The following is a 43,967-nucleotide window of genomic DNA, read 5'->3' as shown; positions in this document are numbered from 1 at the left end:
CACCTTCGATGTAGGGCGCCAGCCAGTTGAACAGGGTTTCGCGCACGCGGTCTGGCGTTGGTCGCAGGCCTTCGCCTTCCGGCACTGGCAGGCGGCGGCTGCGCCACTCGCCGGCGATGATGCGCAGGTGGCCCTGGCCCTTGCTTTGGCCCGGTTGCGGGCGGGCGGGAGGGGAGGTTCTCGGCATTAGTGCTCCGGTACCCCGAGCGGTTGCTCGGAGGGCTTGTCAGTGGGGGCTGGCAGCGGTTTTTGCGGCACTTTCGGGCCAACGGTGACGATCACCAGTTTATTGGCTGACAGGTGTTTGTTCATGGCGGCCTTGACCTGCTCGACAGTGAGGGCCTGGGACTGCTGCATGAAGTCCTCCAGCCAGGTCAGCGGCAGGTTGTAGAAGCCAATGGCGCCCAGTTGGCCGACGATGCTGGCGTTGCTGGCATTGGACAGCGGGAAGCTGCCGGCCAGCTCGCGCTTGGCATCGTCCAGCTCTTGCTGGGTGGGGCCGGTCTTGAGGTAATCGGCGAGAATGTCCTGGACCAGTTTGAGGGTGCCTTCGCTGAGTTCGGCACGGGTCTGCAGGTTGATCATGAATGGGCCGTTCACCTGCATCGGGCTGAACACCGAGTACACGCCGTAGGTAAGGCCGCGCTTTTCACGCACCTCGCTCATCAGCCGGGTGCCGAAAGCACCGCCACCGAGGATCTGATTGCCCAGCGACAGTGCCGGCCAGTCCGGATCCTGGCGGTCGATGCCAAGCTCGGCCAGCATCAGGTGGGTCTGCTTGGACGGGAAATCGATGTGGGTCAGGCCCGCCTTGGGTTCGGTGGGCTGGGCTGGTGTCGCCAGCGCCGGGCCTTTGGGCAGGCCGGCGGACACCTGGGCGGCAATGGCTTCGGCTTCGGCACGGCTGAGGTCGCCGACCAGGGCGATGACCGCATTGCCAGCGGTGTAGGCCTTGGCGTGGAAGGCACGCAGTTGTGCCAGGGTGATGCCGTCGATGCTTTCGGCGCTGCCGTCGCTCGGGTGGGCATAAGGGTGGTCGCCGTAGAGCTTGCCGAACAGGGCCTTGCCAGCGATCTTGCCGGGGTTCTGCTTCTCGTATTCGAAGCCGGCCAGCATCTGGTTCTTGATGCGTTTGAGGGCGTCTTCGGGGAAGCTTGGCTTGCCCGCCACCTCGGTGAACAGCTTGAGCGCCGGCTCGCGCTTGTCCTTGGCGCTGAGGCTGCGCAGCGAGGCCACGGCCATGTCGCGGTAGGAGCCGTTGCCGAAGTCTGCGCCCAGGCCTTCGAAGCCTTCGGCGATGGCGGTCACGTCCTTGCCGGCCACGCCCTCGTTGAGCATGGCATTGGTCAGGGCGGCCAGCCCTGGCGTGCCACCATCCTGGCTACTGCCGGCGGCGAACGTGACGCGCAGGTCGAACATCGGCAGTTCGCGGGCTTCGACGAACAGCACCCGCGCGCCCTCGGCGGTGGTCCAGTTCTGGATGTTCAACTGGCGCCGGCTGGGTGCCTTGCCATCCAGCTCGGCCAATGACTGCAGGGTGTTGGCCGGGCGGGCTGCACTGCTGTCGGTCTTGACGGCATTGTCGGCCATGGCCGGGGCGGCCAGCACAGCTGCCAGCGCCAGGGCACGAATGCCCGTGGCCAGCAGGGTTGGGCGTGGTGCGCGGCGATCACTCATGGGCGGACTCCTCGGGCAGTACATGGGCAACGCTCAGGCGTTCGCGGGTGAAGTAGGTGCGCGCGGCGTTCTGGATGTCCTGCGGGGTGACACGCTTGAGCTCGTCCAGCTCGCTGTCGATCAGCTTCCAGGACAGGCCTACGGTTTCCAGTTGGCCAATGGTGGTGGCCTGGCTGCTGATGGAGTCGCGGTCATAGACCAGGCCGGCAATGACCTGGGCGCGCACGCGCTCGAGCTCCTCGGCGCTGGGCGGGGTGGTCTTGAGTTCGTCAAGCAACTGCCAGATGCCTTTCTCGACGTCGGCGAGGCTTTTTTGCTTCTGCACGTTCGGTGTGGCCGAAATCAGGAACAGGCTGTCGCCACGGGTGAAGGCGTTGTAGCTGGACGAAGCACCGGCCACCAGTTCCTGGCCACGCTCCAGGCGCGCAGGCATGCGCGCGCTGTAGCCACCATCGAGCAGCGCCGAGATCAGGCGCAGGGCGTGCACCGTTCGCGGCTCCTTGGCGGTAGGCAGGCCGGGCACGTTGAAGCCATAGATCAGGCTGGGCAGTTGGGTGCGTACGTGCAGGGTCAGCTGGCGCAGGCCAGGCTCGGCCAGCTCCAGCGGCAGCTTGGCTGGCGGCACGGCGCGCTTGGGGATGGCGCCGAAGTACTTCTGCGCTAGGCCCTTGACCTCGTCGGCGGTGACATCGCCGACCACCACCAGGGTGGCGTTGTTGGGGGCGTACCAGGATTCGTACCAGTGGCGCAGCTCCTCGACCTTCATGCGCTCCAGGTCGGCCATCCAGCCGATGGTCGGGGTGTGGTAGCCGCTGGCCGGGTAGGCCATGGCGCGGAATAGCTCGAATGCCTTTGAGTTGGGCTTATCGTCGGTACGCAGGCGGCGTTCTTCCTTGATTACCTCGATTTCACGGCTGAACTCGTCGGCGGGAAGGCGCAGGCTGGCCAGGCGGTCGGCCTCCAGCTCCAGGGCCACCGGCAGGCGGTCGCGGGCCAGCACCTGGTAGTAGGCGGTGTAGTCATCGCTGGTGAAGGCATTCTCTTCGGCACCGAGGTCACGCAGGATGCGCGAGGCCTCGCCGGGGCCGACCTTGGCGCTGCCCTTGAACATCATGTGCTCCAGCGCGTGGGACAGGCCGGTCTGGCCCGGGGTTTCGTAGCTGGAGCCGACCTTGTACCAGATCTGCGAGACCACCACCGGGGCGCGATGGTCCTCGCGCACGACCACTTTCAGGCCGTTGTCGAGGATGAATTCGTGGGTGGGTTGCACATCGGCGGCGAAGGCCGCGAGCGGCAGGCAGAGCGTGCCGAGCAACAGGCCAGCGGCGCGGCGGGCTAGAGCATTCATACGGTGTTTAACCTGTTCGGCGGCCCGCTGGGTTTAGCGTCGGCGGGCCAGGAGGTGCTAGGATACTGATCCGGTTGCCTGGCGACCATGCCTGTCGCCGTTCTGGCCCACAGGACACTAAGACAAAACGTTGCGCATGAACCAGCCGGCTTCAAGATAGTCTGTTCTGCGTAGAGAGAATTCCCGATGCGCCACTGCTGGCCCATCGCTACCCTGAGATAGCCGTCTTCCATGTTTGGTTCCAACGACGACAAAAAAGCGCCGGCCGAGGCTGGTGAAAAGAAAGGCCTGTTCAGCTGGTTTCGCAAGAAACCGCAGCAACCTGTGGCGGGCTCGCCCGCGAATGAAGCCGCTGCCGTCGAGCAACCTGTAGCCGCTCCGGTAGAGGGCTCTGCTGCCGAAGCGCCGCAGGCCCCCGCGATTCCGCCGCTGGCTGAGCCGCAGCCGGTCGCCGAACCCGCCCAGCCCCCGGTCGTCCAGGCGCCAGTACCCGAACCGGTTGCTTCCCAGCCGTTGCAGGCCCCTGAGCCCGAACCGGTCGCTTCCCAGCCGCTGGTGGCACCAGCGCCGCAGCCGGTCGCGTCCATGCCCTTGCAGGCTGCGCCGGTAGAGGTTGCCCCATTCGTCGAGCCGGCCGCCCCGGTCAGCAACCTGGTGCTGCCGGTTGCCGAAGAGCCCGTGGCCCTGGTGCCGGACCTGGAGCCGAAAGCGCCGCCCGCCATCCCGGAGCGCCCCGCGCCAGAACCTGCTGCCCCTGTGGCTGCAGCCCCGGCACCGGCCGAAGCTGCGCCTGCGCAGGCCGAACAAGCCAAACCCGGCTTCTTCGCCCGCCTCAAGCAGGGCCTGTCGAAGACCAGCGCCAGCATTGGCGAGGGCATGGCCAGCCTGTTCCTGGGCAAGAAGGTCATCGATGACGACCTGCTCGACGAAATCGAAACCCGCCTGCTAACCGCCGACGTCGGTGTGGAAGCCACCTCCACCATCGTCCAGAACCTGACCCAGAAGGTCGCCCGCAAGCAGCTGGCCGACGCCGATGCCTTGTACAAGTCGCTGCAGGAAGAACTGGCCGCACTGCTGCGCCCGGTCGAGCAGCCGCTGGTGGTGCAGGCGCAGAACAAGCCCTACGTGATCCTCGTGGTCGGCGTGAACGGCGCCGGCAAAACCACCACCATCGGCAAGCTGGCCAAGAAGCTGCAGCTCGAGGGCAAGAAGGTGATGCTGGCCGCCGGCGATACCTTCCGAGCCGCGGCGGTCGAGCAGTTGCAGGTGTGGGGCGAGCGCAACCAGATCCCGGTGATCGCCCAGCACACCGGGGCCGATTCCGCCTCGGTGATTTTCGACGCCGTGCAGGCCGCCAAGGCCCGTGGTGTCGATGTGCTGATCGCCGACACCGCCGGCCGCCTGCACACCAAGGACAACCTGATGGAAGAGCTGAAGAAGGTGCGCCGGGTCATCGGCAAGCTCGACGCCGAGGCGCCGCACGAGGTGCTGCTGGTACTCGATGCCGGCACCGGCCAGAACGCCATCAGCCAGGCCAAGTACTTCAACCAGAGCGTCGAGCTGACCGGCCTGGCCCTGACCAAGCTGGATGGCACCGCCAAGGGCGGGGTGATCTTCGCCCTGGCCAAGCAGTTCAAGCTGCCGATCCGCTTCATCGGTGTCGGTGAAGGCATCGACGACCTGCGCACCTTCGAAGCCGAGCCGTTCGTCAAGGCTCTGTTCGCCGAGCGAGACTGACCATGATCCGATTCGAACAGGTTGCCAAGCGCTACCCCAATGGTCATGTGGGTTTGCATGAGCTGAGTTTCCGGGCGCGCCGGGGCGAATTCCTGTTCGTCACCGGCCATTCGGGGGCTGGCAAGAGCACCTTGCTGCGCCTGCTGCTGGCCATGGAACGCCCGACCAGCGGCAAGCTGATGCTGGCTGGGCAGGACCTGGGCCAGATCAGCAATGCGCAGATCCCGTTCCTGCGCCGGCAGATCGGCGTGGTGTTCCAGAACCACCAGCTGCTTTTCGACCGCACGGTGTTCAACAACATCGCCTTGCCACTGCAGATTCTCGGCCTGTCCAAGGCCGAGATCGCCAAGCGTGTGGACTCGGCCCTGGAGCGTGTGTCGCTGGCCGACAAGGGCGAGCTGTTCCCGGCCGATCTGTCCACCGGCCAGCAGCAGCGGGTAGGTATCGCTCGCGCCATCGTTCACCAGCCGGCCCTGCTGCTGGCCGACGAACCCACCGGCAACCTCGACCCGCGCCTGGCCGCGGAGATCATGGGCGTGTTCGAGGACATCAACCGCCTGGGTACCACGGTATTGATCGCCAGCCACGACTTGGCACTGATTGCGCGCATGCGCCACCGCATGCTGACCTTGCAGCGCGGCCGCTTGATCGGCGATGGGGAGGCCGGGCAATGAGCACTACACGTACACCGAAGGTTTCCGAGCGGGTTGCGCCAAAGCCGGCCGACCCGCAACCGGCGAAGAAAAAGCGCGGTGAAGATGATGACGGCCCGGATTTCCGCACGTTGCTGCATGCCTGGCTGGAAAGCCACCGTGCCAGCATGGCCGACAGCCTGCGGCGGCTGGGCAAGCAGCCTATCGGCAGCTTCTTCACCTGCCTGGTGATGGCGGTGGCGCTGAGCATGCCCATGGGCCTGTCGTTGCTGCTGAAGAACGTCGAGAAGCTTGGCGGTTCCTGGCAGCGTGCCGCGCAGATCTCGCTCTATCTCAAGCTCGATGCGGGCAGCCGCGAAGGCGAGGCACTGCGCGACGAGATCAAGGGCATGCCCGGCGTGGCCGACGCGCAGTATGTCAGCCGCGAACAGGCGCTGGAGGAATTCCAGCAACAGTCCGGCCTGGGCGAGGCCTTGCGTGAATTGCCCGACAACCCGCTGCCTGGCGTGGTGGTGGTAACCCCGAACGAAGTTGACAAACCGGCCCTGGAGGCCTTGCGCCAGCGCCTGTCGGAGCTGCCGCGGGTTGAAGTGGCGCAGCTTGACCTGGTGTGGGTGGAGCGCCTGGCAGCGATCCTCAAGCTGGGTGACCGTTTCGTCTTCGGCCTGGCGGTCATGCTTATTTCCGCCCTGCTGTTAGTAATCGGTAACACAATTCGTCTACACATTGAAAACCGCCGTACAGAGATCGAAGTGATCAAGCTGGTCGGTGGCACCGATGCCTACGTACGCCGGCCCTTCCTGTACATGGGCGCCCTGTACGGCCTGGGTGCAGGCCTGTTGGCGTGGGGTATCCTGGCGTTTGGCCTGAACTGGCTGAACGAGGCGGTGGTAGGGCTTTCCGGGCTGTACGGCAGTGATTTCGCCCTGGGTGGGGTGCCGGCGTCCGATGGTCTGTCGCTCTTGATCGGAGCGGTGTTGTTGGGGTATATCGGTGCATGGATCGCAGTCGCCCGCCACCTGAACGAGCTGGCACCGCGATAGTTTTTATGTGCCAGCATTGACATTTTCTTCATCATGGAACTTGTACCGTTGTTCCAGGTCAATGTTGGCAGTGCCCACAAGGCGCGAGTTTTGTAAGTCGGAGGTTCTTGAATGACCACATCGTTGCAACCTGCCTATGCCCTGGTACCCGGTGCAAACCTGGAAGCCTACGTGCACACGGTCAACAGCATCCCGCTGCTGACTGTCGAGCAGGAGCGTGATCTGGCCGAGCGTCTCTATTATGAGCAGGATCTCGAGGCCGCTCGGCAAATGGTGATGGCCCACCTGCGTTTCGTCGTACATATCGCCCGTAGCTATGCCGGCTACGGGTTGGCCCAGGCCGACCTGATTCAGGAAGGCAACGTTGGCCTGATGAAAGCCGTCAAGCGCTTCAACCCGGAAATGGGCGTGCGCCTGGTGTCTTTCGCTGTGCACTGGATCAAGGCAGAGATCCACGAGTTCATCCTGCGCAACTGGCGCATCGTCAAGGTGGCCACCACCAAGGCCCAGCGCAAGCTGTTCTTCAACCTGCGCAGCCAGAAGAAGCGCCTGGCCTGGCTGAACAACGACGAAGTGCATCGTGTGGCAGAAAGCCTTGGCGTCGAGCCGCGTGAAGTGCGCGAGATGGAAAGCCGCCTCAGTGGCCAGGACATGGCCTTCGACCCGGCAGCGGAAGCTGACGACGACAGCGCCTTCCAGTCGCCTGCGCATTACCTGGAAGACCACCGTTACGACCCGGCGGTGCAGCTGGAGGATGCCGACTGGAGCGACAACTCCACCAGCAACCTGCACGAAGCGCTGCAAGGGTTGGACGAGCGTAGCCGTGACATTCTCTACCAGCGCTGGTTGGCGGAAGAGAAAGCCACGTTGCATGAGCTGGCGGACAAGTACAGCGTTTCGGCCGAGCGGATTCGCCAGCTGGAGAAGAATGCGATGAACAAGGTCAAGGCGTTGATCGCAGTCTGATCACGCCTTGGTTGCAAAGAAAAGCCGCTGGCCCTAACTGGGTAAGCGGCTTTTTTATTTGTGTTGGCTTTGCCGGCCTCTTCGCGGGTAAACCCGCTCCTACAGGTACTGCACAAGCCTCAGGGACAGTGCTGAACCTGTGGGAGCGGGTTTACCCGCGAAGAGGCCGGCACAGTATTCAAAGCTTTCGAGATGAGTCGAGCTGCATCAGGTAGCTGGGCCCGCCCAGCTGGCTCATCTGCCGGCGAATCCACCCCGCCCGGTTGGCCACATAGGCACTCGGCCTGCTGGCGCTCCACTTGATCGGGCTCGGCAGCACCGCCGCCAGTTGCGCCGCCTGCTGGCGGCTGAGCCGGCTGGCGTCGACGCCAAAGTGATAACGCGCCGCCGCTTGGGCGCCGAATACGCCTTTACCCCATTCGGCACTGTTCAGGTACACCTCGAGAATCCGCTCCTTCGACCAGAACAGCTCGATCAGCGCGGTGAACCAGGCCTCCAGCCCTTTACGGAACCAACTGCGCCCGGACCACAGGAACAGGTTCTTGGCCACCTGCTGGGTCAGGGTGCTGGCACCGCGAATGCTGCCGCCGCGCTCGTTGTAGGCCAGCGCCGCCTGGATGGCCGGGATGTCGAAGCCCCAATGGCTGGCGAACTTCTGGTCCTCGCCAGCGATGACCGCGACCTTGAGTTCGTCGGAAATATTCTCCCACGGCGTCCAGTCACGCTGCAGGTCGATCGGCTCGCCGCTGACCCAGGACTGTACCTTGCGCTCGACCATCAGCGCCGTACCGGGCGGTGGTACCCAGCGGAACACCAGCACTAGCACGATGCTGCCGGCAGCGAACCAGAGCAGGGCGCGGGAAAGGCGGCGGAGAAGGGTTGGCAGCATGGCGATGGCTTGGCCGTACGGGTGGAAGGGGCCATTATACAGACCCGATACAAGGAGTCGTCCCATGCTTCGCAGCTTCCTGATGCTTGCCGCCTTTTTCGGCTTTACCGGTGTCGCCTTGGGCGCCTTCGCCGCCCACGGTCTGAAAAACCGACTGACCGCCGACTACCTGGCGATCTTCCACACCGGCGTGACCTACCAACTGGTGCATGCCCTGGCGATCTTCGGCGTCGCCGTGCTCTCGGCGCACCTGCCCGGGCGCCTGGTCGGCTGGGCCGGGGGTCTCTTTGCCCTGGGGATCGTGCTGTTCTCCGGTAGCCTGTACGTGCTGACCCTCAGTGGCCTGGGCAAGCTCGGTATCATCACCCCCATTGGCGGCCTGTGCTTCCTCGCCGGCTGGCTGTGCCTGGGCCTGGCAGCCTGGCGCTTGGGCTGACCGAGTGGTCCACAATCGCGACTAATGGCGTGCACCGCCCTTGGGTTGCAGGGCGGTTCGGCGCTAGAATGCGGGCCCCAAAGAACGATGGTGGCCGTGCGCATGCGCATTCAACTGAACGGTGAACCTTACGAATTGCCTGCTGGCGAAAGCGTCGCGGCCCTGCTGGCCCGCCTGGAGCTGACCGGGCGCCGCGTCGCGGTGGAACTGAACCTGGATATCGTGCCGCGTAGCCAGCACGACAGCACGCTGCTCAATGACGGCGACCAGGTCGAAGTGGTCCACGCCATTGGTGGCGGCTGACAGCTGCCCGGCGGTTCACATGCAAGCCCAGCAACCTTTTCCCGAGGAACAACGATGAGCAACGTTCGTAGCGACAAGCCCTTCACCCTGGCCGGGCGTACTTTCCAGTCGCGCCTGCTGGTCGGTACTGGCAAGTACCGTGACATGGAAGAAACCCGCCTGGCCATCGAAGCCTCGGGTGCCGAGATCGTCACCGTTGCCGTGCGCCGCACCAACCTTGGCCAGAACCCGGGTGAGCCGAACCTGCTCGACGTGCTGCCACCGGACCGCTACACCATCCTGCCGAACACCGCCGGCTGCTACGACGCGGTCGAAGCCGTGCGCACCTGTCGCCTGGCTCGCGAACTGCTGGATGGCCACAACCTGGTCAAGCTGGAGGTGCTGGCTGACCAGAAGACCCTGTTCCCTAACGTGATCGAAACCCTCAAGGCCGCCGAAGTGCTGGTCAAGGACGGTTTCGACGTGATGGTGTACACCAGCGACGACCCGATCATCGCCCGCCAGCTGGCCGAAGCCGGCTGCATCGCGGTCATGCCGCTGGCTGGCCTGATCGGTACTGGCCTGGGTATCTGCAACCCCTACAACCTGCAGATCATCCTCGAAGAGTCGAAGGTGCCGGTGCTGGTCGATGCCGGGGTGGGTACCGCATCCGACGCCACCATCGCCATGGAAATGGGCTGCGAGGCGGTGCTGATGAACTCGGCCATCGCCCACGCCCAACAGCCAGTGCTGATGGCCGAGGCCATGAAGCACGCCATCGTCGCTGGTCGCATGGCCTACCTGGCCGGCCGTATGCCGAAGAAACTCTATGCCAGCGCCTCTTCGCCGCTGGATGGTCTGATCAAGTAAGAGCCCCTGATGACTGAATCGCACGATACGCCGATCACCGCCGACGGCGAAGCCCGCCCGCACCGCCGCATCAAGAGTTTCGTGATGCGTGCCGGGCGCATGACCGAAGGCCAGCAACGTGGCCTGGAGCAGGGCGGCCCGCTGTACATCCTGCCGCTGGCCGACAGCCCGGTGGACTACGACCAGGTGTTCGGTCGCTCGGCGCCGCGCACCCTGGAGATCGGCTTCGGCATGGGCCATTCCCTGCTGGAAATGGCCGCTGCCGCGCCTGAGCAGGACTTCATCGGTGTGGAAGTGCACCGCCCGGGCGTGGGCGCGTTGCTCAACGGTGTGCTGACCCAGGGGCTGAAGAACCTGCGGGTGTATGACTGCGATGCCATCGAAGTGCTGAACCGCTGCGTGGCGGACAACAGCCTCGACCGCCTGATGCTGTTCTTCCCCGACCCCTGGCACAAGGCGCGCCACCACAAGCGCCGCATCGTCCAGCTGGAGTTCGCCGAGCTGGTACGGCGCAAGCTCAAGCCCGGTGGCGTGTTCCATATGGCCACCGACTGGGAACCGTATGCCGAGTACATGCTGGAAGTGATGAGCGCTGCCCCGGGCTATCGCAACCGTGCGGCCGATGGCACCTACGTGCCGCGCCCGGAAGAGCGCCCGATCACCAAGTTCGAGCGCCGCGGCGAGCGGCTGGGGCATGGGGTTTGGGACTTGAAGTTCGAGAAGGTGGATTGATTGGCTGATACGGCCTTTTGATATGCCGATGCTTGCAGGAATGCAGGCGAAAAAAAACCGCCTTGAGAAAGGCGGTTTTTTTTGAGCGACAGGACTGAGTATCCTTCGCTCTTGGGTTTCCACACCGGTTCCCAAGACCGTTCGGGACTTCTGTGGGAGCGGGCGTGCCCGCGAAACAGGCGACCCGGTGTATGGCACCGGCTTTGCCGGTGTTCGCGGGCATGCCCGCTCCCACAAAGGTTGCGTAAGCCTTTAGGTTTTGAGCAAGACAGTTGCTCCTAAAAGGGCCCGGCGCCAGCGCTTCAGCCGCGGCGATCCGCCACCACGCCAATGATCACCAGCACAACCAGCAATACTGGAGCCAGCGCATAGTTGTTGAACTGGCTCAGCCCCTTCACCACCCACGGTGTGACATAGATAAGCGCCGCGCCGCTGCCGATCATCACCATCAGCGCCATGAACGGCACGCGCAGCGCGCCGGCCAGCCCGCCCAGGCGTTGCTCTACCCAGCCCTTGATATCAGTGCCGAACAGCACCAGCAGGCAGCCTACCAAGGCCAGCGAAATCTCCGACAGGTTGCTGCGGCTCCAGCGGGAAACCGTCGCGAGCAGGTCAAGTACCAGATCCATGGGTCATCCTTAGGTCAAGAAATACTGCAGCAGGTCATTGAGGAACAACTGGCCCCTTGGCGTGGCCACCAGTCGATCCGGTTCGACCTGCAAAAGGCCCTTTTGTTCGGCGCCTCGGCGCGCTTCGCGCAGTTGTTCCAGCGGCAAACCGGTGCGTTGGGTGAACAGCTCGGCTTCCACGCCATCGGTCAGGCGCAAGGCGTTCATCAGGAACTCGAATGGCAGTTCGTCGACCGGCAACAGCTTCTCGCCGGCCTTGAACGGCTTGGCCAGGTTCAGGTAGTCCTTGGGCAGGCGGGTTTTCCAGGTACGCAGGATGCGCCCGTCGGCGAAGGTCAGCTTGCCGTGGGCGCCGGCGCCGATGCCGATGAAGTCGCCAAAGCGCCAGTAGTTGAGGTTGTGACGCGCGGCGCGGCCTGCCTGGGCATAGGCCGAGACCTCGTACTGACGAAAACCGTGCTCGGCCATCAGCGCCTGGCCGGCTTCCTGGATGTCCCAGAGGATGTCGTCCTCGGGCAGCTCTGGCGGCTGGTTCCAGAACACCGTGTTCGGTTCCACGGTCAGTTGGTACCACGACAGGTGCGTCGGTCCCAGGTCGATGGCCTGGCGCAGGTCGCCCAGCGCATCGTCCAGCGACTGGTCGGGCAGGCCGTGCATCAGGTCCATGTTGAAGTTGTCGAAGCCGGCGGCGCGCGCCATAGCGGCAGCACGGACCGCTTCATCGCCATTGTGAATGCGCCCGAGCGCTTGCAGCTTGGCCGGCTGGAAGCTTTGCACACCGATGGACAGGCGGTTGATGCCGGTCTGCCGGTAGGCCTTGAACTTGTCCTGCTCGAAGGTGCCCGGGTTGGCTTCCAGGGTGATCTCGATGTCTGGCGCGAACGGGATGCGTTGCTCCACGCCGCGCAGCAACTGGCCAAGGGCATTGGCGCTGAACAGGCTGGGCGTACCGCCACCGAAGAAGATCGAGCTGATCGGCCGGCCCTGTACCGCAGCCAGCTCCTGGTCGAGGTCGTCCAGCAGGGCGGCGACGTAGGCGTCTTCCGGCAGCTCAGGCCCGGCAGCGTGGGAGTTGAAGTCGCAGTAAGGGCATTTGCGTACGCACCACGGGATGTGGATGTACAGCGCCAGCGGCGGCAGGCTGGTAAAGCCCGCCGCGCCGGGGGTGGACAGCGTTTCGATCATGCCAGGCCCAGACGTTGGCGCAGCAGGGCCATGGCGCGGGCGCGGTGGCTGAGCTGGTTCTTGTCCACCGGGGCCAGGTCGGCGCTGGAGCAGTTGCGCTCCGGCACCCAGAACAACGGGTCGTAGCCGAAGCCATGCTCGCCGCTGGCCTCGAACATGATGCGCCCGTGCCACAGGCCTTCGCACAGGATTGGCAGCGGGTCATCGGCATGGCGTACCAGCGCCAGCACGCAGACGAACTGCGCGCCACGCTCGGCTTCAGGCACGTCTTTCAGGGCTTCGAGCAGCTTGGCGTTGTTTGCCGCGTCACCCTTGCCATCGGCATAGCGCGCCGAGTAGATACCCGGCGCGCCGCCGAGGAAGTCCACCGCCAGGCCGGAATCGTCGGCCAGGGCCGGCAGGCCGGAAATGCGTGCGGCATTGCGTGCCTTGAGGATGGCATTCTCGACGAACGACAGGCCGGTTTCTTCCGGCTCGACCTGGCTGAACTCGCCGATCGAACGCAGCTGTACCGACGCACCGAGCATGGCCTGGAGTTCCTTGAGTTTGCCGGCGTTATGGCTGGCCAATACGAGTTGCTGGAAATTCATCATTCGCCTGGGAAGACTTCCTGGTTGAAACTGAGGGAGTTGCTGACGCCGCCGGTTTCGATATTCAGGTCGAAGGTGACGGTTTCTGCCTGGTCGATCTTGAACTGGGCGATGTAGTACACCGCACCCTGTTCGGTAATTTGCTTGAACGACAGCGGGCTGCTGCGCCCGGCCAGGTCCTTGACCGTGCCGCTGACCACCGCCGTGGCGGGTTTGCTGGCCTTGAGTACGGCAATGTTGAGCACGCCCTGGTTCTTGCTACGCACAAGGCCTGTGGCGGCGGCCACCTCAGGTGTCAGCATGCTCGAGGTGAATGCGCTGTAGTGCACCGTCACGTCGCCAAACACTTCCTTGCGCTCGGGGCGGGCGGCATCGGCAGCCAGTACCGGCAGGGCCAGGCACAGGCTGATCAGGAACAGGGCTAGACGACGCATGGGGCGATTCCTCTGGTGGGCGTCAGACCGCGAGCTGGTGCTCTTGCAGGCCCGGGCTGCTGACGCGGTAGATGCCGATTTCACCTAGAAGATTAGGCCAAAGCCGGCCACCCCACCCATTGCGGTGCAAGTGGTCGACGGCCAGGCGGTCGAGCACCTTGGCCCGGCGCTCGTGCACCAGCTCTTCGAAGTCGGTGAAGGTGCAGAAGTGGATGTTCGGCGTGTTGTACCAGGTATACGGCATGAAGTCCGATACCGGCATGCGGCCCTTGGTCGCCAGGTACCAGCGGCAGCGCCAATGGCCGAAGTTGGGGAAGGTGATGATGCACTGGCGGCCCACGCGCAGCATCTCGTCGAGGATGCGGTCGGGGTACTCCACGGCCTGCAGGGCCTGGGTCATGATCACCACGTCGAAACTGTTGCTGGCGAAGTTGCCCAGGCCTTTGTCCAGGTCCTGCTCGATGACGTTGACGCCCTTGGCCACGCAGGCGGCGATATTGTCGGCGTCGATCTCCAGGCCATAGCCGCTGACCTGCTTGCGGTCACGCAGCGAGGCCAGCAGTTCGCCGCTGCCGCAGCCCAGGTCGAGTACCCGGCTGCCGGCGGGGATCCAGTCGTGGATGATTTCCAGATCGGCTCTCATGCTGTCCTCAGATGGCAATGCGGTTCATGTAGTTCGAGAAACCCTGCATGTAGCGAGGCGTGGGGATCAGGAAGGCATCGTGCCCGTAAGGCGAGTCGATCTCCAGGTAGCAGACGTTTTTGCGCGCCGCCATCAAGGCGTCGACGATCTCGCGCGAACGGGCCGGCGAGAAGCGCCAGTCGGTAGTGAACGACATGATGCAGTAGTCTGCCTTGACGTGGGCCAGGGTCGCTGCCAGGTCGCCGCCCTGGGCCGCGGCCGGGTCGAAGTAGTCCAGCGCCTTGGTCATCAGCAGGTAGGTATTGGCGTCGAAACGGCCGGAAAACTCCTCGCCCTGGTAGCGCAGGTAGCTCTCGACCTGGAATTCGACGCTGTGGAAGTCGTAGTTGAGCTTGTCGCTCTTGAGCTCACGGCCGAATTTTTCACCCATCGAGTCGTCGGACAGGTAGGTGATGTGGCCGACCATGCGCGCCAGCATCAGGCCGCGCTTGGGCACCACGCCCTGGTCCTGGAACGAACCGCCGTGGAATTCGGGGTCGGTGAGGATGGCCTGGCGTGCCACTTCGTTGAAGGCGATGTTCTGCGCCGACAGCTTGGGTGCCGAGGCGATATCGACGCAGTGGCGCACGCGCTCGGGGTAGGTCATGGTCCACTGCAGCGCCTGCATGCCACCCAGGCTGCCGCCGACGATTGCCGCCCACTGCTGGATACCCAGGCGGTCGGCCAGGCGTGCCTGGCTGTGCACCCAGTCTTCCACGGTCAGTACCGGGAACTCGGCGCCGTAGGGTTTGCCGGTGGCCGGGTTGACGCTGCTGGGGCCAGTGCTGCCGTTGCAACCACCGAGGTTGTTCAGGCTGACCACGAAGAAACGGTTGGTATCGATCGGCTTGCCGGGACCGATGCAGCTGTCCCACCAGCCCGGCTTGCGGTCGGTGACGGCATGGTAGCCAGCGGCATGGTGATGGCCGGACAGGGCATGGCAGATCAGCACGGCGTTGCTCGCGCTGGCATTGAGGGTGCCGTAGGTCTCGTAGACCAGCTCGTAACTGGCCAGGGAGCGGCCACAGGCCAGGGCCAGCGGTTCATCGAACCGGGCGGTTTGCGGTACTACCAGACCGACGGAATCTTCGGGAAAGACAGTGGACATCGACCCTGCTCACGCTTGACGGAGGCGTAAGTCTAAAGAGCGCTACCCCCAGCGGCAAGCAAAGGCTTGCGGCTGGGGGCAAGCTGGGCCTGGCGAGGCTCAGATCATCCGCCACAGCTCTTGTGGCATACCTGCGTAGGCGGCCAGCGGCGGCATGACGAACGACTGGATCACCTGGATCGCGATGAAGGCGAAGATCGGCGAAATGTCCATGCCGCCCAGGTTGGGCACGATGCGGCGGAACGGTGCCAGCACCGGCTCGCTGATCTGGTAGGCCAGTTCGGCCGCGGGGTTGTGACTGTTGGGGGCAACCCAGGAAACGATCACCATGACGATCATCGCCACCCAGAAAATTTTCAGGAACAGCGAGGTGATGCCGATGATCGCCCACATCAGCAGGTGCAGGATGTCGCCGAAGGTGCCGTAGGTGACCATCAACACGAAGCCCATCAGCAGCGCCTGGATCACCACCGACAGCAGCAGCGACGAGGTGTCCAGCCCGCCGACACTGGGAATGATGCGGCGGATCGGCTTGAGCAGCGGCTGGGTGGCACGTACCGCGAACTGGCACAGCGGGTTGTAGAAGTTGGCCTTGACCAACTGCAGGACGAAACGCAGCAAGACGATCACCAGGTACAGGCTGACCAGGGTTTGCACCACGAAGATCGCGGCGCCGGACAATGCATTCATCTAAGGCTCCTTATTTGCCCAGTTGTTCGGCCAGTTCGGCGGAGCGCGTGGCCGCAGCCTGCAGCGCCTGCTCGACGATGGCTTCGAAGCCGCTGGCCTGGAACGACTTGATCGCAGCTTCGGTGGTGCCAGCGGGCGAGGTGACACGGCGGCGCAGTTCGGCGGCATCGACATCGCTGGCCACTGCCATGCGCGCGGCACCCAGGGCAGTCTGCAAGGTCAGCTGGGAGGCGGTTTCGCGTGGCAGGCCCAGTTTTTCGCCCGCTGCGGTCATGGCCTCGATCAACAGGAAGAAGTAAGCCGGGCCGCTGCCGGATACTGCGGTTACGGCGTCCAGTTGCTGCTCCTGCTCCAGCCACAGGGCGCTGCCCACGGCCGACAGCAGTTGTTCGGCCTGCTGGCGCTGCTCGCTGGATACTTCTGCGGTGGCGTACAGGCCGCTCACGCCCTGGCGCAGCAGCGCCGGGGTGTTGGGCATGCAGCGCACCACTGGGCGTGCGCCCACCCAGCTTTGCAGGCTGGCGCAGGTGATGCCGGCGGCGATGGAAACGATCAGCTGGCCATCCCGCAGGTCTGGCTGCAGGGCCTGGCACACGGCCTTCATGACCTGCGGCTTGACCGCCAGCACGATCACGTCGGCGCCGTCGATGGCTTGGGCGTTGTTCTCGAAGGTTTCGATGCCGTGCTCGGCCTGGATGCGGCTGCGGGTCTCGGCGCCCGGGTCGCTGGCGCGGATCTGCGAGGCGTCCAGGCCCTGGGCACGCAGGCCGCCGATCAGGCTGGCGGCCATGTTGCCGGCGCCGATAAAGGCAATACGTGTCTTGCTCATGTCAGGTCCTTGTGGGAAAGAGTGAGTAAAGCATGGAATCAGGCGTGCCCGTAGTCGCGTGCGCCGAACAGGGCGGTGCCGATACGAACCCAGGTCGCGCCTTGTGCAATGGCCGCTTCCAAGTCGTGGCTCATGCCCATCGACAGGGTGTCCAGGCCAAGCCCCAGGCCTTCCTGCAACTGGCGCAGGGTGGCGAAGGCGGCCTCTTGCGCCATGCGATCGTCGCTGGGTTCGGGGATGGCCATTAGCCCGCGCAGGCGCAGGTTGGGCAGCTCGGCCACCGCCTTGGCCAGGGCTGGCAGGTCGGCGGGGGCGCAACCGGACTTGCTGTCTTCACCGCTGACATTCACCTGCAGGCAGATGTTCAGCGGTGCCAGCCCGGCAGGGCGTTGCTCCGACAGGCGTTGGGCGATTTTCAGGCGGTCCACGGAATGTACCCAGTCGAAATGCTCGGCGATGGCCTTGGTCTTGTTCGACTGAATGGGGCCGATGAAGTGCCAGATCAAGGGCAAGTCGCTGAGCTGCTGCTGCTTTGTCAGCGCTTCCTGTAGGTAGTTTTCACCGACATCGCGCACGCCGGCGGCGTGGATCTCGCGGATGGCACCGGCGGGCTTGGTCTTGCTCACGGCCAGCAACTGGACACTGGCCGGGTCGCGCCCGGCAGCCTGGGCAGCGCTGGCGATGCGGGTGGAAATAGCGGAAAGGTTGTCTGCTAGGGTGGACATGGATCGATGCCGGCGGCTTGGTGGTCTGCCGCATTCTACCTACTTGAAGGCCTTTGGGGAGTCTCATGGATGTGACCGACCTGTTGGCCCGGGCCGTGGATGCGGGGGCTTCCGACCTGCACTTGGCGGCGGGCCAGATCCCGATGCTACGCCTGGATGGCGAGTTGCGACGCATGGACTTGCCGCTGTTGGAGGCTGCTGGCTTGATCGAGGGCATGGCCCTCGTGCTGGATGACCCCCAACGTCGGCAGTGGGCCGAAGGCGATGAACTGGACCTGGCGCTGGAGCTGCCTGCGCTTGGGCGCTTTCGGTTGAACCTGTTTCGCCAGTTGAATGGCCCTGCGGTTGCCTTTCGGTTGATCCCGGGGCGTATCGCGACGCTGGATGAGCTCGACCTGGGGGATGTGTTTCAAGCTGTTGCGCAGTGTAGCGATGGCCTGATCCTGGTAGGTGGGCCGACCGGCAGTGGCAAATCCAGTACCTTGGCTACGTTGCTCGATCGGCTGAACCGCGAACGGGCGCTGCACATCATCACGCTCGAAGACCCTGTTGAAGTTATCCACAGCAGCCAGCGCAGTCTGGTCAATCAGCGCGAGATCGGCCGCCATTGCGGCGGCTTCGCCCAAGGGCTGCGCAGTGCGCTGCGCCAGGACCCCGATGTGATCATGATTGGTGAGCTGCGCGACCTGGAAACCATTCGCCTGGCCCTGCGCGCGGCCGAGACCGGGCACCTGGTGCTGGCCACCGTGCATACGCGTTCGGCGGTCAACAGTATCGACCGCCTGGTCGAGGTGTTCGCTGCCGAGGAGAAGCCGCTGGTGCGGGCGATGCTGGCCGAGTCGTTGCGCCTGGTGGTGGCGCAAGTGCTGGTCAGGCGAGTGGGTGGTGGGCGGGTTGCAGCGCGGGAGGTGCTGGTAGCGACACCGGCGGTGCGTAATCTGATGCGCGAGGGGCGGATGGCGCAGTTATGCTCGGTGATGCAGGCGGGTGGTGCAGAGGGAATGCGGACGATGGAGGGGGCTTTGCGAGGGTTGAAAGAGAAGGGCCTGATCGAAGATTTGTAGTGCTTGTTCGGGCCCTATCGCCGGCAAGCCAGCTCCCACAGGATCACCACAATCCTGAACAGTTGTGGTGATCCTGTGGGAGCTGGCTTGCCGGCGATAGGGCCTGTGGAGGCAGAGCAGGGATCAGCGCTTGGCCAGGCTCAACTGCTGCTGCTCTTTCGGCAGCACCCGCTTGGCCACCACATAGTGCTTCTGCCAATAGGGTTTGCTCAGGGTGTCGATGCTCACTCGCTTGCCACGACGAGGGGCATGGATGAAGCGGTCGTTGCCCAGGTAGATGGCAACGTGGTTCACCCGGCGGCTCTTGATGTTGAAGAAGATCAAGTCGCCAGGCTTCAGGTCACCCTTGGCCACCTTGACGCCGTGGCCCTGGGCCATCGCATTGGAGGTGCGCGGCAAGTCGACGTCGGCGACGTCGTTGAAGGCGTACTTGACCAGCCCGCTGCAGTCGAAGCCTTTTTTTGGGCTGCTGCCACCCCAGACATAAGGGGTGCCGAGCACATTCACCGCACGGCTGAGCACATCGCTGCTCTGCTTCGGCGACATGGCGGCGACCGGCACGCCGCGGCTGTTGGCGGCATTGCTCGGACGAGCGTGCAGCGCGGTCTGCTTGACCGGTGCGTGTTTCACCGAGGCGTTGCTGGTATAGCCGGTGAAACCATTGGGAAGACGTTGCTCACGATTGGTGGCGTGGGCAGCCAGGGGCAATAATAGGCAGAGGGTCAGCCATGTCTTGAGTAAAGGCGGCATAGATGAAGCTCTTATGAATAGTTATGTGTTGGGCGCGCAACTTTATAACAGCTTTTTGATCAATCTTTGATCCGTTGGTCGATTGTCCAAGCGCCGTCCGTCGGCCTGCAACGGAAAAGTCACATTTTTCTTTAGAAAATTTTTGGATAACCCACGAGGGCTATGAATGAACAGTTATCAACAGGGGGCGCCGTTCCACGACACCCACAGCAAGGTCATTGGCTACTTGCTATGGATTTTCGGTTTCACCGGGTCGCATCGCTTCTACTACGGCAAGCCCATCACGGGCACCATCTGGTTCTTCACCCTGGGCCTGCTGGGCATAGGCTGGTTGATCGACCTGTTCCTGATCCCGTCCATGGATCGTGAAGCCGACCTGAGGTTTCAGTCGGGGCGCGTCGACTACAACATCGCCTGGATCCTGCTGACCTTCCTCGGCGTGTTCGGCCTGCACCGGCTATATCAGGGCAAGTGGGTGACCGCGATCATCTACTTCTTCACCGGCGGGCTGTTCCTGGTGGGGGTGTTGTATGACTTCTGGACGCTGAACAGCCAGGTGTCCGAAGTGAACGCTAGCCGGCGTTGAGGAGCCTGATTGTGGGGGCAACGGTCTTGTATTGCCTGGACTGGCCTCATCGCCGGCAAGCCAGCTCCCACAGGGACTGCACAGGGCTTGAGGCCTAGACGGTCGAGGTGGGAGCGGCCTTGTGTCGCGAAAGGCCGCTCCCGCAGAGCCCGATATGCAGGTTACTGACGGGTCTGGCGCTGTTGCAGCAACAGGTTGCTGAAACCTGCCCCTGCCAGCTGCTTCTGCGCCACGGTCAGCTGTTCACGGTTGCTGAACGGCCCGACCAATACGCGGTACCAGGTTTCTTCCTTGACCGTGCCCGATTCCACCTTCACCGACTGGCCCAGCAGGATGATCTGCGCGCGCACTTTGTCGGCATCGGCCTGCTTGCGGAACGAGCCAGCCTGCAGGAAGAACTGAGTGGTCGCCGCCGGCTTGATCACCGGCGGTGCCGGTGGCGGGGTCTGGCCCATCAAGGCCGCCTGGGCCCGTGCCATGTCGATCTTCGCCGCTTCTGCCGGCGTCACCGGGGTCACCGGCTGGGCCGGGACCGGTGGCGTCTTCTCTGGTACGGCCTCTGGCGGCACGATCACCTCGGACTCCGGCAGCAGCGTGTAGAAGTCGTACTTCGGTTTCACTGGCGGCTGCGGGGTGGCCTGCGCGGGCTTGCTGGCTTCGGCCACTTTCTGCGGCTTCTGCTGCTCGGGCTTGGTGCGCTTGATGTCTGCGCCTCCCGGCTCCAGCTTCATCAGGAAGACGATGAACGCGCCTACGGTCAAGCCTACCGCCAGCCATACCCAGCCGGGAATCGGCTGCTTGGCAGGCGCCGTCTGACGGCTGGCGCCGCGCTTGGGGGCGGGTTTTTTCTTGGCAGCCAACTTACATGCGCTCCAGGGTTTCCAGGCCGAGCAGTTCCAGACCTTGTTTGAGGGTACGGCCGGTCAGGGCCGCCAGACGCAGGCGGCTTTGTTGCTGCTGCGGGGTTTCGGCGGCGAGGATCGGGCAGTTCTCGTAGAAGCTGGAGAACAGGCCGGCCAGGTCGTACAGGTAGCTGCACAGCACGTGCGGCGTGCCCTTGTCGGCGACGTTGTTGAGGATTTCGCCGAACTGCGCCAGGCGCGCAGCCAGGTCCTGCTCATGGGCAGCCTGCAGCACGATGTTGCCATCGACTTCGTCGAAGCCCTTGCCCAGCTTGCGGAATACGCCGGCCACGCGGGTGTAGGCGTACAGCAGGTAAGGCGCGGTGTTGCCTTCGAAGTTGAGCATCAGCTCGAAGTTGAAGCTGTAGTCGCTGGTACGGTGCTTGGACAGGTCGGCGTATTTCACCGCGCCGATGCCTACCACTTCGCCGATGTGGCGCAGTTCTGCGTCGGCCAGGCTCGGGTTCTTTTCCTTGACCAGCGCGTAGGCGCGCTCCTTGGCCTCGGTGAGCAGGTCGATCAGCTTCACGGTACCGCCGTCACGGGTCTTGAACGGGCGGCCGTCGGCGCCGTTCATGGTGCCGAAGCCCATGTGCTCCATCTGCATGGGGTGGCCGACGAAGCCCGCGCGGCGCGCGACTTCGAACACCTGGTTGAAGTGCAGGGCCTGGCGCTGGTCGACGAAGTACAGGGCGCGGTCAGCCTTGAGCACGTTGCTGCGGTAGCGTACGGCAGCCAGGTCGGTGGTGGCGTACAGGTAGCCGCCGTCGGCCTTCTGCACGATCACCGGCAGTGGCTCGCCTTCGCTGTTCTTGAACTCGTCGAGGAACACGCACTGGGCGCCCTGGTCTTCGACCAGCAGGCCCTTGGCCTTGAGGTCGGCAACCACGTTGGCCAGATCGGCGTTGTAGGCGCTTTCGCCCATCACGTCGGCCATGGTCAGCTTGACGTTGAGCAGCTCGTAGGTCTTCTGGCAGTGCGACAGCGAAATGTCCTTGAAGCGCGTCCACAGGGCCATGCAGTCCGGGTCACCGGCCTGCAGCTTGACCACCAGGCCGCGCGCGCGGGTGGCGAACTCTTCGGATTCGTCGAAGCGCTTCTTGGCGGCGCGGTAGAAGTTTTCCAGGTCCGACAGCTCGTCGCTGGTGATCGGGTTTTCTTCCAGGTAGGCCAGCAGCATGCCGAACTGGGTACCCCAGTCGCCCACGTGGTTCTGGCGGATCACCTCGTCGCCAAGGAACTCCAGCACCCGCGCCACGCTGTCACCGATGATGGTCGAGCGCAGGTGGCCGACGTGCATCTCCTTGGCCAGGTTGGGTGCCGACATGTCGATCACCACCTTTTGCGCCGGGCCGGCCTTGCGCGCGCCCAGGTGGGCGTCGGCCAGAGCGGCATCCAGGCGGTTGGCCAGGGCATCGGTGTTCTGGAAGAAGTTGAGGAAGCCGGGGCCGGCGATCTCGACCTTGCTGATGTCGGTGCTGGTCGGCAGGGCGTCGATCAGTTTCTCGGCCAGGTCGCGCGGCTTCATGCCGGCCGGCTTGGCCAGCATCATGGCGATGTTGCTGGCGAAGTCGCCGTGGGTCTTGTCCCGGGCGTTTTCCACCTGGATCGCCGGCGACAGCCCTTCAGGCAGCACACCGTCGGTGACGAGTTGGGTGAGGGCTTGCTGGATCAGCTGGCGAATGGTGTCTTTCATGGGGATCTCTTTTCGACCGCAAGCGCGGTGGAGCGCTTGGATGCGCAGGTGGAAAAACTGGGCATTATCCGTGGCTGGGGGCGGGTTGCCAACCTTTGGGCGGCAAGCTGCAAGCGGCAAGCCTCAAGCTGCAAGCAAGAGCAGACCGCGAACTGGCTTTTTCTTGCAGCTTGAGGCTTGCCGCTTGCAGCTCAATAAAGATCAACCGGGTCGACATCCAGCGACCAGCGCACCTGGCGCCCGCTCGGCATTTGCTCCAACACTAGCAACCAGGCACTGATCAGTCGATGCAAAGGCGCCCGGGTATTGGCCTGTATCAACAGTTGCGCACGGAAGCGCCCGGCACGGCGCTCCATCGGGGCTGGCACCGGGCCCAGCAACTCGATGCCCGGCAGGCGCTGTTCGGCCACCAGGCGCTCGGCAGCGGCGCAGGCTGCGTCGAGAAAGCCTTCGGCTTGGCCCGGTTTGTGCGCTTCGGCGCGCAACAGGGCCAGGTGCGAGTAGGGCGGTAGCCCGGCGGCGCGGCGTTCGTCCAGGGCCTGTTCGGCAAAGGCGAAGTAACCCTGCTCGGTGAGTTGCACCAGCAGCGGGTGGTCGGCCAGGTGGGTCTGGATGATGACCTTGCCAGGTTCTTCGGCGCGCCCGGCACGCCCGGCCACCTGCACGATCAGCTGCGCCATGCGCTCGCTGGCGCGGAAGTCGCCGGAGAACAGCCCGCCATCGGCGTCGAGGATGGCCACCAGGGTCACCCGCGGGAAGTGGTGGCCCTTGGCGAGCATCTGGGTGCCGACGAGGATGCTCGGCTGGCCGCGCTGAATGGTGCTGAACAGGTTGTGCATGGCGTCCTTGCGCGCCGTGCTGTCGCGGTCCACACGCAGGATCGGGTAATCCGGGAACAGCACTTTCAGGCGTTCTTCGGCCCGTTCGGTACCGGCGCCGACCGGGCGCAGGTCGACGTGGTTGCACTGCGGACACTGTTGCGGCAGGCGTTCGTCATAGCCGCAGTGGTGGCAGCGCAGTACGCCGGAACGCTGGTGCACGGTCATGCGCGCATCGCAACGTGGGCATTCGGACAGCCAGCCACAATCGTGGCACAGCAAGGTCGGGGCGAAACCGCGGCGGTTGAGGAACACCAGCACCTGCTGGCCGGTTTCCAGGGTCTGGCGGATGGCTTGCTGCAGCGGGCCGCTGATGCCGCTGTCCAGTGGCAGGCTCTTCACATCCAGGCGCAGCATGCGCGGCGGGCGGGCGCCACCGGCGCGCTGGTTCATGCGCAGCAGGCGGTAGCGGCCGGTCAGGGCGTTGTGCAGGGTTTCCAGCGACGGCGTGGCAGAGCCGAGCAGGATCGGGATGTTTTCCTGCTGGGCACGCACCAGCGCCAGGTCGCGGGCGTGGTAGCGCAGGCCTTCCTGCTGTTTATAGGAGCCGTCGTGCTCTTCGTCGATGATGATCAGGCCGGGGTTTTTCATCGGTGTGAACAGCGCCGAGCGCGTGCCGATGATGATGTCGGCCTCGCCGTCCCGCGCGGCCAGCCAGGCATCCAGGCGCTCGCGATCGTTCACCGCCGAATGCAGCAGAGCGATGCGGGCGTTGAAGCGTTGTTCGAAGCGCGCCAGGGTCTGCGGGCCGAGGTTGATTTCCGGGATCAGCACCAAGGCCTGCTTGCCGGCCTCCAGGGTTTCGCGGATCAGTTGCAGGTAGACCTCGGTCTTGCCGCTGCCGGTGACGCCGGCCAGCAGGAAGGCCGCGAAACCGCCAAAGCCTTCGCGTACGGCGTCGAAGGCATCGCGTTGCTCTTCGTTGAGCGGCAGTTCCGGCTGTGCCAGCCAGTGTTCGTGGCGTAGCGACGGCAGATGGCGGCGGACCTCGATCTGCACCAGGTCCTTGGCTAGCAGCAGGTCGAGGCTGTCCTTGTTCAGGTTGAGCTTGGCCAGCAGGCTGTGGGCCACGCCGTGCGGGTGCTGGGCCAGGGTCTTGAGGGCGTCGCGCTGGCGCGGCGCGCGAGCGATGCGCGGGTCTTCCAGGCGGGCGCCGGGGGCGATGTGCCAGAAGCGTTCCTGGCGCATTTCGGCGGGCTCGCCCTGGCGCAGCAGCGTCGGCAAGGCCCAGCTCAGGGTGTCGCCCAGGCTGTGCTGGTAGTACTGGGCGGTCCACAGGCACAGCTTGAACAGCGATGTCGGGATCGGTGACACAGGGTCGAGCAGGGCGCTGGCCGGCTTCAGTTTGTCGGCGGGCACTTCGCTCTGCGCGCACACCTCTACCAGCACGCCGATCATTTCGCGGCGGCCGAAGGGCACGCGGATGCGCATGCCCGGGGTCAAGGCCTGGCGCGCCATGCTCGCCGGCGCCTTGTAGTCGAACAGGCGGCGCAGAGGGGAGGGCAGGGCAAGGCGCAGGATGACATCGGGCACGCGGAAAGTCTCGGAGGGCATTACAAGAACTGGCGAGCCTAGCAGACGACGGTCGGTGCAAGCGACAACTTGCACTGGCGCCGTGCTCTGGTATTATTCGCCGCCTAATTACGTGCGGTATTCAACAATTGGTGTTGGGTGGCGGCACGCAGCTCGAGGAAGTGACCATGAAAGAAGGTATCCACCCGAACTACGAAGTAGTTGCAGTCACCTGCAGCTGCGGCAACAAGTTCGAAACTCGTTCGACCCTGGGCAGCACCCTGGCGGTCGACGTTTGCAACCTGTGCCACCCGTTCTACACCGGTAAGCAGAAAGTCCTGGACACCGGTGGTCGCGTACAGAAGTTCGCCGATCGCTTCGGTATGTTCGGTACCAAGAAGTAATCATGCGCATGGCGAACCCTTCGGGCTTCGCATTGCTGCTGAAGAAGGCGCCTCTTGTGGGCGCCTTTTTTGTGGGCGCAATCTGGCATTTCCCGGCCTTGGCGTTCTGCCCGCTGCCGGACCAACCCCAACGGGTAGTGGTGCGCCAGGTGGTTGACGGCGACACCTTGCGCCTGGCCGATGGTCGCAGCGTGCGGCTGATCGGCATCAATACCCCGGAGATCGGCCGCAAAGGGCGCACCAGTGAGCCCTATGCCGAAGCGGCCAGGCGGCGTTTGCAGGCCTTGGTCGACGCCAGTGGCGGGCGTGTCGGGCTGGTGCCGGGTATCGAGGGTAAAGACAAATACGGCCGCACGCTGGCGCACATCTATGGCCGCAATGGCGACAATCTGGAAGCACAATTGCTCAGCGAGGGCTTGGGCTACCGCGTGGCGATTGCCCCCAACGTGCGCCTCAGCGGCTGCCAGCAGCTTGCCGAGCAGGCGGCGCGCAGGGCCGGTGCCGGGCTGTGGCGGCGTTCGCCGGTGGTGCGGGCGAATGAGGTCAGGCAGTCGGGCTTCGCGGTCGTCGGCGGCCGTATCGAAGGCATCGAGCGCAACCGTGGCGGGGTCTGGCTGGCCCTGGGCAGTAGCGTGGTGCTGCAGGTTCCCGCTCGTCTGCAGCGCAACTTCCCGGCCAGCTTCTTCGATAACCTCAAGGGACGCCAGGTCGAGGCGCGCGGTTGGGTGCTGGATCGTTCCCGTAAGGGCGGCCTCAAGCCGGGGCAGCGGCGCTGGGTGTTGCCATTGACCGATCCGAGCATGTTGGAACGTATTTCAGGCTAAAAGATGTAGACATTTCGCTATTGGATTGTACACACTGTGAGCCGTATGCCCCGTGGGTTATAGCGTAAAGTCGTAGGCTAAAGGCCTTGACACAAGTGACCGACCAGTCTTGTGACTCCCCGGCTCTTTGCGTATCCTCGGCGGTCCGTCAGAACAGTAAATAGCGGAATGCCCACCATGTCAGACCTGAAAACCGCCGCTCTCGAATATCACGCTCAACCTCGTCCGGGGAAACTGAGCGTCGAACTCTCCAAGCCCACTGCCACCGCCCGTGACCTCGCCCTGGCCTACAGCCCAGGTGTTGCAGAGCCGGTGCGTGAAATCGGCCGTGATCCGGAGCTGGCCTACAAATACACCGGCAAAGGCAACCTGGTTGCGGTGATTTCCGATGGCACCGCCATCCTCGGTCTGGGTGACCTCGGCCCACTGGCTTCCAAGCCGGTCATGGAAGGCAAGGGCGTTCTGTTCAAGCGTTTCGCTGGTATCGACGTATTCGACATCGAAGTCGAGTCGGAAAGCCCGCAAGCGTTCATCGATACCGTTCGCCGCATCTCGATCACCTTCGGCGGTATCAACCTCGAAGACATCAAGGCCCCAGAGTGCTTCGAAATCGAGCGCACCCTGATCGAACAGTGCGACATCCCGGTGTTCCACGATGACCAGCACGGCACCGCCATCGTGACCGCGGCCGGCATGATCAACGCCTTGGAAATCGCTGGCAAGAAACTCGAAGACGCCAAGATCGTCTGCCTGGGTGCCGGTGCTGCCGCCATCTCCTGCATGAAGCTGCTGGTGAGCATGGGTGCCAAGGTCGAGAACATCTACATGATCGACCGCAGCGGCGTGATCCACGCTGGCCGTGACGACCTGAACCAGTACAAGGCGCAGTTCGCCCACGCCACCGACAAGCGCACCCTGGCCGACGCCCTCGACGGTGCCGACGTGTTCGTAGGCCTGTCCGGCCCGAACCTGCTCAGCCCGGAAGGCCTGAAGTCGATGGCCGCCAACCCGATCGTGTTCGCCTGCTCGAACCCGGACCCGGAAATTTCGCCAGAGCTGGCACATGCCACCCGCAGCGACGTGATCATGGCTACCGGTCGTTCCGACTACCCGAACCAGGTCAACAACGTGCTGGGCTTCCCGTTCATCTTCCGTGGTGCCCTGGACGTTCGCGCCAAGCGCATCAACGAAGAAATGAAGATCGCCGCCGCCGTCGCCCTGAAAGACCTGGCCAAGCTGCCGGTGCCGAAGGAAGTCTGCGACGCTTACGGTGTTCAAGGCCTGGAGTTCGGCCGTGAGTACATCATTCCGAAGCCACTGGATGCACGTCTGATCACCGTCGTCTCCGACGCTGTGGCCAAGGCTGCCATCGAGTCCGGCGTGGCTACCCTGCCGTATCCGAAGCACTACCCGCTGACCAGCGTGGATGAAGTGTTCAACGGCTGATAGCCGCTGAGCGACACAAAAAGCCCCGGCTCGCATGAGCCGGGGCTTTTTGTTGTCTGTCGGATTTTGGGGCTGCTTTGCAGTCCATCGCCGCGGTTCGTCGCCACGACAAGCCAGCTCCCACAGGTATAGCGTGAGCCCGAAACCTGCACAGTACCTGTGGGAGCGGGCGTGTCGAGGCGTCGAACCGCCGCGAAGAATCCAGCGCTGTGAATGGCACCGGCTTTGCCGGTGTTCGCGGCTAAAGCCGCTCCCACAAGGGTGGCGTGCGCCCGAAACCTGCACAGTACCTGTGGGAGCGGGTTTACCCGCGAAGAATCCAGTGCGGTGGATGGCACCGGCTTTGCCGGTGTTCGCGGCTAAAGCCGCACACAGGTATAGCGTGCGCCCGAAACCTGCACAGTACCTGTGGGAGCGGGTTTACCCGCGAAGAATCCAGTGCGGTGGATGCCACCGGCCTTGCCGGTGTTCGCGGCTAAAGCCGCACACAGGGGTAGCGTGCGCCCGAAACCTGCACAGTACCTGTGGGAGCGGGTTTACCCGCGAAGAATCCAGTGCGGTGCATGGCACCGGCTTTGCCGGTGTTCGCGGCTAAAGCCGCTCCCACAGGGGTGGCGTGCGCCCGAAACCTGCACAGTACCTGTGGGAGCGGGTTTACCCGCGAAGAATCCAGTGCGGTGGATGCCACCGGCTTTGCCGGTGTTCGCGGCTAAAGCCGCTCCCACAAGGTCAGCGTTGTCTTCGAGGGCCCTTAGAACAGATCCATCGGCGCCGCTTCGTCGGCGGGCAGCGGGCTACCCGGTGCCGCGCCGTTGCCCAGCTCGTCCACCGACGGCGGCGAGTCTTCGGCCTTGAACAGCTCGAAGTAGGCATTCGGCGTGCTCGGCGAGGCGGCGCGACCGCTGATCGGGTCGACGCGCAGGCTGAGGATGCCTTCCGGCTCCGCTGGCGGATGCGCGGGCTTATCCTTGAGCGCTGCTCCCATGAAGCTCATCCAGATCGGCAGTGCCGCCGTGCCGCCATACTCGCGACGGCCCAGGGTTTCCGGTTGGTCGAAACCGACCCACACGGTGGTCACGTAATCGGCGTTGTAGCCCGAGAACCAGGCGTCCTTGGACTCGTTGGTGGTGCCAGTCTTGCCTGCCAGGTCGGTGCGGCCCAGGGCCAGCGCCCGGCGGCCGGTACCGCGCTTGATCACGTCCTGCAACATGCTGGTGAGGATGTAGGTGGTGCGCCCGTCGATGATCTGTTCGGCCACGGCCGGCGCTTGTGGAGCAGCGGCAACCTGGCTGAAGGCCGAAGGTGCCTCGGCCGGCATGGCTGCGGTGCTGATCGGCTGCTCGGGTGCGGCCAAGCCCGCCTGGTCCTGGGCGCCTTGTGGTACGCGGGCCGGGTTAGCGGTGAACAGCGTCTCGCCGCTGCGGCTCTCGATGCGCTCGATCAGGTACGGGGTGATCTTGTAGCCGCCGTTGGCAAAGGTGCTCCAGCCGGTGGCGATTTCCATCGGGGTCAGGGTGGCGGTGCCCAGTGCCAGCGACAGGTTGCGCGGCAGGTCCTGCTTGTTGAAGCCGAACTTGGCAATGTAGTCGATGGTGCGGTCCACGCCCATGGCTTGCAGCAGGCGGATCGACACCAGGTTGCGCGATTTGTACAACGCCTCGCGCATGCGGATCGGGCCAAGGAAGGTGTTGGTGTCGTTCTTCGGTCTCCACACTTTGTCCACGGACTCATCGACGAACACGATCGGTGCGTCGTTGACCAGGCTGGAGGCGGTATAGCCGCTGTCCAGGGCGGCGCTGTAGATGAACGGTTTGAAGCTCGAACCTGGCTGGCGCTTGGCCTGCATGGCGCGGTTGTAGTTGCTCTGTTCGAACGAGAAGCCGCCGACCAGCGCGCGGATGGCGCCATTGTAAGGGTCGAGAGTGACCAGCGCACTCTGCGCGCCAGGCACCTGGCTGAGCTTGAGCGTGCCATCCTCCAGGCGCTGCAGGCGCACCAGGTCGCCGACCTGGGCCACGTCTGCCGGGGACTGCGGCGCACGGCCCAGGGAGTTGCTATTGATGAACGGGCGCGCCCATTTCATGGTGTCCCAGGCGACCAGTTCTTCCTGGCCGCCACGGGTCAGTACCTTGAGGCCAGTTTTTTCGACCTCGGTGACGATGGCTGGCTCCAGGCCGCCAAGGGTGCGCTGTTTGCCCAGTTCCTGCAGCCAGGCGGCCTGGGTGCGCCCCGGGAAGCGTGCTTCGGGGCCGCGATAGCCATGGCGCTCGTCGTAGTCGGACAGGCCGTTGAGGATGGCCTTGTTAGCCATTTCCTGCATGTCGCTGGGCACTGTGGTAGTGACGCGGAAGCCTTCGGTATAGGCGTCGCTGCCGTAACGGCCGACCATTTCGGCACGGGCCATTTCGGCGATGTAAGGCGCATTCACTTCAGGCGTGGGCACGTGGTAGCTGGCGTTGAGCGGCTCGGCCAGGGCGGCCTGGTAGCTGGCTTCGTCGATCTTGCCCAGCTTGTACATGCGGCCGAGGATCCAGTCGCGGCGCTCTTTGGCGCGCACCGGGTTGGCCAGCGGGTTGAAGCGCGACGGTGCCTTGGGCAGGCCGGCGATCATCGCCATCTGCGCCAGGCTCACGTCGCGGATCGACTTGCCGTAGTACACCTGCGCGGCGGCGTCGATGCCGTAGGCGCGGTTACCCAGGTAGATCTTGTTCACGTACAGCTCGAGGATCTCGTCCTTGGTCAGCTCACGCTCGATCTGCAGGGCCAGCAAGATCTCGTTGGTCTTGCGCGAGAAGCTGCGCTCGCTGGTGAGGAAGAAGTTCTTCGCCACCTGCATGGTGATGGTGCTGCCGCCGGTCTGGATATGCCCGGTTTTCACCAGCTGAGTCGCGGCGCGCATCAGGCTGCTGGGGTCGACACCGTAGTGGTTGAGGAAATTGTCGTCCTCGGCTGACAGAAGCGCCTGAATGAACTGTGGTGGAATTTCCGAGAAGCGGATTGGCGAGCGGCGCATTTCGCCGAACTCGGCAATCAGCTTGCCGTCGCTGCTGTACACCCTGAGGGGGATCTGCAACTGGATGCTTCTGAGGGACTCGACCGAGGGCAGGCTGGGGCTAAGATACAGAAACGCACCGCTCACACCGAGTACGAGCGCGCAGATGACTGCGACGGAAGACCACCAGAAGAACTTCAGCAGACGTATCAAGGCTTTTCGGTGTCCAGGTTGGGAGTGGATTGCACGCAGGTCCGGCGGACCAAAAAACGCTGGGCATTATACGCATTTTTTCGCCTCTCCGGGTTACCGGCCAGGCTACCCGTCGCCTCGATGGGTAGCCGGGGCCTAGGGTTTGCGCGGGGTTGCGACAGACAGCTGCGACAGGCAGCAAGGAAGCCGCGATGCTTGGACGCTTCGGCAAGGATGCCGGTTCACTCGTGGGGGTGGAAATTGCCCCTGATGCCGTTCGGGTATTGCAACTGCAGCGGCGCAACCAGCGCTGCCGGGTGGTTGCCTGGGCACAGGAACCGTTCGAGCCGCCGGCTGGCAAGGACTGGGCGGCGGAGCCGGCCGTGGTGGTGGCAGCCCTGCAGCGTGCCTACCGACGCGCAGGCCTCAGGCAGCAGCGGGTGGCGCTGGCGCTGCCGGCCAGCCAGGTGATCTGCAAGGCGTGCCACCTGCCGGCGGAGCAGGATGAGGCAGACTTGGAGGCCCAGTTGCTGGCCGATGCCGAGCGGCTGTTTCCGTTTCCGCTGGAGGACCTGGCCCTGGATTTTCAGGTCATGGGCGCATCCAGCGCTCAACCGGGATGCACCGAGGTGATGGTGGCGGCCTGTCGGCAGAGTGCGCTGGCGCCGCTCGAAGCGCTTGTCGCGGAAGCCGGGCTGCAACTGGAGGCCGTCGAGGTCGACAGCATCGCCCTGCATCGCATGCTACCGCGGGGCGACCGCGAAGGTTCGGCATTGCTGCGCCTCGAAACACACAGCGCGACCCTGTATGGCTGGCAGTCGTGGCGGCCGCATCTACGGCGTGAGCTGGAGCTGCGGGGGCCGCCGCTAGCGGGGCTGCTGCCGGAGCGTCTGCTTGCCCTGCTGGCCGGTGAACCCTTGCCCGCGAGCCTGTTGATCGCCAGCCGTGCGCCGATCGAACCGGGCTGGCTGCAAAGCCTTGGCGCCCAATTGAACCTGCCATGCCGGCTGGTACCCGGCCTGGCAGGTCTGGAGCGCATCGATGGTGCAATGATCCTGGCTTGCGCCTTGGCACTGGGAGGGTTGCGGCCATGATGCGGCTGAACCTTCTGCCTTGGCGCGAGCGGCAGCGCCAGGCAGTGCTTCGGCGTTTTCGCACCCAACTGGTTGCCGCTGCGCTGCTGGCCCTGTGCGCTGTGATGCTGGTCGACCAGTTGGCTCGCCAGCGCGGGCAGCAACAGGTGCTGGCCAATACCCAGCACCAGGTTGCCCTTGGGCTGCTGGCCGAGCAACTGCAGCCGCTGGCTGATGTGCATGCGCAGCATCAGGCGCTACTCGCCCGTTCGGTGGCATTGGAGGGCTTGCGCGCGCATCAGGGTGTTCTGGCCGGTATGTTCGTCGAGCTCGAGGGGGCGTTGCCAGCAGGTATGCAGCTGCTCGACCTCAGTCTTGAAAACGGCCACCTGCAGATGACCGGGCTAGCCGCCTCCGGCGCCGTGGTGGCCCAGTTCATGCGCGACCTGGACCGTTCGAGCGTTTTGCTCGATCTGGAGCTCAAGCGCATCAGAAGCCTGCCGGGCGGTGATGAATTTCTACTGACCGCGCGTGTTTCGGCGTTCTGGTCATGAGGGCGACACAGATGCTCGCCTGGCTGGCGCTGGTCGAGCGCTCCAGCCGTTTCAGGCAGGTAGCGCCCGTGCTGGTGGTGGCGGTGCTGTTCGGCCTGGGTTGCGTGGTGCGCCTGCCGGCATTGTTGCAGCAGCAGGCGCAAGAGCAGGCCAGGCATGCCGAGTTGAGCGAACAGCTGTCAGCCAGTACCGCGCAGGTGGCCGAACTGGAGCAGCTCCAGGCGTCTGTGGCTATTGCTCAACAGCGGTTGCAGGAAGCGCACTGGCACCTGGCTGCCGGGGAGGGCATGAGCGACCTGCTCGAGCGCCTGGCGGCCTCGGGGCACGCGCATGGCCTGCTCATCGAGCGGCTCGATGTACATGAAGACGAGCAGCAGGTTGGTTTTCGCAAGGTACCGCTGGAACTGCAGGTGGTGGGGCGTTACGCGGCCCTGCGGCAGTGGCTGGACGACTGGCTGGGCCAGGCCCGTGTGCTGCGCAGCGGCGACATGAGCCTGGCTGCAGCCAATGGCCAGCCCGGGCTGCTGCGTTTGCAGTTGCAGGTCGATGCCTTCCAGGCGCCGGCGCCCATGCCAGCACCTGCTGTGCTCGCGCGTATACCGGCCAGGGCTGCAACGACGGCGCCTGCGCTCGACCCGTTTGCGCCCGGGGCGAAGCGCTTGTCGAGCGCCGGGCTGGCCAGTGTGCCGCTGGCGCAGCTGGAGATGGTCGGCAGCCTGTCGCGCGGGGCCGCGCACGAAGCACTGTTGATGGCGGCTGGCAGGCTCTATCGCGTGCGCCCAGGCGACCGGCTCGGGCGTAACGAAGGTGTGGTGGCGCGCATCGACCAACACCAGGTCGAAGTACGCGAACGGCTATTCATGGCGGGGGTGTGGCACGAACGCACGGCGTTCATCACGCTCGCAAAGCGCCTGGGCAAGGAGGCCCCGGACCAGGATGAAAACGTTGATGAAATGGGTGTTGGCAACCCTGCTGTCGACCCCGCTGGCGTCGGCGGCGTCTTACCAGGGCGAACCCCTGTCGTTGAACTTCCAGGACGTGGAGGTACGCTCGGTGTTGCAGGTGCTGGCTGACTATGCCGGCGTCAACCTGGTCGCCAGTGATGCTGTGCAGGGCAGTGTCACCTTGCGTTTGCAGGATGTGCCGTGGGACCAGGCGCTGGACCTGGTGCTGCGTAGCAAGGGCCTGGCCCGGCGCCAGGAGGGCAATGTGCTATTGGTGGCGCCTGCGGCAGAGTTTGCCGCGCATTCGTTCGACGCCCGGGTGGGCCAGGCGCTGGACGCACAGTTGCAGCCGCTACGCCGGGAATTGCTGCCCATCCACCACGCCAAGGCCGCCGAGCTGGCGGAACTGCTGCTGGCGAACCTGGCGGATGACAGTGCCCTTGCCGGACGGGGCAGCTTGAGTGTCGATGAGCGCACCAACACCTTGGTGCTGCACCAGCCTGCCGATCGGCTTGCCGAGTTGCGGCAACTGGTGGCGCAGCTGGACGTGCCGGTGCGCCAGGTGGCGATCGAGGCGCGTATCGTCGAGGCCAACGTCGATTATGAAAAGAGCCTGGGGGTGCGCTGGGGCGGGCCTCTATACAGTGAAATCCCGCGCCCGGGCAAAGAACTGTTCGTGGACCTTGGGGTAGAGCGGGCCGGCAGCAGCATCGGCCTGGGGCTGCTGCGCGGAGGCGTGCTGCTCGACCTCGAACTCAGTGCCATGGAAAAAAGCGGCAACGGCGAGATCATCTCGCAGCCCAAGGTGGTCACGGCCGACAAGGAAACAGCCAGGATCCTCAAGGGTACCGAGGTGCCATACCAGGAAACCAGCAAGAGCGGCGCCACCTCGGTATCGTTCCGCGAGGCCTCGCTGTCGCTGGAGGTGACCCCGCAGATCACCCCGGACAACAAGGTGATCATGGCTGTCAGGGTGACCAAGGACGAGCCGGATTACGTCAATGCCTTGAACAACGTACCGCCGATCCGCAAGAACGAGGTCAATGCCAAGATTCGCGTGGCTGACGGCGAAACGATCGTGATCGGTGGCGTGTACTCGACTTCGCAAAACAATGTGGTCGACAAGGTGCCATTTTTCGGCGATCTGCCGTATGTTGGGCGGCTGTTTCGACGCGATGTACTACAAGAGAAAAAATCCGAGCTGCTGGTCTTCCTGACTCCGCGTATCATGAGTGACCAGGCGATTGCTGTGAGTCGTTGATTCTGTGCGAAATTTGATACTTGTGGGGCCCATGGGCGCTGGTAAAAGCACCATTGGACGCCTTTTGGCCAAAGAGCTGCGCCTGCTGTTCAAGGATTCCGACAAGGAAATCGAACTGCGATGCGGCGCCAACATCCCGTGGATTTTCGACAAGGAAGGCGAGCCGGGTTTCCGTGACCGCGAGCAAGCGATGATCGCCGAGCTGTGCGCGCTCGACGGCGTGGTGCTGGCGACCGGCGGTGGCGCGGTGATGCGCGAAGCCAACCGCCAGGCGTTGCACCGGGGAGGGCGGGTGATCTACCTGCATGCCTCGGTTGAGCAGCAGGTTGGTCGCACCGCACGCGACCGTAATCGCCCTTTGCTGCGCACTGCCAATCCCGAGGCGACCTTGCGCGCCCTGCTGGAAACCCGCGATCCGCTCTACCGCGAGATTGCCGACCTGGTGGTGGAAACCGACGAGCGGCCGCCGCGCATGGTGGTGATCGATATTCTCGAACGCTTGCAGCAGTTGCCGCCCCGTTAGCCCGGGACTATTCTCGGCCACCAGTGCCGAGGCGAGGTTCAACGTTACCGCGTGGGTCGCCCGAACGGCGCCGCGCCCAAGTACATTGTGGGGATACATGCAGACACTAAAGGTCGACCTGGGCGAGCGTAGCTACCCGATCTACATTGGCGAAGGCCTGCTGGACCAGCCCGAGCTGCTGGCGCCGCACATTGCCGGGCGGCAGGTCGCCATCGTTTCCAACGAGACCGTCGCGCCCTTGTACCTCGAACGCCTGAGCAAGACCCTGGGTGCCTATTCGGTGCTGCCGGTGGTGTTGCCCGATGGCGAAGCCTACAAGAACTGGGAAACCCTGCAGCTGATCTTCGATGGCCTGCTCAGCGCCCGGCACGACCGCCGCACCACCGTGGTCGCCCTGGGTGGCGGCGTGATCGGTGACATGGCTGGTTTCGCCGCCGCCTGCTACCAGCGTGGCGTCGACTTCATCCAGGTGCCGACCACCCTGCTGTCCCAGGTCGACTCCTCGGTGGGCGGCAAGACCGGCATCAACCACCCGTTGGGCAAGAACATGGTCGGTGCCTTCTACCAGCCCAATGCGGTACTGATCGACACCACCAGCCTCAAGACCCTGCCCGCGCGCGAGCTGTCCGCCGGCCTCGCCGAAGTGATCAAGTACGGCCTGATCTGCGACAAGCCGTTCCTGGCCTGGCTGGACGACAATATGCAGGCCTTGCGCAGCCTCGACCCTGCAGCCCTGACCGAAGCCATCCGCCGCTCCTGCGCGGCCAAGGCCGCGGTGGTGGGGGCCGACGAGCGTGAGTCTGGCGTGCGCGCCACGCTGAACCTGGGGCATACCTTCGGGCATGCCATTGAAACCCACATGGGCTACGGCGTCTGGCTGCACGGCGAAGCCGTTGCGGCGGGCACGGTGATGGCCCTGGAAATGTCCATGCGTCTTGGCTGGATCGACCAGGCCGAGCGGGATCGCGGAATCCGCCTGTTGCAGGACGCAGGTTTGCCGGTGGTGCCACCACAGGAAATGACCCCGGCGCATTTCATGGAGCACATGGCGGTCGACAAGAAGGTGCTCGACGGTCGGCTGCGTCTGGTGCTGCTGCGCCAGATGGGCGAGGCCGTGGTGACCGACGACTATCCGAAAGAGATTCTTCAGGCCACGCTGTCGGCGGATTACCGCGCGATCGTGGCCCAGCTTTGAGGTTGTGACAGCGCAATGACCAGTTTGCATGCCGATGAGGCCTTTCTCGACCATTACCAGTTGAGCCATGATCCGTTCGCGCCCCGCGTGCCCGGCTTCAAGTTCTTCCCGGCCCAACGCAAGCCCGTGCTTGGCCAACTGCACCATCTGGCTCGCTACAGCCAGTTGATGCTGGTTGTCAGCGGCCCGCTGGGCAGTGGCAAGACGTTGCTGCGCCAGGCCTTGGTGGCCAGCACCAACAAGCAGGCGGTACTGAGCGTGGTGGTGTCTGCCCGTGGTGCCAGCGATGCCGCCAGCGTGCTCGGCCAGGTCGCGCAATCCCTGGACGTGGCCCAGGCCGAAATGCAGGCGATCCTGTCCAAGGTGGTGCAACTGGCACTGACCGGGCAGGAAGTATATTTGCTGGTGGATGATGCGGAACAACTCGACGAGTCGGCACTCCAAGCATTGCTGGAATTGGCAGCGGGTGTACCGGAAGGGCGCCCGCATGTGTTCCTGTTCGGTGAGCCGTCGCTGATTGCCGGGCTGGATGAGCTCAATGTCGAGGAAGAACGCTTCCACATCATCGAACTTGCCCCCTACAGCGAGGAAGAAACCCGCGAGTACCTGGAGCAGCGCCTGGAAGGGGCTGGCCGGGGCATCGAGGTGTTCACCCGTGAACAGATCGTCGATATCCATGAAAACTCCGACGGCTGGCCTGGCAACATCAACCAGGTCGCCCGTGACACGTTGATCGAAGCCATGATCGCCAGCCGCTCGACGGCCAAGCGACCAACCATGGGGTTCAAGATGCCTAAAAAACATGTGCTCGCGCTGTCCGCTGTGGTCGTGGTCGCCGTTGCGGCCGCGGTATTGATGCCCAAGAAAGGCGACAAGGCCCCCACCGAGGCGCCGACCGCCCAGGCCCAGTTGCCGCTTGGCGAGGGCGGGGCAAATGGCGGCAACCCGGCCATCGAGTTCTCGGGCTCGTCCCAGCCAATGCCACTGCCGCTGGTCGGCCAGTCGCAGCCGGTGATGCGCGAGCCGCTGGCCCAGGCTGCGGGCATGGGCGAGGGTGAAGAGGGCAGCCCTGCCGGTGATACCGCCCTGCAACCTGGCAACCCGCCGCCCACCGTGACCACCATCGCGCCGCCGCAAGGTGTGCCAGCTGGCCCGGCCCCAGCGCAGCCTGTGGCCAGTGCGCCGGCGCAGCCGGTTGCGCCTGCGCCCAAGCCTGTCGCAACCCAGCCCGCCAAACCGGTTGCGCCTGCCAAGCCTGCCCCGGCGCCCACCCAGGTCGCGGTGGCCAAGCCGGCAGCCAAGCCTGCGGCCGCTGGCAGTGGCAACAGCGGCTGGTACACCGGGCAGAAGCCGGGCAATTACGTGGTGCAGATCCTGGGTACCAGCTCTGAAGCCTCGGCCCAGGCGTTCGTCAAGGCCCAGGGTGGCGACTATCGCTACTTCAAGAAAAACCTGCAGGGCAAGCCGCTGTACGTCGTCACTTACGGCAGCTTCGCCAATCGTGATGCAGCGGTTGCGGCAATCAAGAACTTGCCAGCGAAGGTCCAGGCTGGTAAACCTTGGCCACGTACCGTCGCCAGCGTCCAACAAGAGCTGGCCTCGGCCCGCTGATACCTGCCGGGCGGCACCACCCCAGCCGCCCAGTTGCTAAGCGACCCTGACTTTTCGTCTAGCCTGCTGCGCCTGAGCGCGGCAGGCTTTTCTGTCCCGGACTGCCGGCCACAAGCCTTTAGTTGCAGTCATGGCTGAAACGCTTCAGACTCAAGCCAAGCCGATATCACGGCGCATGGCGTAAAAACATTCAAAATTGCGACATAAATTTTCAATGGTGAGACATGAAAATTTGTGGGCATCGCTGTCGCTGTGCAACAATGGTTTTCCATGACCACCGCAAAAAAGCTGGCGTTTGATCGGCGTGGATGGTAAGTGGTTGTTAAAAAAGAGATTTACCTCCGTTGAGAGGTGAACCTGGTGAGAAAGTGTCTATGAAAACAGGTCTGTACCATCCCGAAGAATTCAAGGACAACTGTGGTTTTGGCCTGATTGCCCATATGACGGGCGAACCGAGCCACCACCTTCTGCAAACCGCCATGCAAGCACTGACTTGCATGACCCACCGCGGCGGCATCAACGCCGACGGCAAGACCGGTGACGGTTGCGGTCTGCTCATGCAGAAGCCCGATCAATTCCTGCGCGCCGTGGCCCAGGAGCATTTTGCCGTCGAATTGCCCAAGCAGTACGCCGTCGGCATGGTGTTCTTCAACCAGGACCCGGTCAAAGCTGAAGCCGCCCGCGCCAACATGGACCGCGAAATCCTTGCTGCAGGCCTGACATTGGTCGGCTGGCGCAAGGTGCCGATCGACACCAGCGTGCTTGGCCGCCTGGCCCTGGAGCGCCTGCCGCAGATCGAGCAGGTGTTCATCGGCGGTGAAGGCCTGAGCGACCAGGAATTCGCCATCAAGCTGTTCAGTGCCCGTCGCCGCTCGTCGGTGGCCAACGCGCACGACGCCGACCACTACATCTGCAGCTTCTCGCATAAGACCATCATCTACAAAGGCCTGATGATGCCGCGCGATCTCGCGGCGTTCTATCCAGACCTGGATGACGAGCGCCTGCAAACCGCGATCTGCGTGTTCCACCAGCGCTTCTCCACCAATACCCTGCCGAAATGGCCGCTGGCGCAGCCGTTCCGCTTCCTCGCCCACAACGGCGAGATCAACACCATCACCGGCAACCGCAACTGGGCCATGGCCCGTCGCACCAAGTTCGCCAACGACCTGATCCCCGACCTCGAAGAGCTCGGCCCGCTGGTCAACCGCGTCGGTTCCGACTCCTCGAGCATGGACAACATGCTGGAACTGATGGTCACCGGCGGCATCGACCTGTTCCGCGGCGTGCGCATGCTGGTACCACCAGCCTGGCAGAACGTCGAGACCATGGACGCCGACCTGCGCGCCTTCTACGAATACAACTCCATGCACATGGAGCCGTGGGATGGCCCGGCCGGTATCGTCATGACCGAAGGCCGCCACGCGGTGTGCCTGCTCGACCGTAACGGCCTGCGCCCGGCGCGCTGGGTGACTACCACCAATGGCTACATCACCATCGCCTCGGAAATCGGCGTATGGGGTTACCAGCCTGAGGAAGTCCTGGCCAAGGGCCGTGTCGGCCCAGGGCAGATCCTCGCCGTGGACACCGAAACGGGCCAGATCCTCGACACCGACGCCATCGACAACCGCCTGAAGTCGCGCCACCCGTACAAGCGCTGGCTGCGTCAGCACGCCACGCGCATCCAGGCGACGCTGACCGACGACCAGGGCGTGGCCAGTTACGACGCTGACCAGCTCAAGCAATACATGAAGATGTTCCAGGTCACCTTCGAAGAGCGTGACCAGGTGCTGCGCCCGCTCGGCGAGCAAGGCCAGGAAGCGGTCGGCTCGATGGGGGACGACACGCCGATGGCTGTGCTGTCGCAGCGCGTGCGGTCGCCGTACGACTTCTTCCGCCAGCAGTTCGCCCAGGTGACCAACCCGCCGATCGACCCGCTGCGCGAAGCGATCGTCATGTCCCTGGAAATCTGCCTGGGCGCCGAGCGCAACATCTTCCAGGAATCCCCGGAGCACGCTTCGCGGGTAATCCTCAGCTCGCCGGTCATCTCGCCCGCCAAGTGGCGTTCGCTGATGAACCTGGAGCGCGAAGGCTTCGACCGCCAGCTGATCGACCTCAACTATGAACAGAGCGTCGGCCTGGAAGCGGCCATTCGTAACATCGCCGACCAGGCCGAAGAAGCCGTGCGCGCTGGCAAGACCCAGCTGGTGCTGAGCGACCGCTACATCGCCCCGGGCAAGCTGCCGGTGCATGCCTCGCTGGCCGTTGGTGCGGTGCATCACCGCCTGACCGAACAGGGCCTGCGTTGCGACAGCAACATCCTGGTGGAAACCGCTACCGCTCGCGACCCGCACCACTTCGCCGTGCTGCTGGGCTTCGGTGCCTCGGCCGTGTATCCGTACCTGGCCTACGAAGTGCTGGCCGACCTGATCCGCACCGGCGAAGTGCTGGGCGACCTGGACGAAGTCTTCAAGTACTACCGCAAGGGCATCTCGAAGGGCCTGCTGAAGATCCTGTCGAAGATGGGTATCTCCACCATCGCCTCGTACCGCGGTGCGCAGCTGTTCGAAGCCATTGGCCTGTCCGAGGAAGTGGTCGGCCTGAGCTTCAAGGGCGTGTCCAGCCGCATCAAGGGCGCGCGCTTCGAAGACCTGGAAAGCGACCAGAAGCTGCTCGCTGCCGAAGCCTGGAGCGCGCGCAAGCCGATCCAGCAAGGTGGCCTGCTGAAGTTCGTCCACGGTGGCGAGTACCATGCCTACAACCCGGACGTGGTCAACACCCTGCAAGCCGCCGTGCAGCAGGGCGACTACGCCAAGTTCAAGGAATACACCACGCTGGTCGACCAGCGCCCGGTGTCGATGATCCGCGACCTGCTGAAGGTGAAGGTGGCCGACCAGCCGCTGCCGCTGGAGCAGATCGAGCCGCTGGAGGCCATCCTCAAGCGCTTCGACTCCGCCGGTATCTCGCTGGGCGCACTGTCGCCGGAAGCCCACGAAGCGCTGGCCGAGGCCATGAACCGCCTGGGCGCGCGCTCCAACTCCGGTGAGGGCGGTGAAGACCCATCGCGCTACGGCACCATCCGCAGCTCGAAGATCAAGCAGGTGGCCACCGGCCGCTTTGGTGTGACCCCGGAATACCTGGTCAACGCCGAAGTGCTGCAGATCAAGGTTGCCCAGGGCGCCAAGCCCGGCGAGGGCGGCCAGCTGCCAGGCGGCAAGGTCAACGGCCTGATCGCCAAGCTGCGCTATGCGGTACCGGGCGTGACCCTGATCTCGCCACCGCCGCACCACGATATCTACTCGATCGAAGACCTGGCCCAGCTGATCTACGACCTCAAGCAGGTCAACCCGCAGGCGCTGGTGTCGGTCAAGTTGGTAGCGGAAGCCGGCGTCGGCACCATCGCCGCTGGCGTGGCCAAGGCCTATGCCGACCTGATCACCATCTCTGGCTACGACGGTGGTACCGGCGCTTCGCCGCTGACCTCGATCAAGTACGCCGGCGCCCCGTGGGAGCTGGGCCTGGCCGAAACCCACCAGACCCTGCGCGGCAACGACCTGCGCGGCAAGGTACGGGTACAGACCGATGGCGGCCTGAAGACTGGCCTGGACGTGATCAAGGCAGCCATCCTCGGCGCCGAAAGCTTCGGCTTCGGCACCGCGCCGATGATCGCCCTGGGCTGCAAGTACCTGCGCATCTGCCACTTGAACAACTGCGCCACCGGTGTAGCCACGCAGAACGACAAGCTGCGCAAGGACCACTACATCGGCACCGTCGACATGGTGATCAACTTCTTCACCTTCGTCGCCGAGGAAACGCGTGAGTGGCTGGCCAAGCTGGGCGTGCGCAGCCTCGGCGAGTTGATCGGCCGTACCGACCTGCTCGACGTACTGCCAGGCGACACCGAGCGCCAGCAGTACCTGGACCTGTCGCCGCTGCTGGGCAGTTCGCACATTCCGGCTGACAAGCCGCAGTTCTGCGAAGTCGACAAGAACCCGCCGTTCGACCAGGGCGAGCTGGCCGAGAAGATGGTGGACATGGCCCTGCCGGCCATCCGCGACCAGGCTGGTGGTGAGTTCAGCCTCGACATCTGCAACTGCGACCGTTCCATCGGTGCGCGTGTGTCGGGCGAAATCGCCCGCCTGCACGGCAACCAGGGCATGGCTGCGGCGCCGATCACCTTCCGCTTCAAAGGCACTGCCGGCCAGAGCTTCGGCGTGTGGAACGCCGGTGGCCTGAACCTGCACCTGGAAGGCGACGCCAACGACTACGTCGGCAAGGGCATGACCGGTGGCAAGCTCACCATCGTGCCGCCAGCCGGCAGCCCGTTCGAAACCCAGCACAGCGCCATCGTCGGCAACACCTGCCTGTACGGTGCCACCGGTGGCAAGCTGTTCGCCGCCGGTACTGCGGGCGAGCGCTTCGCTGTGCGTAACTCCGGCGCCCACGCTGTTGTCGAGGGCACTGGCGATCACTGCTGTGAATACATGACCGGCGGCTTTGTCTGCGTTCTGGGCAAGACCGGTTACAACTTCGGTTCTGGCATGACTGGCGGCTTCGCCTACGTGCTCGACATGGACAATACCTTCGTCGACAAGCTCAACCACGAGCTGGTGGAAATCCAGCGTATCAGTGGCGAAGCGATGGAGGCCTACCGCAGCCACCTGGCGCGGGTCCTTGCCGAGTATGTGGAAGAGACCGGCAGCGAGTGGGGGCGTGAGCTCTCGGAGAACCTGGACGACTACGTGCGGCGCTTCTGGCTGGTCAAGCCGAAGGCAGCCAACCTGAAGCAACTGCTGTCCAGCACCCGTGCCAACCCGCAGTAACAACAGCTGCAAGTGGCAAGCCTCGGGCTGCAAGTAACAGCAGTACGAGGTTTGCCCGGCTTAAGTGATCGTCTTGCGGCTTGCAGCTTGTAGCTTGCAGCTGCTGTAAAGAGGTTTTGAAAAATGGCTGAACGTCTGAACAACGACTTCCAGTTCATCGAAGTGGGCCGCAAGGACCCGAAGAAAAAGCTGCTGCGCCAGCGCAAGAAGGAGTTCGTGGAAATCTACGAACCGTTCAAGCCGCAGCAGTCCGTGGAGCAGGCTCACCGCTGCCTGGGCTGCGGTAACCCGTATTGCGAGTGGAAGTGCCCGGTACACAACTTCATCCCCAACTGGTTGAAGCTGGTTTCCGAGGGCAACATCCTGGCCGCGGCGGAGCTGTCGCACCAGACCAACACCCTGCCGGAAGTGTGCGGTCGCGTATGCCCGCAGGACCGCCTGTGCGAGGGGGCCTGCACCCTGAATGACGGCTTTGGCGCGGTGACCATCGGCTCGGTGGAGAAGTACATCACCGACACCGCGTTCGCCATGGGCTGGCGCCCGGACATGTCCAAGGTCAAGCCAACCGGCAAGCGCGTCGCCATCATCGGTGCCGGCCCGGCCGGCCTGGGCTGCGCCGATGTGCTGGTGCGCGCTGGCGTGACCCCGGTGGTGTTCGACAAGAACCCGGAAATCGGCGGCCTGCTGACCTTCGGCATCCCCGAGTTCAAGCTGGAAAAGACCGTGCTCAGCAACCGCCGCGAAGTCTTCACCGGCATGGGCATCGAGTTCCGCCTGAATACCGAAGTGGGCAAGGACGTGACCATGGAACAACTGCTCGCCGAGTACGACGCAGTGTTCATGGGCATGGGCACCTACACCTACATGAAGGGCGGTTTCCCCGGTGAGGACCTGCCGGGCGTGCATGACGCGCTGGACTTCCTGATCGCCAACGTCAACCGCAACCTGGGCTTCGAGAAGTCGCCGGAAGACTTCGTCGACATGCAGGGCAAGAAGGTAGTGGTGCTGGGTGGTGGCGACACCGCGATGGACTGCAACCGTACTTCGATCCGCCAGGGCGCCAAGGCGGTGACCTGTGCCTATCGCCGTGACGAGGCCAACATGCCGGGTTCGCGCAAAGAGGTGAAGAACGCCAAGGAAGAGGGCGTGAAGTTCCTCTACAACCGCCAGCCCATCGCCATTGTCGGCGAGGACAAGGTCGAAGGCGTGAAGGTGGTCGAGACCCGTCTGGGTGA

The 43,967-nt window shown here is 64.2% G+C and carries 40 protein-coding genes (1 of these 40 only partly in view); 22 read left to right on the top strand and 18 right to left on the bottom strand.

What is annotated here, in order from left to right:
* From TZ03_RS18230 to TZ03_RS18220, 3 genes are all read right to left on the bottom strand, one after another.
* Positions 1-187: RsmD family RNA methyltransferase (locus TZ03_RS18230; RefSeq protein ID WP_051099598.1), on the bottom strand; the 187-nt coding region annotated here is incomplete at its 3' end.
* On the bottom strand, positions 187-1,677 hold the full coding sequence (locus TZ03_RS18225) for a M16 family metallopeptidase (RefSeq protein WP_051099597.1): 1,491 nt from the start codon (positions 1,675-1,677) through the stop codon (positions 187-189). The genes TZ03_RS18230 and TZ03_RS18225, both read right to left, overlap by 1 nt.
* The gene (locus TZ03_RS18220; RefSeq protein WP_051099596.1) at positions 1,670-3,025 is read right to left on the bottom strand and encodes a M16 family metallopeptidase; all 1,356 of its coding nucleotides are present in this window, start codon (positions 3,023-3,025) and stop codon (positions 1,670-1,672) included. The genes TZ03_RS18225 and TZ03_RS18220 overlap by 8 nt, the downstream gene beginning before the upstream one ends.
* Positions 3,026-3,256: 231 nt before the next feature.
* Here TZ03_RS18220 and ftsY point away from each other — a divergent pair, with 231 nt between their 5' ends.
* The 4 genes from ftsY (at position 3,257) to rpoH (ending at position 7,424) form a co-directional block, all read left to right on the top strand.
* A complete protein-coding gene (gene ftsY, locus TZ03_RS18215) occupies positions 3,257-4,762 on the top strand; it encodes a signal recognition particle-docking protein FtsY (protein WP_051099595.1) in 1,506 nt (501 codons plus the stop codon).
* A gap of 2 nt (positions 4,763-4,764) precedes the next feature.
* Positions 4,765-5,436, top strand: a complete 672-nt coding sequence (gene ftsE, locus TZ03_RS18210) for a cell division ATP-binding protein FtsE (protein ID WP_009684915.1) — start codon at positions 4,765-4,767, stop codon at positions 5,434-5,436.
* The gene (ftsX, locus tag TZ03_RS18205) at positions 5,433-6,458 is read left to right on the top strand and encodes a permease-like cell division protein FtsX (RefSeq protein ID WP_051099594.1); all 1,026 of its coding nucleotides are present in this window, start codon (positions 5,433-5,435) and stop codon (positions 6,456-6,458) included. The genes ftsE and ftsX overlap by 4 nt, the downstream gene beginning before the upstream one ends.
* 111 nt (positions 6,459-6,569) lie before the next feature.
* Positions 6,570-7,424 (top strand): RNA polymerase sigma factor RpoH, encoded by an 855-nt coding sequence (rpoH, locus tag TZ03_RS18200; protein ID WP_008092958.1) that lies wholly within the window; start codon positions 6,570-6,572, stop codon positions 7,422-7,424.
* Positions 7,425-7,602: 178 nt separating this feature from the next.
* Here rpoH and mtgA read toward each other — a convergent pair whose 3' ends face one another.
* Complete coding sequence (gene mtgA / locus TZ03_RS18195) at positions 7,603-8,313, bottom strand: monofunctional biosynthetic peptidoglycan transglycosylase (RefSeq protein ID WP_051099601.1); 711 nt, start codon at positions 8,311-8,313, stop codon at positions 7,603-7,605.
* A 64-nt stretch (positions 8,314-8,377) separates the two neighbouring features.
* Between mtgA and TZ03_RS18190 the strand changes: the two genes are divergently transcribed.
* From TZ03_RS18190 to trmB, 4 genes are all read left to right on the top strand, one after another.
* Positions 8,378-8,749: a DUF423 domain-containing protein gene (locus TZ03_RS18190; protein WP_051099593.1), complete on the top strand. Its 372-nt coding sequence runs from the start codon at positions 8,378-8,380 to the stop codon at positions 8,747-8,749.
* A 102-nt stretch (positions 8,750-8,851) separates the two neighbouring features.
* Positions 8,852-9,052: a sulfur carrier protein ThiS gene (thiS, locus tag TZ03_RS18185; RefSeq protein WP_003257817.1), complete on the top strand. Its 201-nt coding sequence runs from the start codon at positions 8,852-8,854 to the stop codon at positions 9,050-9,052.
* Between the two features lie 54 nt (positions 9,053-9,106).
* Entirely contained in the window at positions 9,107-9,901 is a 795-nt protein-coding gene (locus tag TZ03_RS18180; RefSeq protein WP_008092966.1) for a thiazole synthase, read from the top strand.
* 9 nt (positions 9,902-9,910) lie between these two features.
* Complete coding sequence (gene trmB / locus TZ03_RS18175; protein WP_051099592.1) at positions 9,911-10,633, top strand: tRNA (guanosine(46)-N7)-methyltransferase TrmB; 723 nt, start codon at positions 9,911-9,913, stop codon at positions 10,631-10,633.
* A gap of 302 nt (positions 10,634-10,935) precedes the next feature.
* Here trmB and TZ03_RS18170 read toward each other — a convergent pair whose 3' ends face one another.
* The 9 genes from TZ03_RS18170 to TZ03_RS18130 all read right to left on the bottom strand — a co-directional run bounded on the left by TZ03_RS18170 (position 10,936) and on the right by TZ03_RS18130 (position 17,505).
* Complete coding sequence (locus TZ03_RS18170) at positions 10,936-11,262, bottom strand: DUF3392 domain-containing protein (protein ID WP_051099591.1); 327 nt, start codon at positions 11,260-11,262, stop codon at positions 10,936-10,938.
* Between the two features lie 9 nt (positions 11,263-11,271).
* Positions 11,272-12,447 carry a radical SAM family heme chaperone HemW gene (hemW, locus tag TZ03_RS18165; protein WP_051099590.1) on the bottom strand — a complete coding sequence of 392 codons (1,176 nt, stop codon included), beginning with the start codon at positions 12,445-12,447 and terminating at the stop codon, positions 11,272-11,274.
* A complete protein-coding gene (rdgB, locus tag TZ03_RS18160; RefSeq protein WP_046613545.1) occupies positions 12,444-13,040 on the bottom strand; it encodes an RdgB/HAM1 family non-canonical purine NTP pyrophosphatase in 597 nt (198 codons plus the stop codon). The genes hemW and rdgB overlap by 4 nt, the downstream gene beginning before the upstream one ends.
* The gene (locus tag TZ03_RS18155) at positions 13,037-13,471 is read right to left on the bottom strand and encodes a DUF4426 domain-containing protein (RefSeq protein ID WP_051099589.1); all 435 of its coding nucleotides are present in this window, start codon (positions 13,469-13,471) and stop codon (positions 13,037-13,039) included. Before TZ03_RS18155 ends, rdgB begins: the two co-directional genes overlap by 4 nt.
* Before the next feature lie 22 nt (positions 13,472-13,493).
* On the bottom strand, positions 13,494-14,114 hold the full coding sequence (gene metW, locus TZ03_RS18150) for a methionine biosynthesis protein MetW (protein ID WP_051099588.1): 621 nt from the start codon (positions 14,112-14,114) through the stop codon (positions 13,494-13,496).
* A 7-nt stretch (positions 14,115-14,121) separates the two neighbouring features.
* Positions 14,122-15,261 (bottom strand): homoserine O-succinyltransferase MetX, encoded by a 1,140-nt coding sequence (metX, locus tag TZ03_RS18145; RefSeq protein ID WP_051099587.1) that lies wholly within the window; start codon positions 15,259-15,261, stop codon positions 14,122-14,124.
* A 99-nt stretch (positions 15,262-15,360) separates the two neighbouring features.
* The gene (locus tag TZ03_RS18140; protein ID WP_051099586.1) at positions 15,361-15,951 is read right to left on the bottom strand and encodes a YggT family protein; all 591 of its coding nucleotides are present in this window, start codon (positions 15,949-15,951) and stop codon (positions 15,361-15,363) included.
* A gap of 10 nt (positions 15,952-15,961) precedes the next feature.
* Positions 15,962-16,780, bottom strand: a complete 819-nt coding sequence (proC, locus tag TZ03_RS18135; protein ID WP_051099585.1) for a pyrroline-5-carboxylate reductase — start codon at positions 16,778-16,780, stop codon at positions 15,962-15,964.
* Between the two features lie 38 nt (positions 16,781-16,818).
* Positions 16,819-17,505 (bottom strand): YggS family pyridoxal phosphate-dependent enzyme, encoded by a 687-nt coding sequence (locus TZ03_RS18130; RefSeq protein ID WP_051099584.1) that lies wholly within the window; start codon positions 17,503-17,505, stop codon positions 16,819-16,821.
* 65 nt (positions 17,506-17,570) lie between these two features.
* Between TZ03_RS18130 and TZ03_RS18125 the strand changes: the two genes are divergently transcribed.
* Positions 17,571-18,569 carry a type IV pilus twitching motility protein PilT gene (locus tag TZ03_RS18125; protein WP_051099583.1) on the top strand — a complete coding sequence of 333 codons (999 nt, stop codon included), beginning with the start codon at positions 17,571-17,573 and terminating at the stop codon, positions 18,567-18,569.
* A gap of 123 nt (positions 18,570-18,692) precedes the next feature.
* On the opposite strand, the gene TZ03_RS18120 is transcribed toward TZ03_RS18125, so the two are convergent.
* Positions 18,693-19,319, bottom strand: a complete 627-nt coding sequence (locus TZ03_RS18120) for a C40 family peptidase (RefSeq protein WP_051099582.1) — start codon at positions 19,317-19,319, stop codon at positions 18,693-18,695.
* Between the two features lie 166 nt (positions 19,320-19,485).
* Between TZ03_RS18120 and TZ03_RS18115 the strand changes: the two genes are divergently transcribed.
* Entirely contained in the window at positions 19,486-19,905 is a 420-nt protein-coding gene (locus tag TZ03_RS18115; protein WP_051099581.1) for an NINE protein, read from the top strand.
* 161 nt (positions 19,906-20,066) lie between these two features.
* Here the strand turns inward: TZ03_RS18115 and TZ03_RS18110 are convergent, their stop codons facing one another.
* From TZ03_RS18110 to TZ03_RS18100, 3 genes are all read right to left on the bottom strand, one after another.
* The gene (locus tag TZ03_RS18110; RefSeq protein WP_051099580.1) at positions 20,067-20,765 is read right to left on the bottom strand and encodes an SPOR domain-containing protein; all 699 of its coding nucleotides are present in this window, start codon (positions 20,763-20,765) and stop codon (positions 20,067-20,069) included.
* Position 20,766: 1 nt separating this feature from the next.
* A complete protein-coding gene (gene argS / locus TZ03_RS18105) occupies positions 20,767-22,503 on the bottom strand; it encodes an arginine--tRNA ligase (protein ID WP_051099579.1) in 1,737 nt (578 codons plus the stop codon).
* A 191-nt stretch (positions 22,504-22,694) separates the two neighbouring features.
* A complete protein-coding gene (locus TZ03_RS18100) occupies positions 22,695-24,914 on the bottom strand; it encodes a primosomal protein N' (RefSeq protein WP_051099600.1) in 2,220 nt (739 codons plus the stop codon).
* A 167-nt stretch (positions 24,915-25,081) separates the two neighbouring features.
* Here TZ03_RS18100 and rpmE point away from each other — a divergent pair, with 167 nt between their 5' ends.
* From rpmE to TZ03_RS18085, 3 genes are all read left to right on the top strand, one after another.
* Positions 25,082-25,297 (top strand): 50S ribosomal protein L31, encoded by a 216-nt coding sequence (rpmE, locus tag TZ03_RS18095; protein WP_051099578.1) that lies wholly within the window; start codon positions 25,082-25,084, stop codon positions 25,295-25,297.
* Positions 25,298-25,299: 2 nt separating this feature from the next.
* Positions 25,300-26,121: a thermonuclease family protein gene (locus tag TZ03_RS18090; RefSeq protein ID WP_051099577.1), complete on the top strand. Its 822-nt coding sequence runs from the start codon at positions 25,300-25,302 to the stop codon at positions 26,119-26,121.
* 177 nt (positions 26,122-26,298) lie between these two features.
* A complete protein-coding gene (locus TZ03_RS18085; protein WP_051099576.1) occupies positions 26,299-27,567 on the top strand; it encodes a malic enzyme-like NAD(P)-binding protein in 1,269 nt (422 codons plus the stop codon).
* A gap of 751 nt (positions 27,568-28,318) precedes the next feature.
* Here the strand turns inward: TZ03_RS18085 and TZ03_RS18080 are convergent.
* Positions 28,319-30,769 (bottom strand): penicillin-binding protein 1A, encoded by a 2,451-nt coding sequence (locus tag TZ03_RS18080; protein ID WP_414860313.1) that lies wholly within the window; start codon positions 30,767-30,769, stop codon positions 28,319-28,321.
* 194 nt (positions 30,770-30,963) lie between these two features.
* On the opposite strand from TZ03_RS18080, the gene pilM reads away from it, so the two are divergent.
* The 9 genes from pilM to TZ03_RS18035 all read left to right on the top strand — a co-directional run.
* The gene (gene pilM / locus TZ03_RS18075; protein ID WP_051099574.1) at positions 30,964-31,845 is read left to right on the top strand and encodes a type IV pilus biogenesis protein PilM; all 882 of its coding nucleotides are present in this window, start codon (positions 30,964-30,966) and stop codon (positions 31,843-31,845) included.
* Complete coding sequence (locus TZ03_RS18070; RefSeq protein ID WP_051099573.1) at positions 31,842-32,378, top strand: PilN domain-containing protein; 537 nt, start codon at positions 31,842-31,844, stop codon at positions 32,376-32,378. The genes pilM and TZ03_RS18070 overlap by 4 nt, the downstream gene beginning before the upstream one ends.
* A gap of 11 nt (positions 32,379-32,389) precedes the next feature.
* Positions 32,390-33,451 carry a pilus assembly protein PilP gene (locus TZ03_RS18065; RefSeq protein WP_082056655.1) on the top strand — a complete coding sequence of 354 codons (1,062 nt, stop codon included), beginning with the start codon at positions 32,390-32,392 and terminating at the stop codon, positions 33,449-33,451.
* Positions 33,336-34,583 (top strand): type IV pilus secretin PilQ, encoded by a 1,248-nt coding sequence (locus TZ03_RS18060; protein WP_152645486.1) that lies wholly within the window; start codon positions 33,336-33,338, stop codon positions 34,581-34,583. Before TZ03_RS18065 ends, TZ03_RS18060 begins: the two co-directional genes overlap by 116 nt.
* Positions 34,584-34,587: 4 nt before the next feature.
* Positions 34,588-35,106 carry a shikimate kinase AroK gene (gene aroK, locus TZ03_RS18055; protein WP_051099571.1) on the top strand — a complete coding sequence of 173 codons (519 nt, stop codon included), beginning with the start codon at positions 34,588-34,590 and terminating at the stop codon, positions 35,104-35,106.
* A gap of 97 nt (positions 35,107-35,203) precedes the next feature.
* A complete protein-coding gene (gene aroB / locus TZ03_RS18050) occupies positions 35,204-36,301 on the top strand; it encodes a 3-dehydroquinate synthase (RefSeq protein ID WP_051099570.1) in 1,098 nt (365 codons plus the stop codon).
* Positions 36,302-36,316: 15 nt separating this feature from the next.
* The gene (locus TZ03_RS18045; protein WP_051099569.1) at positions 36,317-37,912 is read left to right on the top strand and encodes an SPOR domain-containing protein; all 1,596 of its coding nucleotides are present in this window, start codon (positions 36,317-36,319) and stop codon (positions 37,910-37,912) included.
* Between the two features lie 374 nt (positions 37,913-38,286).
* Positions 38,287-42,732 (top strand): glutamate synthase large subunit, encoded by a 4,446-nt coding sequence (gene gltB / locus TZ03_RS18040; protein ID WP_051099568.1) that lies wholly within the window; start codon positions 38,287-38,289, stop codon positions 42,730-42,732.
* Between the two features lie 123 nt (positions 42,733-42,855).
* On the top strand, positions 42,856-43,967 hold the 5' portion of the coding sequence (locus TZ03_RS18035) for an FAD-dependent oxidoreductase (RefSeq protein ID WP_003249156.1). The gene runs 307 nt beyond the window's last position; the window shows 1,112 of its 1,419 coding nt (coding positions 1-1,112); its start codon is at positions 42,856-42,858; its stop codon lies beyond the right edge, outside the window.

This window comes from Pseudomonas sp. 10-1B (assembly GCF_000935045.1).
In the GTDB taxonomy this organism is placed as follows: Bacteria; Pseudomonadota; Gammaproteobacteria; order Pseudomonadales; family Pseudomonadaceae; genus Aquipseudomonas.
This window is presented reverse-complemented; position numbering and strand designations above follow the sequence as displayed.

Bases quoted from the DNA above. Each gene is read 5' to 3' on its own strand.
- pilM (WP_051099574.1), top strand. From the start codon at position 30,964: ATGCTTGGACGCTTCGGCAAGGATGCCGGTTCACTCGTGGGGGTGGAA.
- rpmE (WP_051099578.1), top strand. From the start codon at position 25,082: ATGAAAGAAGGTATCCACCCGAACTACGAAGTAGTTGCAGTCACCTGC.
- TZ03_RS18220 (WP_051099596.1), bottom strand. From the start codon at position 3,025: ATGAATGCTCTAGCCCGCCGCGCCGCTGGCCTGTTGCTCGGCACGCTC.
- thiS (WP_003257817.1), top strand. From the start codon at position 8,852: ATGCGCATTCAACTGAACGGTGAACCTTACGAATTGCCTGCTGGCGAA.
- TZ03_RS18180 (WP_008092966.1), top strand. From the start codon at position 9,107: ATGAGCAACGTTCGTAGCGACAAGCCCTTCACCCTGGCCGGGCGTACT.
- TZ03_RS18045 (WP_051099569.1), top strand. From the start codon at position 36,317: ATGACCAGTTTGCATGCCGATGAGGCCTTTCTCGACCATTACCAGTTG.
- TZ03_RS18140 (WP_051099586.1), bottom strand. From the start codon at position 15,951: ATGAATGCATTGTCCGGCGCCGCGATCTTCGTGGTGCAAACCCTGGTC.
- TZ03_RS18120 (WP_051099582.1), bottom strand. From the start codon at position 19,319: ATGCCGCCTTTACTCAAGACATGGCTGACCCTCTGCCTATTATTGCCC.
- gltB (WP_051099568.1), top strand. From the start codon at position 38,287: ATGAAAACAGGTCTGTACCATCCCGAAGAATTCAAGGACAACTGTGGT.
- TZ03_RS18170 (WP_051099591.1), bottom strand. From the start codon at position 11,262: ATGGATCTGGTACTTGACCTGCTCGCGACGGTTTCCCGCTGGAGCCGC.
- mtgA (WP_051099601.1), bottom strand. From the start codon at position 8,313: ATGCTGCCAACCCTTCTCCGCCGCCTTTCCCGCGCCCTGCTCTGGTTC.
- TZ03_RS18155 (WP_051099589.1), bottom strand. From the start codon at position 13,471: ATGCGTCGTCTAGCCCTGTTCCTGATCAGCCTGTGCCTGGCCCTGCCG.
- hemW (WP_051099590.1), bottom strand. From the start codon at position 12,447: ATGATCGAAACGCTGTCCACCCCCGGCGCGGCGGGCTTTACCAGCCTG.
- rdgB (WP_046613545.1), bottom strand. From the start codon at position 13,040: ATGATGAATTTCCAGCAACTCGTATTGGCCAGCCATAACGCCGGCAAA.
- ftsY (WP_051099595.1), top strand. From the start codon at position 3,257: ATGTTTGGTTCCAACGACGACAAAAAAGCGCCGGCCGAGGCTGGTGAA.
- trmB (WP_051099592.1), top strand. From the start codon at position 9,911: ATGACTGAATCGCACGATACGCCGATCACCGCCGACGGCGAAGCCCGC.
- TZ03_RS18225 (WP_051099597.1), bottom strand. From the start codon at position 1,677: ATGAGTGATCGCCGCGCACCACGCCCAACCCTGCTGGCCACGGGCATT.
- proC (WP_051099585.1), bottom strand. From the start codon at position 16,780: ATGAGCAAGACACGTATTGCCTTTATCGGCGCCGGCAACATGGCCGCC.
- TZ03_RS18090 (WP_051099577.1), top strand. From the start codon at position 25,300: ATGCGCATGGCGAACCCTTCGGGCTTCGCATTGCTGCTGAAGAAGGCG.
- argS (WP_051099579.1), bottom strand. From the start codon at position 22,503: ATGAAAGACACCATTCGCCAGCTGATCCAGCAAGCCCTCACCCAACTC.
- rpoH (WP_008092958.1), top strand. From the start codon at position 6,570: ATGACCACATCGTTGCAACCTGCCTATGCCCTGGTACCCGGTGCAAAC.
- ftsX (WP_051099594.1), top strand. From the start codon at position 5,433: ATGAGCACTACACGTACACCGAAGGTTTCCGAGCGGGTTGCGCCAAAG.
- ftsE (WP_009684915.1), top strand. From the start codon at position 4,765: ATGATCCGATTCGAACAGGTTGCCAAGCGCTACCCCAATGGTCATGTG.
- TZ03_RS18115 (WP_051099581.1), top strand. From the start codon at position 19,486: ATGAACAGTTATCAACAGGGGGCGCCGTTCCACGACACCCACAGCAAG.
- TZ03_RS18190 (WP_051099593.1), top strand. From the start codon at position 8,378: ATGCTTCGCAGCTTCCTGATGCTTGCCGCCTTTTTCGGCTTTACCGGT.
- TZ03_RS18065 (WP_082056655.1), top strand. From the start codon at position 32,390: ATGCTCGCCTGGCTGGCGCTGGTCGAGCGCTCCAGCCGTTTCAGGCAG.
- aroB (WP_051099570.1), top strand. From the start codon at position 35,204: ATGCAGACACTAAAGGTCGACCTGGGCGAGCGTAGCTACCCGATCTAC.
- metX (WP_051099587.1), bottom strand. From the start codon at position 15,261: ATGTCCACTGTCTTTCCCGAAGATTCCGTCGGTCTGGTAGTACCGCAA.
- TZ03_RS18070 (WP_051099573.1), top strand. From the start codon at position 31,842: ATGATGCGGCTGAACCTTCTGCCTTGGCGCGAGCGGCAGCGCCAGGCA.
- TZ03_RS18085 (WP_051099576.1), top strand. From the start codon at position 26,299: ATGTCAGACCTGAAAACCGCCGCTCTCGAATATCACGCTCAACCTCGT.
- TZ03_RS18130 (WP_051099584.1), bottom strand. From the start codon at position 17,505: ATGTCCACCCTAGCAGACAACCTTTCCGCTATTTCCACCCGCATCGCC.
- metW (WP_051099588.1), bottom strand. From the start codon at position 14,114: ATGAGAGCCGATCTGGAAATCATCCACGACTGGATCCCCGCCGGCAGC.
- TZ03_RS18125 (WP_051099583.1), top strand. From the start codon at position 17,571: ATGGATGTGACCGACCTGTTGGCCCGGGCCGTGGATGCGGGGGCTTCC.